The organism is Halobellus limi (assembly GCF_004799685.1).
In the GTDB taxonomy this organism is placed as follows: domain Archaea; phylum Halobacteriota; class Halobacteria; order Halobacteriales; family Haloferacaceae; genus Haloquadratum; species Haloquadratum limi.
On sequence record NZ_CP031311.1, the window covers coordinates 1,683,155 to 1,740,825 of the forward strand.

Sequence of the window (57,671 nt, forward strand, 5' to 3'; positions counted from 1 at the left end):
CTGGAGTCGTCCTCCCCGTACTGCTGACGCATCTCGTCAAGCAGGTCATTCACCCCCCACGTTCGCGACTCTCGCCGTTGCATTGCGCGCCATCCACCGTCCAACCGCTCCTGCATCCGATCGCTTGGATTATCGAGAATAGACATCACGTCCCCAACGTTCAACTCCGAGATGCGGATACGCAGGTTTTCTGGGTCGAAATACTCCACTTCCGGTTGGTACCCCTCGCCGGAGAACGTCTCGTCACCACGCATCTCAGAGAGCGTCCCGTACTCGCCGTGCGGGTCGAAGACGAGTAGCGATGCCCGCGAGTCGGGCATCATCATCTCTTCCATCAGAACGCCCGCTGTATACGACTTCCCGGAGCCTGTAGAGGCGAGGATAGCGAGGTGGGTAGCCGCGAACTCGTCGATTGGGACATGAATATCGACCGCATTCGCCTCTCGGTTGAGAAGCCAACCCATGTGTGCGAGGCCTTCACGATCTTCCACGTCGACGCGACTGAGGTCAATCGACCCACTTGTATCAGTTGCTGCCTCCTCGTCAACCCCGAGGTTCGGGAGTATCGCCTCCAACATTTCGTTGGGGGCAGTCCACAGACGAGTTCCCGGACTCGGGAGCTGGCGTGGATTCGAGAACGTCTGCATCCCTGTATCGTAAAATCCGATGACTGTCGCCTCAAGTCGATAGAGATCGATTTCATCTGTCGGGACGCCCAGTGTCGATGCGACAGTCTCCGGGGCGACGTTCGGGTCCGCCATGAACGTCTCAGGTAGCCCTCTGGCCTGTTCGCGATTGGTCACCCGTGCGATGACATCTCTGTCGGTTCCTTCGACGGGGACGGAGTACGTGATGAACTCACCAGTCTTGACAGCCTGCTCGTCTGGCGTGACGACGATGAATTCGTTCGGACCTTCACCGGGTCCCGCGACCGTCCCGATGAGTTCCTTTCCACCTCCCCCTGTGGAGGGCGTTGAATCGATGGAACTCATTGCATCACCCCCCGGTCAACGGAGGATTGCCAGCGTACGTCCTTCTCGACCACGTCCAATACTCGTTGATGTGCATCTTCGGAGAACAAATCCCGGAGCCGCTCTACGATGGCGAGCGTGACTTCTGCCCCGAGTGGCCCGGCCACGTCTAATAGCCGCTCGATGTAGGCTATCTGGAGGCCTCCATCCGTGCCGGTGTGGAAGATTCGCGTGACTTCATCCGGACACTGCTCGACTACATCGTCAACTGCGAGCGTCCATCGAGGCATCTCGTGGCTCGGGGATTCGACCGTCCCGCTCTCGGTTACCTCGGCTGTACCGAGGAGGGCAACTCCCGCGAGTGTTGTCCGCTCCTCAACGTAGCCCGGGGTGAATTGGGGTTGATCGCCCTGTGCAAGCCGTGGCCCCGACCGTCCCTGATCTGGGTCGACAAGCTGGGTGTCGTAAATGACCCCCATGATGATGTACTCGGTTCCATCGATGGTCTTGTGGATGAAGACTGGCTGGCCAAAGCCGCACTCGTGAGGCTCAGGTGGGCGGTCACGGTCGGTCTCGTTGAATATCTCGACCGTGTAGTCCATGTGGCTGTTCGAATTGACGATGCTCCCGATGGCAAGACAGTCGTCAATATGGCTACTCTCCTCGCTTCCGGTGTCGTCTGTAGGTTGGGAACTCATAGGTGGTGTACACTGGGTGTGGAGGTGACGGCTCCACTACCGAGATCGTGCGATATGGGGCGGTTCCCCGGCGATGCGGCACTAATGGAAACTCCATTAGTTCTCGATTTTGCGGGGCCCTTCTCAGCCGTAGTCTTTGGGCTCAGTTGGCCGGCTTGTGCAGGGGTCATCGTCGTCGAAGCTCCTTGCTGAGGGCCTTCGCATCCCATTCGATTGGCACGTCGTTCTCCTCTCCCCACTTCTGGAGGAGGCGGAGGAACTGCTGTCGGTCGCGGTGGTCGAGGACTGCGTCGGTATCGGCCTGCTGCAGGACTTCCGGATACCCCCGCCCAACCCCTGCTTCTGCACGAACCATCGCGAGCGTATACTCGTACAGATTCTCGTGGTGAGCTGGCCCATCTGCCTTTAGCATCCACCCCGGGAACTCCAGCCTATCCAGACCTGCCCCCGGTGGAACCTTGAGGTAGCTAAAGTAGATCTCATTCCCGAAGGTGTACTCTCGCCCCTTGTACGAAGTCTCTAGCCCGTCTACACTGCCGTCACGGCGGCACATAAACGGAATCGTCGAATCACCCCACGGACTCATCATGCCCGCGAGTATGCGTGCGTCTGGAACCGTCCGGTCGCTACCGAACTCCTCCTGTAGGAGAAGCCGCGTCATCTTCGAGAGCTCGACAGCATTCGTGCCAGCAACGTATCCAACGACGGGGATTTCGTGATGTTGACTCGCCGCGAGGATTCGACTGACTGCTTCGAGATATCGTGTTCGGACCGCCGGGCGCTTCGGGTTGGCAAACGAGACGACTAACGGCCCGTCGTAGAGGACAATCGGTGGCTGGTCTGAGCTACCGGCTTCATAGGTCGCTGCGAGTTCCTCGATTTGGTCTATGAGCACCTCCGCCTCGTGCTCGTATCGGTGTAACCCGACCAACGAGCTATCGACGAATCTGTACTCCTCACCACCTTTCTCGCCTCCAGTACGGGTCACGTCCATTGGACCCAGCAGCTTACCTTCGCGCGCTCGCTCCAGTTCCCCTTCCGGGCTATGGTGATTGAGACACCACGCTGCTTGAACGTACGCGAGAGGGACATTGAACTGCGTCGTCGGTGGGATTTCTGACCCGTCAGCCGCCAGCATCGGAACGTCCATCAGAAGGTCACGAGCCCAGTCGTTTACTGCCTCATGGCTTTCCCATTCATCCGATGGCGCGTGGTGATTGATGAGCGAGTCGCACTTGTCGAACGCTTCGACGGGAACCGCCCCCGGGTACGAGAATCGTGACAGCTCCGACCGGAGCTCTTCCGCGGTTCCCCTCGCCGGAAGATCCCGAAACGCCTCCTGATACCGTTCGATAAGATCGCCGTCATCCTCGACGTAGGTGCGAATCGTTTCGATATTCGCATCGAGAGCAGCTGCCACCCCTTCCTTATCGAGGGGCATCAGTCACTCACCACCTCCGAAGTCTGCTCTGGCTTCTCGACAATGATGCTGTGGTCGGTCATTGTTTCGAAGGTTGAGTCGTGGCTGATGACGGTGAGCTGTTCGAAGGCATCGAGTCCGTTTAGCTGCTCCACGAGGTTGGCCTTCTTCTGCTGGTCCAGATTCGCCGTCGGTTCGTCGAGGAACGCGATTCCCAGTCCCGACATCTGTTCGAGGATTGCCAGCCGCACTGCAAGCGCTGCTGCCATCTTCTCACCGCCCGACAGTGTCGAGAACGATTTCCGGACATCAGCATCGACGACGACGATGTCGTAGTCCGATGTCCATTCCAGTTGCTCTGTATTTCGTCCCCGAATCGACCGGAAGATCGAGTTCGCACGTGTGCCGATCCTGCTGGTGATTACTTCCCGCATCTTCGGACCAGCCTTTCGGACGTTCTTCCGAACCCACGTGGCGAAATTATGGTCGGCAGTGAGGTCTCGCAGTGTTTCGACCTTCTCAGATCGTTCCTCCAGTTTACCTTCCAGACGCTCGACTTCAGCGTTGACCTCCTCAAGCTGTTCTTTCCGTTCGCTCCTCTGGACGCCCAGTTTCGTTATCTCGTCGTCGAGCGCGTCAGCCCGCTTTTCAAGCCGCTGGTGTTCCTCAGCGTCGAACTCTTGCTGCCGCTCGGAGAGATTGTCTTCCAGCTCTCCCTTCTCGCCCTCCAGCCCCTCGATTTCGTCTTCCAGAGTTTTGACGGCTTGTTCTCGCTCTTCGAGCTGTTCTGCCGCTTGCTTGTTCCGCTCGTACTTCTTGTAGTCCGCCTCGTGCTTTCCGAGTGTGGTCCTGACTTGCTCTAGCTCGTCTTCGACACCGGCGTACTCGGTCAGTTCTTCCTCAGTCTGCTCGATCTCCTCAGCAGTCTCTTCGATCTTCCTCTTGGCTTCCTCTAACTCCTCAGGAGCGTCGGAGTATTCCTCTACACGGGCCTGTGCTTGGTAGTACGCATCTTTCGCATCCTCAAGCGAGGTGTGTTCCTCCCGAAGTGACGGCAGGGTCTCAACTTCCTCTTCGAGCTGGGTGATCTTCTCCTCCTTCTCCTTTCGCTCACTCCGGATGTCGGCCAGCTCGTTTTCTAGTTGAGTAACCGATTCACGGTGGATGTCTAACTTCGATACGCGATCCTCAACTTGCTCAGCTTCTGCGAGGTCCTCTTGGAGCTGGTCGATTTTCTCTTTCAGCCGGGCGCGGTCCGATTCAATCTCCCCCAGACGGGCCTCCTGCTCCTCAATTCTCTCCTCACGATCCTCCGGATCCAACGATTTCCCACACGTTGGACAGGGGGCATCGGAGTCGGCGTCTCGAAGAATCGAGAGATGTTCTTCGATGTCCTTCTTCTCTGTTGCAAGCGACTTGCGCTCCGCTCGCTTATCCCCTATCTCGTCCCGGAGTTCGCCGGCATCCGGGGCATCCTTTGCCTCTGCCTCGATCTCCGCGATGAGTTCTTCTTTCTCTTGAAGTTCCAATAGTGCCTCGTGTGCCTCATCGTCGAGGTCATCTATCTCGCCCTCCAGTCGGTCGATCGTCTTCTCATCGCTTTCGAGGTCAGATATCTTCTCTCCTAACTTCTCGTAACGTTCCTTCTCTTGTTCGTGCTGTTCGAGGCTCTCCTTGGCCTCTCGATGTTTCTCGGTCTGCTCCTGTAGCGTCTCCTTCTTATCCTTCAGACGCTGGAGTCTGGCTTCCTGCTCAGAGAGTTGATCTTCGAGCGCGTCGAGCTCTTTCTTCTGCTCGCTGAGCTCCTCTTCCCGCTCCTTTGCTTCCTCGTATTTCTCGTGCCCTTCCGCCGCCTCCTCGCATTTCTGGGCGGCTTCACGTGCCTTCGTGAGTTCCGACTTTGCGGTCTCCAGAGCGTCCTTCTTCGCGCTGATCTCCTGTTCCAGTTGGGCAATCTCCGTATCCAACTCCTCGATCCGGTTCTTGACGCTGTCCAGTTCGTCGAACTTTTCTTTGACCTCGCTGAGTTCGGCTTTCGTCTCCTCGATCTCCGTAGAGATAGACTGAATCTGATTTTCCAGCTCCGTTTTCTTCGAGCGTTTAGCCGGGAGATCCTGTACCTCTCCCGTCAGTTGCTGAATCTCGCCTCGTACATCTTCTTGCTCTGCCTCAATTGTATCTGGAACTTGCTTCAGAGCGCCTTTGAACGACTCCTCGTATGCATCGACGCCGAGTAGTTCGTCGAAGGTGGACTTCCGATTGCGTGGTGTCTGTGCGAAGTCGGCGAGGAATCGGGTCTGGGGGACTCCGACACACGACTTCCAGAGACTCTGTAAGTCGTCCTTGCTGTCCAGATCGAACCGAGCACAGAGCCAATCGATCAAGCCGCTCTTCGAGTCGATATCCTGACTCACCCACTCGTCGTTCGGCTCGTCATAGCGGGCGACGCCGTAGTTCGATCGACCGGCAGAACGAGTCACTCTGTACACCTCCACGTCGTCTCCCTGATCGAATTCGATGACGACCTCGACTGTCCCAGAGGACGCCCCCTCACGAACGAACTCGTTGTTGTTGAACGGTAGTGAGTCGAAGAGAGCGAAACCGATTGCTTCCTGTATCGTCGACTTCCCGGAACCGTTCTCACCGAGGATGGCCGTGACACCCCCCTGTAGGTCGATTCTTGTCTTCTCTTCGTAGGACTTGACGTTCTCCAGAGTGACTTCCTTGATCCTCATTGGCGGTCACCTCCGTCGGTACTGGGAACTTCCCCAGACTCGCTCGTGCTCTCCTCCGTGGAACTACGCTCGTCTAGTGTCTCTCCGGAGGCACTCTCGGCAGGCTCCCGTTGGTCGTCGCTAGCGAGAGGGTCCTCTGGAACATCTATGGACACACTCTCCGTGGCGTCCGGAAACAACTCGCGTCGACGCTCTGTTACGATGTCCGCGATGTCCTCGGCAGCCTCTCCACTCTTCGCCATTCGATGAGCATCACCGAGCAACGAGGCGACCTCCTCCGCGTAGTCGCTGTACTGGGACTCTGATGCAATGGTCTCGAAGACACGCTTTTCGAGGGCTTCCGTTCGTAGCCGCCCGTCAACGAACACCTCGTCATCGTCTATCTCAGAGAGGAGTTCTTCGATCTCGGCGGAGGTGATCCGGCTGGTGTTTGTCTGGACGTAGAGCGCGTCGTATGCTTCCTCCGTCCACTCGGCAAGTTCCTCGATCGTAAGGTCCCCCCGGTCGAACTGGAGCGTCCCCTCGAACTGAAGGTCGACCATCGGCTCGCGCAGGTCACCTCCCTTGGTGAACTCCTCCTCGTGAAGCTCGGCCTCAAGCGAGCCACGTTGCGCATCGATGTGGTCGTGGAAAGCCTCCCGCAGTTCGCCGAACGAATCGTACGGGGTGACATCGAACGCCGGGGGGCTGAAATACGGGCGTCGACGAGCGTGGTGGTGCTCGACGCTATGTTCGAGCGCTCCCGGTCCATCGTACCCGTCTCCCGCGGTATCGAGTTCGATCGAGTAGTAGCCGTGGTCCCAGTCGTCTCGTGCCTCGCGCGTCGAATGTGCTTCCGGAGAGCCGGGATTGTAGATCCAACCACCCGAATCGTACCGCTTGTGGATGTGACCCAGCGCGAGATAGTCGACGACTTCTCTCACATCGCGGAGTTCCGCGTGCGTGATGTTCCCTCCGAGCGACGGGACTTCGTCTTCGAGTCCGAAGTGACCGAGGAGTATCGTATAGTCCGGCTCGCCGTACTCCTCATTCGTTGACTCGATTCCGCCAGCCACCTTCTCAAGAGCGGCATCTGTTCGAGCACCACGCCACTGCAGACCGAATACCCGAGCAGTGCCTGACTCGGTCTCGATATCGTAGAACCCCGCACTGCCCGTTTCGGACTGGTCTCCGTACGGTGTGAACTCAGCAGCCTCCGGAGTAGCATCGAGATCCGCTTCGAGGAGGACGATATGTTCCCGCCGATGGAGGTAGTTAAGCCACGTCACCTCCCGTGGCGTGAGATTCTCGTCGTGATTACCCCGCGAAACGACGACTGGTACCTCGTCGGGAACCAGTTCAAGCCCTCGCTCCGCCTCTTCCAGAATTTTCGGGCGCAAGTCCCGCGAGTGGAACAGGTCTCCGGGAAGCAGGATGGCATCTGGGTCCTGCTTGAGGATGAGCTGGAGCGTTGCTCTGAACGAGTTGGACATGTCGTCCTCTCGCTGTTTAAGGCCGTATTGTCGGTGGCCGAGATGGATATCAGCCAGATGTGCGATGTTCATAGATTTGGATTCGATTGAGTGCCTTCCGATGGTACTCCCCCCAACGAGGCCGATATTGCAAACCTTTGCGTAGGCTTGCCCCACACACTGAATTCGGAGTGGCCCCGAAAGTTGGGCTGATTACGGATTTCAGAGTGATGCCACTTAACGCCACGCCGACCGAGGTGGAAGTAGTCGCTCGCTGAGGCTACTGGATTCCGTGAGATCATATTTGACCACCTATTTCCATATTCTACCCCACCACCCAGTCGACTTTGGCTCGATTCCAGTCCACTCGTAGAATCGCTCCGGCTGGTCGAACTGGATTCGAGTCTTCTGTACTTCGGTGCGGATCGTCGAGGGAACGACCTTGTCGTACTTGAAGACCGCATAGCCGTCGAGATTTTCAGAGAAATCCGCCAGCAGGATGTCGTTCTTTTCCTCGATAGTAAAGAGTCCCGTTTGGTAGGCCTGTCGCCACTTCCGACGCCCGTGGTCGTAGATACGCTCCGCGGGCCCGTCATTCGGGAAGTAAACCGGTGGCTCCCGGTTTGCGTACTCGTAGAGTTCCCGGAATACCTCACGAGCGACCGCGAGCTTGTCGTCCTGATCGGGGAGGGTGATTTGCTTCTGGAAGAGCAGATGAGCGAACCACGGAAAGAGCTGATTCCGCTCCTTGATGAGTCGGGCAGTCTCTTCTCGCTCGTGCCCCTCCACGTCGAACACGACATCGAACTCAAGCATCTTCATCCGGGTCCTGTACTCCGACTTCGGGTTCCCGTCATTCGACGTGAACACAAACGTCGGGAAGGCGACCGATCCATCCCACGCGCCCGTCCAGTAGGTTTTGATGATGTCTCGCTCGACCCTGTCTTTGTCAACGTCGTCGACGAGGAAGGGGAACACCGTGTTCGACGAGCGACAGCGCTCGATGGCGTCCTTAGTGAACTGTTGCCCCTCGACTGGTTCGGCGACGACACCGCTCGAGATGAGATTCGCTGCGAACCGGAGGAACATCCCCTTCCCCGAATCGTTCTGTCCGTGGATGTAGAGGAAAGGAAGGTCCTTGTCCAACTCAGCACCATCGCGGTTGGCGTACTCCTGCGCGAAGTAGTTCGCAAACGGAGCCCAGAAGACGTAGATGACGGCCTCGTAGAAGTGGGCCATCGTCTCCTCTGACCGTTTCGCGTCACCGAATCGGTCGACCGTTTCGATGTACTCCTCGATGTGTGCCAGCGCCTCTGAGACCTCTTCCGGTTCGTCTGGTAGCGGAGCAGTCATCTCGAGGGTCGTGTTGTCGAGCTGCATCCGGACCAGCTCTTTCTCTCGGTTCACCCACATCGTCGGGAAGTCGTCGTTGAACCGGCGAAGATATCGGTCGAAACCAGCTGCAGATCCCCGTAGCTCGGTGGGTTTGACCGAGACATTGTGCCGCGAGAGCGTCGACTCAGCCTGCTTCACTGGCTCCTCAAGCCCCTGTGGCGAAAGCCGCATCTGCCGGTCTGGCTGGACATCTGTCGCCTCGACATCTCCGCTCCCATCTGCTTGGAGAGCAACGACCTCTTCGGCCTCTTCGGCCTCCGAAACCACGTTGACCCGCCGAACTCGCTCGTCGTCCTCGTCGAACATCTCCACGATGCGACGGTGGAGGTCGCCGGTCGGATTGTCGGACGGGACGGTTCCGTCTACCCAGAGGTCGTAGACCCGGTCACGCTCCTCTGGATCGTCAGTTTCTGCGAGCTGCTCCGTGAGGTCCTTCATGAACAGTTCACACTCCTCTCGATGTGCCTCGTAGAGCCGGTCGGCGTACTCGTCGATAATGGAATTTCCATTAGTGCGGAAGACCACGACGAGGTTGGTCTGGTTCCCTGACCACGCTTGCTTCGAGAGGTTCGGAGAGCCGAACACCACCGTTCGAGACCCATCGCGGTTCTCCGCGAGGTAGAGTTTGCTGTGGAGCGTGACCCGCTTGTCCAGCGTGTAGAGATTCAGCTGGTCTTCCTCCAGCAGGTGGGTGAGGTGCTTCGCGAGGTCGAGATCTCCTTGTAGGTCTTTACGGTACTCCGCCTGTCGGTAGTCCCCGACCACGACCTCCAGCTGTTCAAGGTTAAGGTCACTACTCGCGAACAGCTGGTGGATGATCTGAGGCGACTGGGAGTAAGTAACTGCGCGGAGCAGGCGAGCGTCACCGAAGTAGTCAACGAACGTTGGCCACGATTTGACCATCGCGAGTTCGAGGTCGATTGCCACCTCATCTCCACCGTCTCGCGTCGGGACTGTGATTGGAATCGTGTATTCCATGGTTTCCTCCGGCCACTCAGGACGGCTACAGGCTGTTTGCGAGCCGGCCACCCCATCCTCCAAACAGGGCGGGAAGTCTCTGCTCCCCTGACGCGGCCATATTCAGAGGGTGGACGGTTGAAATATTAACAATTATGCTGACATTATCGACGCTGACGACTGTATCGTCACAATTGGTATTAATGACATGACCGTGAATGTAGCATATGAAGGACGGTCGAAACCACGAGATGGATGTCGTTGAGCGCGTCCATGTCGCACCGTTGGGGTACGAATATGAGCGGATTGTCCTCCCGACGCTGAATCAGAAGGCAGACCGAGCGGTGCTGATTGATTATCGTGACGACGAAGAACGTCCTCCGTACCACGACCAAGTGCGAGAAGATCTCCGGGAAGCAGGCGTGACCGTCGAGAGTTGTGAAGCCGACATCTTCTCACTCTACGATTCAATCGGAACGGTGGCCCGGCTCATCCGACAAAACGCGGAGCATCAGGTATACGTCAATCTCGCCTCTGGGTCGAAGGTGATGGCCATCGGTGGGATGATTGCCTGTATGGCTGAAGGGGCTACGCCATACTACGTGCGGGCGGAGGAGTACAAGTTCGACGGGCAGGAACCCCTGTCGAAAGGGATCAAGGAAACCTTCGCCCTTCCTGCGTACCCGGTAGAGCAACCGACAACCGAACACATCAGAATTCTTCGGGCCCTACGAGATGACGGATCCCTCTCGAAGAGCGAGTTGATTGACCTTGGTCAGCGAGAGTCACTCCCCTTCATCGAGAAATCAGAGACGGAGAGTCGGCGTGGGAAGTACCGAACGCTTGAGGCTCGGGTCACCAATCCACTCCAAGAGAAGGGGTACATCACGCTCGAAAGCGTTGGACGACGAACGCTGGTCGAAATCACGGATAGCGGCCGCAGTCACCTCCAAGCCTTCGAGTACATGGTTGAGGTCTCCAGCGAGACCGGCTGAGCACTCGTGCATCTTCGTCCGGAGAATTTCCAAACTTGCGGGGGCGGTTGAGTCACCCCTTGATCCCACTGACCGTGATACCTTTATACGCATGAAGCGAAGCTAAACGTACAGTAGAGACGCTGAAGCGGGGGCCGAGGCCCCTTCAGCAGCGGTGAATTACCACCAACCTGCCAACCTACCAATGTTGGCAGGACAGATTGGCGGGAATTTGGTAGCAACTCACCGGTTCAGCCCTCCGAAGTAAGAAATAAAGTCAAAACCTAGCTGACCTCTCTCTGTAACACCTTACTAGACTCCCTCGGTTAGCCCGGGGTCTACCACCCATAGGGGTTCCCCCCGGGGTGCTACAACCATCTCACCCTCGACCCCGCCTACCAACACTGGTAGGTTGGATTGCTACCAACACCTACCGCTACTGTTGGTACCGCCTCGGCTACAACCGGTGTTATGACCCCGCTTGAATTGCTTTGGAGACTGGGACAAGAGAGGGCCTCCCGCTCTGTAGAGTACCCAATCGCACTCGCCCGCTCCTTGAGGTCGGAGGCACTCTCCCGACTTCTGCTGAATACTGCTCATAGGGCCTTGAGATAAGTGCTTAGTCGGACGCACCTTCTTGACTGGTGTAATGCCAGAAGAAGACAAGCCTGAATCAGACGAGCTCGACAAGGCAATTCTTGATGCACTCCTGCGGGCGCGAGAGGAAATTGAAACGGCGCGAGAACTCAGTTACAGCGAATTCCCTGTTCGGTATCCCCGCGAGATGTACGCATTACTCTCCGTCGATGAGTATCTTGAGACCGTGATTCAATCGATTGAATTGGACTCACCTCCACTGCATCCATCGCTGACGCGTGAGACGTACGTTCGCCGGAAGCAGCTCGAGCATCTCATCCAGTTCGCGCGATGCCACCAGTGGAACGGCTCGGTGCACAGTCGCCGCGACCCCCCCGGGTGGGAGCGGAGGAAGCGCTCCGTGGGGGAGGTGTGATTGCTTAAAACGACAGAATCTTTCTACAGCAATACGGTCGGTGTGTGACACACCGCTATTCGTCGAAGACCATCGATACCGCTTTTTCGACTGGTCTAGCATCGACGTTTTCCGGAATCAAAACAATCAGCCCGGAATCCCGGCCAAAGCTTCTCGGTTGCATCTTTTGATTCCTGCGAAGACCAACTGACCGGGCGGGTCGTGTCACGGTGATTTGCATCCCATTATCGCCAGAGGAACGGACTTTCGTAGTCACGGACTCCCCCACACCTCTCCCATCCGATGCAGAGAGAATCGACATGAGTTCCAATAGCTGACCATCGTCAACCTGTTTCGAAGCCAGTACGAGAACTCCACCAACTCCGACCACTTTCACATCGGTACCGACGCTGTAGCCCGCATTACGATATAACCGTGTATTCTGAAAGGCGAGTCCTGTGTTGTTCTCCGAATTTTTACTCTCGATATGCAGTCGCTTGATTCGATTAGGAGGGCTGAATGCCATCACTAATAGAGATTCCATTACCGACTTTATACATAGCGCACGACCCACTCGATCGCTCTTACTCCGGTTGTTCCAATCTCCTCACTTAGTTACGTGGTCGACTTCAAAGTCCTTGACACGTTGCTTGAGTGCTGATATTCGCTCGCTGGGGTCAAATGAACCCAACGGCCGATCATCCGTTTCGACCGCGATTTCGAGACGAGCAATGGACCACCGTAACATACTGATATTCCGATACACGGTCTCGGTAATGTATCTCTGTAGCTGCTCGATCTGCTCTTCTTGGGCCCTGACACGCTCTTTGAGCGTGTCCACTTGTGCTGCTAACTCGTCAACGTCACGTGTGGCCTTTTCTGGTTGGTAGTGTCCACCCTGAAGCAGCCCTTTGTTTTCAATCTCCTCGCACGCAAAGTCTGTGAGAATAGCAATCTTCTGAGCGGACTCGTTGGGTCCTGCAACGTTCTCATCATCATATTCGATTGAGATTAACCCCTTCTGCTCAAGCGACTCATACCGGTATTTTATATCTGAACGACTCAACCCGGATCGTTGTCGTATCTCACTCGTTCGGGCTTTCCCACCTCCGTCGTATACTGCTTGGAGGAATCTCCTCGACTTCTCTCTGGATTCTTTAGAACGACCAATGACTACCATAGCCGTGATGACGTAGCTGAACTGCTTTGGTCTACCCATGAGACAACTGGGGTGAACACCGTGTTGCACCCTACATTATGAACGGTGTGTCTGATGGGCGGACATGGGGCAATTCGTTTTCCGACTACTCTCTATGAGAGTAAACGTCGAAAGAATGGGTTATGACGACTACTCGTAGCATCTTTTCGTACCCCTCCCCCCACTTGCTCGGTGCTCAACTCATCCCCCACTCGCTGTAGTGCTGTTATGTCATGTTCCTGCTTCCCATCTGCTATCCAACTAACAAATATTCCATTAGTTAATTGAGGGACTTCCCGCAGTCATAGCCAATTAGCGTATTCAGAACAGGCAGGGAATACCCGAGTGAGTAAAGCGAGCTCGACAGTCAGTACGAGCCCATAGACTGACACTAATTGGATTCAACACAGTCTCAAGAATCCCTGTCTCGATACGGAACTCATCCGAGGTGAGCGTTAGAGCTCTCAGTTATTCGATCCGCTCACAGATGTCTCGCACACGCTCAAGTGCATCCGTCAGTGTCGGCTCTGGGGTTTTGCATGCTTCCGCGATATCAGCGCCACCAACAACAACCATCCACGACGTGCTCACCTTCTCCACCTTACCCGTTGACTCGTTGGGCGTGATTGACGCAGAAGTTGGCTGAAGTTGACATGGTAACGCAATGAACTCGGATTCTGAAACGGGCAAAATGCAGACTTGAGTCGGGGTCGAAACTGTGAAGATGGAATCGGCTTCACCGACATTATCAAGCCCGATTAGAGGAACTGATAGCGGCGATGGTGCAACCGAAACCCTCCACCCATCAAGGCTCTTCGCTAGTTCAGTTAATCGACGGTGTATCTCACCGTAATCGACGTTCAAATCCGGTACATGTGCTGAATCGAAATTGTCCTGTGGTATGTGACTCATGATAGTATGGCCGATTTGTTTGGCGGAGGCCTGACCACCTTTCTCTGTTGTAGGGCCAGAATGGTATTCGGGCGCTATCCGACCACGTGGCTACGGAAACGCTCCATTCCCTCGTCGCGAGTAATGGGGGTCGCTTCTTCAACGAAGTTCCATCCGTTCTTGGAGTACAGGAATTTCGTTCCGTAAGCTGATGGTGCATACTCGTCGAATTCGATGATGCACTGCTTCTCTTCGCTCTCGAACACGACAGATTCAATTTCTCCGTATCTCGCCGTCAGCTCCTCAAAGTTCTCGAGTGAGGTCCCGAATGCGCTGATTGTGACGATGCCAGACGTGGACCAATCATCAGAGATGGTCACTGCCACCGCTCCATCTTCAATCAGGTTGCTCAACAGCGAGTCCAATTCTATGCTAGTCGTATCTTTCATGGGATACAGCCTTACAGAATTCGTGCCCGGCTATAAATTAGCGTATTGAAATTGATATTTATATATTGGTCGAAGGGGCTACTCTGTCTATCGTTTTTCTAATTCATACTGTATTGTGTGACTACTAAGAGACATACAGAATGGTCGCTCGATGTCCTACCGGCCGGTAACTCTCGGACCCTATGCAGCCAAGCCACGAGTTCCAAAAATACGTGTTCAGTTAACGGATCAGATGCAGTTCTCCTCATCCAATACGTCCTCCTATTGACGACAAACCATTGCAGTCGGGCAGCGTGGGAAGAATATGACTCGGTATTGTCCTGAACAGGTCGGCGAGAGGGCTGAACTTCGTCAGGAGCCTACTGGATTCTGGGTTTGCCTCGGGTGTGGCAGTATATTCGGTCGAAGCTATGGCCGAGCTATCGAACGATGGAGGAGCCACCTTGTGGATGGTTCGTAACTCCTCAGTCCACGGTGAAGTCCGAGTCTGGTGAGCAACTAACGGAAACTCTGTTAGTTCCAGAGCCGCGGTCCGCCTTCTGACAAGAGATCTGCCCAACCGGACTCAACACCAGATATAGATCGGGAGATACTGTACCTGAACCACCATCTGCTGGATGTTTCATATTGAAACCGGAATACAGCATCGCTGTGAGGTTCTGTGATTCCAGATTTCGATGTCCGAGTTGGGTTGACTCTCCTACCCGCAGGAATTTTCTGTCCACTGGCTACACCCGATGTATGGAATCGGGGAAGAAGTCTCTCGAGGAACTCGTGACTGCAGGGGTGTTCCACGTCCCTGAGTACCAGCGTTATTACTCATGGACTGAGCTGGAGTGGGATGATCTCTGGACCGATCTTTACACGCTCCCGAAAGGCAAACAGCACTACTTTGGGACGTTCATCATTCAGGAGACGAAGGACAGGAAGACTGGCGGTACTGATGGAAGCTACGGTGGGTCCTCTGAGAAGCGAATCAATCTACTGATTGACGGTCAGCAGCGGCTCACCTCTCTCGCACTTCTGGTAAAGTCTATGACCGAGCAACTGGAAGTCCTCGCTCCACAGACGGACCACGAAGAGGAAATCCTCGATGACGTAGAAGAGATGCGAGAGACCCTCCACGTTGAGGATAATATCTACCAGCTCGAACTTCTCGACGAGGAGGACAACGACTACCTTGAGCGGGTCATCGATGGACGCAACGTCCCCGACCCGGAGCGGCCGTCGCAGCGGAAGATGATCGATGCGAAGGAGTTCTTCGACGAACGCATCTCGGAGCTAACAGAGTCTCCAGAAGCTGTCCCTATCGAGGTTGCAAACGAACTCAAACAGCTCTGGGAGACCATCTTGAAACTCGAATTGATGGTGTATGTCGTCGATGCTGGCAGCCCAGAGAAAGCGACACTCATCTTCGACAGCGTCAACGACCGGGGGAGATCTCTCTCCACGTTCGATAAGACGAAGTCGTTCTTGATGCGTATGGCCTATCTCGCGGCAGAGGAAGAGAGCGAAGCATACAGTGCTATCCGACGGATTCGGCAGGAGTTCGGGGAGATGTATAATTACCACCAGACGATGCTGGAGTCCCCGTATGTCGGCGATATCAGCGATGACGCAGTCCAGCGATACCACTTCATCTCCTTCTTCGACTGGTCAACTTCGGAAGAGCATAGCGACCCGACCTTCCTCGACGAATTGAAATCGAACGTGCGGACGCTCCGGATGGAAGACCCGGAGGAATGCTTAGAGTACATCACCAACTACACCAGCAGCCTTGAGCGCGGGTTCAAAGCGCTGGCAGACATCCTCGACCGGACTGGCGATGGCGGACCCGATGACTTGATTGACCGCATTCACAAGCTCCGACACGCAACAAAGTTCTATCCCATCTTACTCAAAGCGTGGCCCAACTTTGACGACGAAGAGCGGTACGAGCTGTTGAAAGCAATTGAGACCTACATCTTCAGGGTATATTCGATTGGGAATCACCGGAGCCATACGGGTGAGTCGAGCCTCTACATCCGGGCAAGGGATCTTGACGAGGAGAGTCCTCTCGACGTTTGGGTCAGTGAGATTGCGAATATCATGAAGAGATACGAGGATGATTCTCAGTTCAGACGTTCGCTGAGGTCATCGAACCTGTACTCGAAAGTAACCTCACAAGACCTCCGCTACCTCTTCTACTTCTACAACCAACACCGGGCAGCCAAGGAGAAAGAGAAGGGGAGTATCTCGCTAGCAGAAGCGATGGGGAGTGACTATACTGTCGAACACATCTGGCCTCAGACTCCCGATGAACTACCACTCGAAGACGCAGGGGAATATCCGAGCCCAGAAGCCCGATACGAGGCGTACGTCGATCGGCTGGGGAACCTGACGTTGGCGAGCGGGTCGTGGAACTCGAGCTGGGGTAACGCTCCGTTCGAAACGAAGCGTGATGAAGGATATCCGAACTCGAAACTCTGGGTACAGTCGGATGTCGGCGAGAACTATGAGGAGTGGTCAGTCGAGAATATCGAGGACCGCGAGGAGACCCTTATGGACTTCGTGTTCGAACACTGGCCTACCCCCGAGACGCGACTCGGCGGAATCGAAAATCCGACTGATGCAATTGAGGTTCTCACCCACGAGGAGCGGTACGTCCTCCGGGCACTATGCGAGAACGAGAGCGGCGCAGTGAGGCGCGTCATCCACCGACAAGTGAGTTCATTACCTGATTCTCCATTCGAGAACCCTGAATCGGCCGGGAAAGAACGGGGCAATGTCGGCTCGATCCTTGGCCGCCTTCGCAGCGTTGGGTTGGCTGAACGGAATAAACATACATGGTACCCCAGCGAGGAAGCGATTTCAGCGAATGTGTCCCTCCCGGCGGCCTAATCCATTCCTAAAAGGCTGTTTCAGATGGTGAACTTACAGAACTTCCATTAGTTCGAGATTCGGCCCGCTGCAGGCAAACCCACTCCCCCGGGGTGCTAGGTATCAAAGTTTCAAGCGACGACTGACACCGCACGCAAGTACCATCATCGGCAACGATTGCTTGGAAGTTGGGGCGTGGCATCGTCGGAAGACTCCGCCATTCCGGCTCAGATACTCCCTATCAAATAAGTGCCACCGCTGGGTGGAGTCCTATAATGACTCTTCGTGCTGACGGGGAGGGAGATACTCTTCCATCACTTGACGCGAGGTTTTCTCGAAAAGAGGTATCGATGGCACTTACGATGTGTGGCCTGCTGGTAGATAAGGCTGAGCAGATTTCTCAGCTCTATACGCGTCACCGCGACTGGACGGTCGTCGAAGAGAGATGGGAGACTGAACGATATGACGACCGGAGTACCCGAGACAGTTCGAAGAAGATCTATCGGGTTCTCAGCTCGCGATTTAAAACCGCTCGCTCGAACCTGCCCGCTATCACCAAACTCCCCTCCGTCTTTGACCAGTGTACGAACCACCGGGACAAAGCGCAGGTACTCTACTTTTATCTGCTTGAGGACGACCCGCTCGTCAAGTACACCATCCACCGATACGCGAATCGAATGAGACAGATGGGTGTGGGTGGACTCGATTTCGAGCAACAAACGGTCGAGCGCTTATTGAACGAATTCCACTACGACGACGGTAGTGAGTTCGATTACGCGGACTCGACCACACGTCGCTGGGGCGAAGGGTTCCGGTCAGTGATGCGGGAGATCGATGTTCTGGAATCCCAACAGGAGTTGCACGGACAGGTTCCAAACGTGGGAACTGTCCCGCTACTGGTAGCATCGGGCTATTCGTGGGAGACTGGCGAGAAGGATTGGTTGACGCTACCTGTCGGTTGGCTCTATCTCTTCCAGCCCGAGCAGTATTGGGGTTCGCTGGCTGAGCGCCTTGGGAACCATCCGAGCTGGGAGGCGAGTGGAATTCACGGTGAGTTACGACTACAACCGGTTGACCAGACATATGGGTGGGCAGAGTCTGGGGAGGCAGTAGAATGACTGGTGAGGACTGGTTCTCGGCCGATGTCGGCAGCGATTTCGAGGAATCGGTCCGAATCGATCGCGAGGATGATGAACGCGACCACCGGTTGGAATCGATTGATACGTACCACGTAACAGGGGAAGCTGAGGACTTCCTGACCGACTTCTTCGCTCGACTCCTCGGCCGGTCGGAGGATATGCGGTCCGGTGCCAACTACTGGCTCTACGGCTACTACGGCAGCGGCAAGAGCCATCTTCTCAGTGTACTCCGTGGGCTGATGGATACGGAGTGGCTCCAGCAGCAGGATGCCGTCTGGAGCGAGTTGGCCGATGGTCGTGATCTGGGAGGCCTCGAAGCCACGTGGACCGCGATTCACGACGAGTACGAGGTCATTCCGGTTTCGGTGAACCTGCTGAAGTACCAAGGCCAGAAGGAACGTAGCTTCAGCGAGATCGTCCTCCGGGCGGCGCACACCTCCGAACGACTCACCGGCGTCGAGGGAGGCCTCTCACCACAACAGGACGTTGCCTACTTCGAGGATTGGTACCGGACGACCGATGCGTGGCCGGAACGGACCGAGCACGCCCGGACGGCCTTAGAAGGCACCATAGATAGCCCCGAGAGGTACGAGTGGCTGGATATTCAGCAGTACCGAGCCCTTGCAGATGCCGTTCTTCCGACGCTCATCGAGAAAGAGACCGGGACTGCAGACGGGTTGGACGACCTGACACCCTCGGACCTCGACCCTGAAGCGATGGTTGGTCGGCTAGAAGAGCTCCGGAGCGAGCGTGAAGCAGAATCAGATCGGCCTGTGAAGCTCGTCCTGCTGCTGGACGAGGTGAGTCTCTTCATCGGGACAGACTTCGACCGGCTGACAGAGCTTCAGACCCTCGCGGAGAACATCGACGAGATCGGCGACGGCGATATTCAGATGGTTGCGACTGCGCAGGCCAAAATCGAGGATGTACAGCCGATGTTCGCGGCCCGGGGCGCAGATTTCAGTATCGTAAAGGACCGGTTCCCACATCGGTTCGGTCTACCCAGTCGACACGTTGGGGAAATCGCAACCCAGCGCTTGCTGAAAAAGACCGAAGCCGGCCGAGGTGAAACCGAACGCATCCTTCGGGAGACGAGCAACGAGCCGGAGGCACTCCTCGTATTCACCGGGATTGAACAGAATACCGAACCTCCATTGGACGATATCGACCGTGAGTTACTCATCGACTTCTATCCGTTCCTCCCGTACCAGCCAGCGCTGTTCCTCGAGATTCTCTCCAACCTCCGTCAGGAGGCGAACGACCCTGCGAAATCTATCTTCTCTGGAACCGCCCGCGCGATTCTAGCCCTCGTCCACGGACTCCTGCAGGAGTGGATGGAAGAGGATGTACACGAAGAGACTCACGTCGTCTCGCTGGTCGACTTCTACGATCTAATCGAACCGGAGCTCGATGACATCACACCTCGAGACGTAGAGGTGGTCGAGGAGATTGAGGAGCAGTTCAACGAGGGTAAGCTGGAGGCAACGGATGTGGACGTTGCCAAGGCGGTTCTACTGCTTCAACACGTCCCTGATACGATTCCAATGACTGAGCGGAATCTCGGTGTCGCCGTGCTGAGCGATCTCGACGGTCCGACGCAGTTCCAGATGGAGAATCGTGTCGAGGAGTCACTCCAGCGCCTCCGGAAGTTCATCCGACCGTCCCACGACGAAGTGGGTCCCAGATACACCTTCGCGAATCAGGAGGAACGGGAAATCTACGAGGAGACGGAGACGAACCTCGAGACGCCAGAGTGGGACGCGATTCTCGAAGCTGTCGACCAGTACCTCTGGGAGGATATCGCCCGCGACCTTTCCCTCCCGACATCTGCCGAATACGGTGATACGGGAGAGCAGTATCCGGTCCGGTATGAGTTCAGTATCGACGGTGTCGAGCTTGAGTCGACCATCGATGCCGATGACGCACTTGATGTCACCATCGCGGTCGAGGGACTGTCTCCGGACGGAGCCCCTTCGAGCCCCGCTGACGATCCGCTGGAGTGGACAATCGGAGGAGAGGGCCTCAACGATCTCCGAGACAGCCTCATCGAGTGGTGGTCGCTCCGAGCGGCGGTCGGCGACCATACGCTCCCCCAATCCGTAGAACGCGACCTCTCAGAACGTGCTTCTCGAGCCCGGAGCAAAATCGTCGAGGCACTTAAGAGCGGAACATTCGCGGTGAAGGACCGGACAGATATTCACGGTGTCACTACTGCCGTCGGGAAGTACGTCGGGGTCCGCTATCCGGATGACTTCCATCCGGTGATGCTCCAAATAGGGAAGGAACACCTACAGGAACTCCGCGGGCTGTCGGCACAAGACCCGCTTCCTAATTGGGCTCGGCAAATTGAGGTTGCAACGGAGGTTCCGGAGACGCATGGTGGATCGATTCAGAACAACGTCCGTGCCTTCACCGGCCAACAACTGAAGCAGAGCGGGGGGACCCTCGCGATGGCCACGATTCTCGACGGAATCGTCGATCGGAAAGCCATCTACGAAGGAGCGCGGCCAGCCCTCTGCGCAATCATCTGGGGGCTCTGTAGAAAGGGCGATTTCCTCCCCGTCGACGAGACCGGCGACTCCGTCGAACTTGATGCCGTAATCGACCTTGACGAACTGACCACTACCCGGCTCAAAATCGCTTCAGGAGATGGAGTTCGTTCGGCCCTCGAGAAGGGAGGCTACATCGATACCACCGAAACCGTCCCCGATGGTATCGTCAGGCTTCAGGGGGCAAATGAAGCGCTGGAGAGTCGTCTCAGCAGCCTCAAAGAGGACGTGGAGCTGGTTGCCGACAGTGACGTACAGACCCAGCCCGTTCGTGGACTGCTGGAATCCTTTGCCGAGACACTCGAACGGGAGCGCCGAGAGGCGAGCGAGCGGCGAGAGGCGGTGAAGTCCGGCGACACGGACTGGGCGGAGACGGTCGAGAACACCAGTGCAGCACAGGAGTGGTACGAGGACGCCAAGGAGGTGTGGGACCTCCGATTGCCCGCACTGGCGAAGTTAGACACACTGCTCGTTCTCGCCGAGCAGCCCTTCGGATGGCTCACTGACGACTGCGAGACGGCCAGTCAGGCCCTTCGGGACGGTATCGAAGCGTTCGATGGTGAGTGGTGGACCCACGACGGTTGGGACAGATTCAACGACGCCAGAACCGTCTCACCCTCGCTTGAGGATACTATCGAGGATTCGTGGGAAACGTTCGAGAACTCGGGTATCGCTACACTCGTAGATGAGCTCCGAGCACATCCTTGGCTGCGCCCGGCCACAGAGTTTGAATCGAATGTTCGGCCTGCGTTCGAGAACGAGTACCTCACGCCACTCCGTCGTGTCACGAGGTGGTACGATGGCCTCTCGGAAGCAGTAGCACTGGTGACGGGAGGAACGACCGACTCCGAGGCGGATGACTTCGTCCGGGCGACGAACACACTCGTCGACAGGGAACCGCTCGATGCCATAGCGACCGACGACGTGACAGCGTTGCAAGCAACGTTCGAGGACCTCTGTAGTATCGTCGGAGATCGAGAACCCTCCGGTGTCACGGCTATCGGTCTGCTTCCAGCCGATCGAGACTCTGTCGAATCCGAACTCGAACGACTAGCCGAGCGACACGAGTTGAGTATCGAACGGACGGAGGCGGGGGTGATCATTCGATGACGAGCAAGCGTCCCCTCCACGACTTCACCGAACGTCTCGCACAGTTCGCAGATGGTCGACGAGGGATTCGAAACCCGTTCGTGATCGTCCCGGTCAAGCCGAAATTCGAGCGGCGTGTTGCGGACCGACTCGCAATCTGGGCAGAGAATCCACACGAGACCGACAGCTTCCCCGAGAACGGGACGGTGCAAATCCTTCGACTCGACGAACTACTCGTTGAAACCGACGTGTTCGAACTCGCTGTTGACCTCGGTGAGCAAGCGGACCCCGAGAGCATCGAGGATACACTCCAAGATACGCTCGCCTCGGAACTCGTTGAGGAGATGGTCGCGCGAATCGACGCTCCCGGTGAGCAACGACACGTCGTGCTCCTGACTCACCTCGGGAGTCTGTATCCGTTTACGCGGGCGTCTGAACTTCTTGATGAGCTTGACCGGCGGAACGTCCACTCGACGATCGGCATCCCGTTCCCCGGTGATATCGTCGGCGGGAAATTGAGCTTCTTCGGCGAGGAATCGCGGAACTACTACCCGGCCCACCAGATCGATGGTCGGATTGAGGGGGTGCATCTCCAATGAGCGATACACGAATCCACGACATCTTCCAGCAGTCTCCGACACGGGAACTCGAAGAGGTACAGAAGGTCAACGCACGTGAGCGAGCACAGAACGACGTTCGCGAGTTCTACGAAACCGAGAGTGCTCGGCATGTGCTCACGACGCTCGGGGCATTGGTGGACAAATATCCCCACGAGGACCCTCGATTCCTCTATATCTCGGCCACTTTCGGGTCCGGGAAGACCCACCTCCTGAAACTCATCGGATTCGCTGCCGATTCGGAGTCCGAGTTCGCTGACTTCGGTGAAGAACTGGCGAATCGGTGGCCGGGATTCCAGTCGCTTCGACAGAGCATCGCGGACTCGCATGTCGACCGCCTGAAGCCGGTCTTCCTCAACCTCCTCAACCGGGATGCATCTCAGGAGCCACCGCTTCCCTATCTCATCTACGAGTCGATCGGCCGTGAACTCGGCTACCCTACAGATCCGAACTGGCTACTCGAGTGGGCGTGGCAACTCGACATGAATCACGGGGACTGTTGGGAGCAGTTGCAGGAGCTCGAATACGCCGAAGAAACGTTCGACGAAGTCTACGACGAGCGGGCGATGCTTCGGAGTTGGCTCTACGAAGCCGTGCCGACCCTCGACGACTCTCCCTACACGTCACCCGACGAAGTGAAAGCGTCAATCGACGAGGCCGAAGTAGAAGTCGATCCGGACGAGTTCGACCCATCGGAACTCGTCGAGCGAATCGAGGAGGCACAGGACGCCCTGAGCACCCCGGACACGGAGACCGAACTGCTACTGGGTCTCGACGAGGTCGCCCTATTCATCGGTGATGGGCGACACCGCTACCGTGAATTCCAAGAGACGATGGAAGCGCTGACGAAGCTCGGCGTCGGTCCGAATCCTCCCATCATCGGCACGGGACAGTATCCGATCGAACGTATCCACGGTGAGTTCGAGGACAGCGACGTTACCCAACAGCCGTGGTACGGGGCGCAGGAGCCACTCGAAGGTGCCGACACGGAAATCATCGTCAGGAAGCGGTGGCTCCAGAAGGACTCGGCGGGATCGACGGCCGTCGAGTCGGCGCTCGCCAAACTTCCCGACCTCTCACTGGAGTCGTACTCGGACATCGTCGGAGCCGATCCGAACTCGGTCGAATCCTACCCCTTCCGCGAGTACGACCTCGCGCTCCTTCGGAGGGTCATCCAGCAACTGATGCCCAGAGGACGCGTGACCGAGGAAGAATACGTACAGGGCCGGGCTCTACTCATTCTCGTCCGGTCGCTGTTCACACGGTTCGAGTGGGGTGAGAAATCCGTCGGTGCTGTGGTCACGTGGGACGAACTCTTCGATCTGCTCGTCGATGAAACGACCTACGTCCCGCTGTGGGTGCAGGAGATGGTCGACAACAAGCTCGTCCCCTCGGCGGACGGTGACGAGGACGCCTTCTCGGTCCGTGTCGCGAAGGCCCTCTATCTCCTGAATCAGGTCCGGTCCGACGTTCCATCGACTCCAGCGAACCTCGCCCGCCTGATGGTTGATGCGACCGATGCCTCGTTGGAGACGGTCCACGAGGAGGTCGAGACGGCACTCACGGAACTCGTCGAGGATCGAAAGGTGTTGACCGAGACGAACGACCGCGGCGACGAGGAGTACCTGCTCGTCTCCGAGGAGCAGGAGGACATCCTGACTCGAGCGAAGCGACGTGCTGGGGAGTTGCCGTCCCACCGGATCGGGGCGAAGTTGGCGACGTACCTGCAGGACGGGAGTGAGCTTCTCCTCGCAGACAGCAGCCGACACGACGTGAACTTCGAAGGGGAGCGACAGGTCCCGCTACGATTCGCGTATTCGATTCTCGACCCGATCGAACGCGCACCGACCCCGGAGTTCGACGCGATTCGTGTTCGATTGGTCGCAGACCGGCCCGACACGGTGGCGGAACAGGTCGAGGAATGGCAGTCGACGAACGAAGGGCGGGATGGAGGTGAACACGTCCTCGTGGCGGTCGACGTTCCGGAGTCGACGGTCGAACGGTTGCGGGACGTGATGGGGATGCAGGAGGTACTCACGAAGGAGAACGAGACACATCCCGACTTGGAGGCCGACCACCGCGACGAGCAACGAGCGCTCGAATCCACGGTGCGAGAACACCTCAGCGACGCCGACGTGTACACGCCCACGGGCAGCACGAAGGGACGCTACGAGGACGTGTTCGAACAGATCGTGGTGGAGCAGGTGCAGGCCGTATTCGGCCAGTCCCGGTACGTCCTGACGAACGGAATCCGGCAGGTCGAGGCCGCGAAGCAGATGGCACAGTTCTTCCGCGGCGTCGACGAGTGGCCGCTCTCCGGTGAGGACGCTATCACACTCGGTGTCGATACCGAGCGCAGAGAACTCGTCGATGGATGGTGTCGCGACTTCCTCGACGAGTACGAGAACCAGAAGTCACTGCGAGGCGAGGACCTCCTCGCTCAAACCACCCAACGGGGTGGGACGTATCGAGGTACACCGCACGAGTCGATCTCGGCGCTCCTCATCACACTCGCGACTGCAGACGAAATCGCCCTCCGTCGAGACGACGATTACGTCACCGACCCCGAGGCGATTGGTCGAGCGGTCCGCAACAAGACCGACATCACTGACGTGCAGATCCGTTTCGAGTCTCTCGGGGGAACCGACCCCGACCAGATCCGACGGGTCGTCGAGACAGTAACGGGAGAGTCGCCCTCCGGGACCGACCCCGACGAGTGGCTCGCAGAGCTGTCGGACTGGGTGACCGGGAACAGCGTCCTCGTGAAGCTGGTCTTCCGAGGAGTCGGACGAGAGTTCGGGAACGGCGCTTCGCTGACCGAACTCGAGAACGCGATCGAGCCTGCACTCGGGGGAGACGAACTCGATACAGAGGACTTCTCGACGGAGGAGATCGAGACGCAAGCCGACCGGTTTGCGCGAGCGAAAGCCCTGTTCCAACAGGACGACGAGGGCCAGACGCTCTGGGAACGATTCTCCGGACGAACCACTGAGATGCAACGCCTCTACCCCGGGGCGGATGTCACGGCCCGGATGCAATCAACGGTCGGTGGCAGCGAGGTTCCCGATGAGTCCGAAATCCGGGGGTTGCTGGACGACGCCCAGAGCCACCGACAACGAGTTGTCGAAGCACAGTACGAGCGCATCACGGGCGAGACGCCGTCGAAGGACACCCCCGAGGAGATCGTCTCGAGTCTCGTGACGTGGCTCTACGCTCACGATGGGAGCAACAAGGAGACTGCTGACCGTGTCTCCGTCGAGTTTAGCGCCGTGACCATCGACGACCTCTACGAACTCTTCGAGACTGCATGGGACGGTGGAGATTTCTCGGAGGGTGATCTCGTAGACCCGGCCGTAATTCAGGAGACGAAGCGCTATGCCGATGCGCGTCGACTCCTCGAGAGCACCGACCACGGGAAGAGTCTGTGGTCGCAACTGCGTGGGGCATCGCGACGGCTTGAGGAGGGGTATTCCAACCATCCGACGACTCAGCAGATTGAGGAGACGCTCGCTGAGTCAAAGCCACCGAGCGTTAACAAGGTAGAGAGACTCCTTGACGAAGCCCAGAACCCATTCGAGATTGAGGAGCGATTAGCAGATCTCGCTGAGGAACTTCAAGCGGAATACCCCGAGCACGAGACTACTGCTGCGGTCAAGGCTGTAGTCGAAGGTGGTGAACTTCCCGATGAAGAACAGGCGGGCGATCTGATTGAAGAGGCAGAAGAATTGCTTAGAGGCGGTGATGACCAGCTTCACCGCGTCCGTGAAATGATTGATGAACTTGAGGAAGGAGATATAGTCTTAGTAGAATCTGCGGGCGATAATACGAATTAATCGCGGTTCGACCTACAAACTACGTCCGTTTACACCTCCTCGAATATGTCCTCTATTGTAATCTTGAGGTCAGAAAATTCGTCATCCAGACCTTCTTCATACATGCATTCAGCTATCTCTCGCGCATTCTGTACCTTCCCGTCGCCATAATTACATTCCTGTTTTAACATCGCCTCCGCGTCATCATAGTGTCCAATATCGATGGTGTCATCGACCGACAAGACCTCCTGAATCGCATCTGGGTGGAAATAATTCTCAATCTCTCGTCTGTCGAGTAGCCAGCAATCTAAATCGATTCGCTCGGATTCGTCTTTCAGTATTCGAGATTGTTCTCCCAGCTCACCCCCTTCGGTCTCTCTATCACTGTCAATGAGGATGCCTGAGTTCCGATTGATCTGTTTCATGTTTTCCAATTGGTGTTGGAGGTTTCCACCGCCGGCAGGCTGGATTGTCACGTTGAGGCTACGCCAATCCTCGAATTCGTTGTGGCAAATCACTTCAACTACGGTGGCATCAGAGGCTCCCTCCGTATACAGCACGTAATCGCTCTGGAGAATGTCGCTGTTCTTTGCCCCGATGGCCTCTATGGCCTCAAATCCGTCGTCGTTGACGACTTTGAACTCCGCTTCCCCACCATCATTCGAGGCGACGATGAGGCTTCCATTTTGGTGGCTGTTTATGAGTGACTGTGAGTGAGTCGTGATGATGACTTGGTTCCCTTGCTCTGAAATGTCGCGGAGTGTCTTCCCCATCTCCCTGACTGCACTAGGGTGGAGCGAATTTTCTGGCTCTTCGTACAGAACAGAATATCCATCACCGTATTGAGAGTCAGCGTACGATTTCATCATCGAGAGGATGAACTGATTGCCGACCCCTGACCCGCGCTCAGATAACGACATCCACTCCCCGAGATTATCGTCCTTGACTTTGATGTCGGGCGAAATTGATTTCGAGAGATCGACTTCACCGATATCTATTTTCACGTTGTTGATATGGGGATGTTGGCTAGAAATCACCGTGTTGAGAGCGATCTTGATGTCCTCAGACTGTTCTTCTAACTCCTCACGGATTTCTCGCTTCTTCTCATCGAGCGTGTCGCTACTAAACACAGGAGACATGAGTCTCGTTAGCCATGAATCGCGGGTCAGCGAAGTCTCACTGTTATAATCGCGCTCCGCAAGAACGGTAACCGTCTCGGGAAGTTGGTCTTGAATGTACTCTCGCGAGTCTGATTTACTCAACTCCTCACCGTCAACCTCCACAGCACCGGCATCAAGCTCCTCACTATTGATGTACACCGCGCTAGGAGTCCTTCCCCCCGCGGACTCGTGCCGAACCGTTATCGCGAATTCATCATCCTCGAGGTACTCTTCTGTCAAATCCTCTTTCAGAGTCTCAGAAATTCCATCGAATTCGCAGTGAAGAGTTATCGTGTTACTCACATCGTGTTTATGAAACCCTGATTCGGATGGTGTATCGAAATTCAGTAGTAGGTCGATAGCCTCCAGCAAAGACGACTTACCTACGTCATTCTTTCCGATAACGACGTTGTAGGCCCCGAAATCGATCTGGGCTTGCTTAATCGCCTTGTAGTTCCTGATTGTGAACGAGGCGATGTTCATATCAGTCATATCTCTGAATCTAACCCGACTCTTATGTAAATGTCCGGAGAGACGGCCAAGCAATCTCACCACTAGGATATGGACAATCTTCAAGACACATCCACGGTTCTGAAGAAATATCGCTGACACTCATATGGACGGGAATTCTGCTGCACCTCGGAAGGCACAACTCGACAAGGAAGAGCGTGAGCATCTCGAGGACATCGTCACCGAGATGCGTGACCGGGTGGAGGCAAACGTCCGCTATCAACTCGAAGAGTGCGATCTCGAAGTTCGCCCGGACGACGACGCGTCTCTAAGCGACGAAGAGGAAGATCTCGTTGAGGCGATCGAACTCGAAGCGGTCGACGGCAACGAGTGGGCGGACGGCTACGAGCAGTACATCACGGGCGTCGGGTACACCATCGTCAACCGGCTGGCCGCACTCCGGTGCATGGAGGTGCGGGACTTCGTCGACGAGGAGGTCACCGTGTTCCGCGAGGACGGACTCACGCCAGCCGCCGACCGGCTGGTCAACGAGGAGTTTATGCTCGAGGAAGAGGCTGTCCTCGAAGCCTACCGGAACGCGTGCGAGGACCTCGCCGAGGAAATCGAGATTCTCTTCGACCGCTCGACGGCCTACAGTCTGATCGATCCCGACGACGACACCTACGAGGACCTCTGTGAGATGCTCGACGAGGTGCCCGACGAGGTCTGGCGAGCCGACGACGTGCTGGGCTGGGTCTACGAATACTACAACGTCAAGCTCCTCGACGATCTCCGGCGGAAGGGCGACCGCGAGGGGCTGGAGCCTGAGGACGTGCCAGCGGCGAACCAGTTCTACACGCCTCACTGGGTCGTCCGGATGCTCACCGACAACTCGCTCGGGAAGCTCTATCTCGAAGACACGGGCGAGTTGAGTGAGACCGTCGAGGCACAGGAGTCGCTCACGCCCGACGAGCGCAAGAACCGGCCGCTCTCCCCTGACGAGTCACCCGACATCGCGGACTTCTGTACCTACCTCGTACCCTCGGAGGAGGAGGGCGAGCCGCCGGCGTTCGACGGCCCCCGGGACATCCGCGTCATCGACCCGGCCTGTGGGAGCGGCCACTTCCTGCTGTACGCGTTCGACGTGCTGGAGCGCATCTACCGGGCCGAGACCGACCTCGACCACGCCGAGATTCCCCGGAAGATCCTGCGGAACAACCTCTACGGCGTCGACCTCGACATGCGAGCCTGCCAGCTCGCCGCGTTCAACCTCTATCTGAAGGGCCGAACGCGTGCCGAGGCAGAGGGGGCCAGCGGCTTCGACATGCCGGAGGTCGGCATCGTCTGTGCCGACGCGAAGGTGGCTGACATCGAGGGCGTCGAGGAGGTGTTCGACGAGGTGGCCGACGGGAAGTCCGACGTGGAGGATGCCCTCCGGCGTATCCTCGACGCGTTCGAAGAAGTTCACGGGCTCGGGAGTCTGCTCGACGTGCGCGGGACGCTCGGTGATCTGTTCGAGGACGACAGCGAGCAGTCCGGGGTTCAGATCACGCTCGGTGACGACCCGCGCGAGGATCACACGCTCGGGCAGATTCTACACAGTCTGCGTGATGCAGTCGACCAGCACCGGGAGGAGGACTCGTTCTTGGCGCAGGACTTGCGGAGCTTCGTCCGCCTGTTGGACGTGCTGGCGCAGGACTACGATGTGGCGCTGATGAACCCGCCATATGGATCGAAGAACCGAATGCCAGACATCGTTCAAAAATATGTGAAAAATCACTATGAATATTACCAAGAATATTATATAAATTTCTTCGAAGTCTGCGATCGAGTCACTAAGAATGAAGGTAGAATCGGAATGTTAGTTCCTCGCTCTTTTATGTTCAAGGGTAGCTATCAAGATTTCCGGTCGGATTTTGTCGGTAATCGTGGAAGTTTTGACTTCTTGGCAGAGTTCGGGATTGGTGTACTTGATAATGCCACCGTCCGGACGGTGGGTACAGTCGTGCGGTCAGGTGTTGATCAGGATGCTTCTGGAACATTTCTGCGGCTACATGACCTCTCCAGTGCGGAAAAAGAAGCTGCTTTTATCAATATAATATCTTCTGAAAAATCTGAAATAAATCGACTCTTTGAGATAGAGTTAGAAGAGTTTGCGAAGATACCCCGGACACCGATTTGTTACTATACGCCATCTCCCGTACGGAGTCTATATAATACTGACAATTATCTCGATGCAGAACACGCTGGTGCCGATGGCAGTTCCGAATTTAACGCGGTTCCGGGCCTTCAAACATCAGACGATGACCGGTTCACAAGGAAGCACTGGGAAACTTCAGATTCAGATGCATTCTCTCCGATCGCAAAGGGTGGCGAAAATGCGTGGATAATGCCACAAATCACAGACACTGTAGAGTGGGAGAATAATGGAAGGCAATTAAGAAGATCTAGTAAATCAATTCGGACTCGGAATGAGGAATTCTACGGGAAAGAGGGGCTGACATGGACATTTATTAAGGAGACAGGTAGGAGATTCGGGTATTTCCCCGGTGGCCTATTTAGTCACACCGGCTTCATGCTGTTTCCATGGGGAGATAATTCCCTATGGCAAACGATGTCCATCCTGAATTCCGATCTATATCACAACTTGTTCCTCTCTCAGACAACCGAACGTCACTGGAATTCTGGAGAGATTGGAGCCGTTCCTTGGATAGATGAACTTGAAGAGCTGGATATATTAGAGGAACTTGCCAAAAGACAATATGAGGTTAAGTTAGAAGAGCGGATTCATAAGCCAGTCAGCCCTTACTATATAGCGCCTTCTCTCTATCCAGATGGCTCAATCGGACAATTTCGATATAATCATCCTCATCCGGAAATCATCCAAGAGGAACTCGATATTGAACCAGAGCTACCAGATCAAACCAACTCGATCAGACGCGCTGCGAGAGAAAGCGAAAAACGGCGGTTAGAAAGGAAGAAACAACTTGAGAAAATACATCTCGATATAAATAGAGAAATTTACACTGATATTGATTTATCCGAGGCCACACAGGAAGCACTGGAACAGGAAATTTTCCTCCGAACATCAGAAAATCCCGAAGACCGCGAAGTCCCCGACCCCGAGTCCGTTCCCGAAGTCCCCGACAACCTCGACGAGCAGGTCAAAGACCTCGTCCACCACTTCGCGATGGAGGCCGTCCGCGAGGAGTCGGACGGCATCATCCCGCTCGAAGGCACGGAAGAACAGGCCGATATGCTCGACCGCATCGTCGAGCGGTTCGAGGACGCGTACGGCGAGCACGCCGAAGACCGCCTCGTCGAGGTCGACGATATTCTCGGGGCCGAGTCCGCCGCCGACGAGGCGTACCCCAACCTCCGGTCGTTCATCGAGGACGAACTCTTCGCCTACCACGTCGACACGATGGAGAATACGCCCATCGTCTGGAAGATCAGCACAGCGCGGCTCCTCGCCGATGCGAAGGGCGAGGGCTTCGCGTGCTTCGTCGACTACCACTCGCTCGACGCCAGCCTCTTCGACCGCCTGAGTAACCAGTACCTCGAACCGCGGAAGGCCGAACTCCGCGAGCGCCGGTCGGCGGCGAACCAGCGCCGGAACGACGAGTCACTGTCCTCCACGGAGCGAGCCGACGCCACGGACGAGTTCGAGTTCTGCGGTAGTGCGCTCGAACAGATCGCCGAATTCGAGGAAGTGATGCAGGAACTCGGGAGCACGACCGAGCGGGACTTCGACGATGACGACCGCGAACGCGTCGACGCACTCGCTCCGAAGGTGGCCGCCTTCCGTGAGGAGACTGCGAAGCGCATCGAGACGATGGCGGCACTCCGGGAGCAGAAGGGCGAGGAGTGGTTCGAAGACACGTTCTCCCCCAGCTTCTGGGAGAAGGTCGAGGAGTGGCGCGACGAGTGGCTGGACGCGCTCGACGAGCTGGAACACGCCTGCGGGGAGTACGCCAAGCCGACGGACGAGCCCGTGGAGGCGCACCTCGCTGACCTCTTCGACTACTTCAACTGGCGGCTCAAGGGCTCGGATCACTACTCCAGCACGGGCATCCTCTTCATGACCTACTACTTCGACAGTGCGGGTGCCGAACTTCTCGACGAGGACGGCGAGCCGTTCGACACGCTGACCGAGGACGAGCGGATGCTCGCCTCGCTGGCGACCGGGCTGGAGGACGCGTCCATCGTCGACGAGGAGTACCTCGAAGAGATTGCGGACGATGAGGATGTCGACGGCGTTGGCGACCTCCCACCGCTAGCGGAGTTCAAGGCACTGGCCGAAGAGATCGACGACGGCTGCCAGACCGTCTACAAGCGCATCCCCTCGGACTGGAGCGACCGGGCACTCTCGGAGGTGACGACCGCTGGCTACCAGCCGAATCACAAGCACGGAGTCGCAATCAACATCACGCCGCTGGCGGAGCAGAGTGTCGTCCCCGAAATCGTCGAGGACAAAGTCCTATAGATTCGTATTCCGCTAATCACTCTGGAGACGGGGGTAGTTTGGGGTGTTCGTTCACCTTCTCTGGCTGGTTATCCACCGGTCAACCGACAACGTTCAGCATCTCGTCGATCATTCTCTTTCCAGACTCGTTGAGATTGACCGTCTCGAAGACGGTTTCCACCGGGAGATACGTGATATCCTCTGGGACATCATCGGGCTTGGAGTCTTCCGGTGCAAACATCAGTACCTCAGAACTCTCGCCGGTGTATTCGGCGAGACTATCCAGCTTCCCTGTAACGTCGTCCTCGCTCCCCATCGTCACTTCACCCCAGATTCTGCGGTTCTCGACCAAACCGGATATGTCGACATCGGCAGTTTGGCCCCCCACCGTCCGAATCGTCCGATAGTCCCCATTCACGACGCGAAGGTACTCCTCACACAAGACCTCGACCTCGTCGGATCGTAGCGAGTAGACCGACCGCTTCTTTTTCTCTCCGTTGACGATTCTTCGCAGGTGTTCTTCGACGTTCCACCAGTTGATAATGGAGGCCGAAGGGGGTCTCACCGAGTTGTCAAAGAGAATGGGGTAGTCCTCTCTCGGAACAATCTTGACATCGTCAAGCTGGAGGGCTTTGAAGATTTTAAAGTCCTCCTCGGCCGGCTCATCGATGCTCTGACCGGGGCTTACCTCCTTCTCTTCAACGAATTCACCTTCATCGAAATACAGCAGTTTGATATTGGAATCAGCGGGGACAACGCCTACCAGCATCTCGGACGTGATGATTCTCCGGTATGAGGATCCTACGATTCGCCCCTCACTCGCGAATTCGTTTAGATACTGAATCTCGTTCGAACCGGAATCGTAGTCATCCGGGTCTGCACTCGCGTTATCCCCCCAGTGGAGCGCGATAAGATGGTTGTCCCAGAGATATTCTGCGACCGGCTCGTTGATTCCACCCTTGTGGCGCGCGAACCCTGTCCCGTATTCCTCGTACATGCATTCACAGATCATCATATCACATGATAAATGCAAGTGCGAAATTGAGAGAAAATCTATCCGATAGCTCCGATCGAAATCGATCGACGGTTCCTTGGGTACAAACACGGGAACCGTTCGAGAAACCTGCCCGACCGGCTCAGTGGAGCCCAATATTTAGTGTGCCAGACACAGAACCTTGGCTCAGATTCCCCTGATTTCTCCATCACACGTATGACGGTTGAATCAGTAACTTAGCAAAACTCTCAGCATGCAAGCGACACAATCTCTCCCTGACGCCGCGAAGGACACCATTCGTCGTCAGTTCGACCGTGCCGAGTCGGATGCCCCGATCGTACTTTGGTGGGACGACGGGAACTATCTCGAGGATATCATCGAGCAAGCCTGTAGCGACCTCGGCGTCCACCTCAAGGTCGCAGAGGAGACGCCGCTGGAACTCCGGGCAAATCCCGTCGACGACGAACAGGTCTGGTACGTCCCACACGTCAAGGACCCCGAGGACAAGGAGGGCGATTACGACTGGTTCCGCGACGTGGAGCACACGGGCAGCGAGGTCGAACTAAGCATTGAGGACCTCACCGTCCGTGTTTTCGGGAGTGAGCAACTTCAAGCGTGGGAGCTGAAGAACGCGACTCAGACCGAAGATCCCGTGAAGCGGCGAGAGGTCGCACGGATTCTGCACGACAAACTCACCGGAGTACAGCTACCGACGCTCGAACAACTCCGAACCCAAATCGTCACCGGAGGCTACACCGACCCCGTGGCGTTCGTACTTGAGAACGGGTGGGGGGATATCGATGATGAGCCCGGAACCGTCGACCAGATGAAGGATCTGCTGACGGGTGAGGGAGTCGATGCGGTCGCAAACGAGGCAGATCCAGCGGGAATCGTTATTGCGACGCGTCGATGGGCTGTCGCCGAGTGGCTGATTCACGCTGGAGCCGATGCAGATGCGTTCCCGCCTGAGTTCCGTGCGGAGACCGCTGGCGCTCACGACCTTCCGGAGCTCAAGTCCGTGCTGAACAACACGGCCTCTCCCGGTATCATCGCTGACCGCTATCTCGGCGAGACGGTATGGACCGAGGTCGTCGGTGACGTGGAAGATCCATGGGAACTCTCGGATTGTATCGTCGACGCCGCACTCGAACATCGACTCTGGGACGAGTGGCACGCGTCCTTCGAGGCGGGTGACTACGAGACGTGCCTCGCCCGTGCGACCGACCGCTACGAGGCCCTCCGAGGGAGTGAGGGCTTCCACGGCGAATACCGAGGCGCGTACGGGCCGGACAGCCCGTGGACGAAGACGTGGGAACAAGCAGCGGAGGTGGCTCGATTGGCACACCGGCTGGATACGTGGGACGACCAGACTACCGACGATGTCGTCGCCCTCTACGCCGACGAGGACGAGGGGACATGGCAGATTGACAACGCGGTACTCAAGCTCGTGGTCTCGGGTGAACCCGAGACGAAACTCTCTGGCGACCACCCAGCGACCGAGACGCTCGCCGACCTGCGGATGCAGCTACAGTCGGAGTACGTCGACTATCTCGAAGATCTCGGCGACCTCGTCACTGAGAACGTAGAAGCGGGGGCACCGTTCGTCGACGAGAATCACGCCTACCAGTTCTTCACGAAGGAGTCCACTGGGCTCGAGAGTGGTCAGAGTGTTGCCCTGTTCGTCATCGACGCTCTCCGCCTCGACCTCGCCCGCCAGCTCGCGGACGAGTTGCGCGAGTACGTTGCCACTCTCCCTGCCGATGCCCCCGAGTTCGCTGTCGACGAGAGCGTCTGGCTCGGAACGCTTCCCTCGGAGACCGAGTTCGGCAAGGCCGCGCTCACTCCGGGAGAGGTCAGTATGTTCGATATCTCGCTTGTCGACGGCGACCTACAGCCACTCCGGAATAACCGGCACGTCACGACCAACCGCCGCAATTCGCTACTGAAGAGCGACGGCTGGACGGTGACCCGCGAAGAGGATGATGGGTGGCAGTCGACGCGCGTCGCCTACTTCAAGAACGACCTCGACAACATCGGCGAGAAGGAACTCAGCGACCTCGAAGAGATGCTCTCTCGCCGTGTCGAAACTCTCGCTGAGTTCATCGGCGAGAAACTTCAGCAGGGTGAGTGGGATCAGGCATACATCTTGACCGACCACGGATTCGTTCTCCTCCCACACCACGTGACACCAGAGAAGATCTCGCGACCCGACGCGTCTACAGACTCTGGGCGACGCTGGGTCGCTGGGGAGGATGTGGACGAGGATACGCCCGGCGTGCTGCTCGATTCCAGCGCGCGACTGGGCTATCTGGACGCAAACGTGAGCGTTCTCACGAGCCCTCTCAAGCGGTTCAGTAAGCAAGGAATGGGTGACGCTCGATTCTACCACGGCGGGCTGCTACCGCAGGAATTCGTCCTCGACTTCATCAGTATCACGCAGGGCTGAACACTAAAATAAAGATTACATAGAATGTCATCGCAGGAGATAGAGGCGGCAACAGCGGAGATTCGAGACCATATTGAGGGCTTCCTCGACACGTTGGAGGTCCGGATGGAGGAACCTCGGTTCGATGAGGTCATCGAGGAGAGCGAATCACTTGACAGCAAGAACCTGAGTCAACGACGGGAGCGATGTGTCGAAGATGCCCTCATCTGGCCGATATTGGAGACACTCGGCTTCGACCATACTCCGCGGCCATACTATCCCTCGGGGGACGAGAACGAATGCCCTGACTTTCGGGTGGAGAATCTCGCCGACCGGGTCATCGGGGAGAACAAGTCGATAAACCAGTTCGGCGAGGCGAAAAACGATCTCCGGACATATCTCGATTCTCAGCGGTACGAGTATGGCATCGCGACCGATGGGTTCCGGTGGGCTGTCTACGAGGTTGAGGCCGATGAGAGAGGCCGCGCCACTACTGTAGATGTGGTCGCAGAGCAGAACATCAAGCCCGTAGTGCGACGACTTGCGCGGGAACGCGGGTTGGTCAGCTACACCGAGGAACTACAGTCTGAGAGCACGGTCGAAGGCGTGTTGGGACGCTTCTATCAGGCGTTCAATCACTACGGTGTCCGACGTGCAATCGGTGGACTCGACGAATTCTATGATCTGTATGTAGAGGTCCTCGCCGGAGATGGGGAGTACCAGACCATCGAGTCCGACATCATGTCGATGTTGGAAGCACCAGATGATGCCACACAGAGTGAGGAGTTAGCGTTCGGAGCACTCTTCCTCGATCGGATGGCGTTCCTCAAACTGCTCGATGACCGTGGCGTCATCGAAGGTGTCTCATTGCGGAAGGAGTGGGAAGAGCACAATCGAGGCCTCAACCGATTCCGAGGGAGCTTCTACTCGACGTTCCTGCAACCACTGTTCTACGATGCATTGTCTGCCCATCCTAAGCAACGCGATGGCGAACTCCAGCGATCGCTGCAAGTGGTGCCATTCCTCTCCGGCGGATTGTTCGAACGACTTCTCCCGAACGAACTGGCGTACGACCTCCCAGACGAGACAGTGAAGACGGTGCTCTCCCGGTTCGTCGAGGGCGAGGGACGGACGCTAATCAACGAGGCAGCGAATGGGTCATTGCTTGAAACCTACACCGAAGAGTACGAGAACAGAGAGCTAGCTGGAGAGTTCCCACAGCACTATACAGCTATCGTAGGCGCTTACCACGGCGAGATCGAATTCGTCGAGTCACAGATCGAGAGAACCCTCCGATCCTTCGAGGGATGAATCAGAACCTTCCGATAACATTCAAGATGCCGTGCTCCATTGACACCTTCATCAGCGGATGACGGACTCTACGTTCTCTCCCGGACAGCAAGTGATTCTGAACGGTGCATCTGCCGAGGTGATACAGACCCGGACAGTCGGCGACCTGCAGTATCTCCGCGCCTATATCGACGGTGAAGGCGTCAAGACGGTCTGTCTGGACGACGTTGAAATTCAACCTCGACAAGACCCGATTGACACGGTCAGCGACCAGCAACTCGAATCCCTCCACCCGGATCACGATGCGGTATCGGCTCAGTGGTTCGACCTCCACACGCAGGCGACGAAGCTCAAACTCGCCCATGAACAGGGCCAGTTGCTGAGTATCTCGAACTCGCTCGTCCGGTTGGAGCCCTACCAACTGGCGTGTGTGAACTGGGTGATGCAGAAGCTTCGCCAGCGAGCGCTCATCGGCGATGACGTGGGGCTCGGGAAGACGATCGAAGCCGGGCTCATCCTCAAGGAATTGTCCGCTCGGAACCGTGCTGACCGTGTCCTGTTCGTCGTGCCAGCTCACCTGCAGAAAAAGTGGGTCAGGGACATGGATCGCTTCTTCGACGTGAATCTGACCGTCGCCGACCGGGCATGGGTAGAGGGCGAGCGGCGACGGCTCGGCGAGGAGGCGAACATCTGGAATCAGGACCAGCAGCAGTTGGTCACGAGTATGGCCTTCGTCCGGCAAGATGAATTCCGCCCGGCACTCGAAGACGTGTTCTGGGATGTCGTAGTGGTCGACGAGGCGCACAAAGCAGCCAAGCGAGGAGATTCTCCCAGTAAGACCTCCAATGCTGTCGATACGATAACGGGGAATTCGGACTCACTGCTCCTCCTGAGTGCGACTCCCCACGACGGTAAGGGCGAGGCGTTCCGCTCACTCGTTGAGTACGTCGACCCGTTCCTCGTCGCTGAAGATAGGGAACTCACGCAGGAAGCCGTCGACCGCGTGATGATTCGTCGGGGGAAGGAGGGTCTCTACGACGACAACGGTGAGCGGATCTTTCCGGACCGAGAGGTCAGTTCGGTTTCCGTCCAGATGACGCACGACGAGCGGCAGTTCTACCGGGGCGTCACCGACTACGTGAAGCACGTCTACAATCGCTCGGAGAAACTCAACGAGCCCGCAGTTGGCTTCGCGATGGCGTTGATGCAGAAACGGCTGGTGAGCAGTGTCGGTGCCATTCACTCGACGCTCCGCCGCCGACTCAATAACCTCCTCGACGAGGAAACCGCGACGGACGATCTCTCCGAGGAGACCGAAGCCTATCTCGACGGGGAGGATCTCGACGAGGACGGGAAGCAGCAGGCTGAAGACGAGATTGCCGGGGTTACAGTGGCGACTAACGACGAGCAACTCCAAGAGGAGATTGACACGCTTCGCGACCTCGTCGCACTTGCGGAGGGTCTTCCGGTCGACTCGAAGGCACAGAAGGTCCGACGGTTCATCAGCCAGCTACTCGAAGAGCAACCGAACGAGAAGCTCCTCCTGTTCACGGAGTATCGGGACACCCTCGACTATCTTCTGGAGTTCGTGCAGGACGAACCGTGGGCTGACGAGATTCTGGTCATCCATGGAGACGTGGACAAGGAAGATCGAGCTCGTATCGAGGAGGAATTCAACCACGGTCAATCACGACTGTTGTTCGCGACGGACGCGGCGAGCGAGGGCATCGATTTGCAACACAGCTGCCATATTATGGCCAACTACGAGCTGCCATGGAATCCAAATCGCTTGGAGCAACGTATCGGTCGCATCCACCGCTATGGTCAGGAGAAGGAGGTCAAGGTCTGGAACTTCCTCTTCGAAGATACCCGCGAGAGCGAGATCTTCGAGATGCTCCAGCACAAGGTCGACGAGATCCGGTCGAAGCTCGGCAATACTGCCGACGTGCTCGGGATGCTCGACGACATCGACGTGGATTCGCTCATCATGAAGTCCATCCAGAACGACGAGCCAGCGAGTGCAACCAAGGAAGAACTCGAGGAGATGATCGAGGAGCGTCAGCGTACGCTCGAGGAGTGGTACGAGCGGAGCCTTGTCGAGACAAGTACCTTCGACGCGGAGAGCCGACGGCAGATTCAGGAGGTGGTGGACGACTCCGAGGATGTCTACGGGAGCGAGGGTGATATCCGGGAATTCTTCGAGCAAGCTGTGACGGCCTTCGGTGGCGAGTTCGAGAAGCAGGGTACCAATCTATATCGGGCTGAGCTACCCGAGGGTCTTCGACCGTCGAACGGCGACGAGTCGTACGGCCCCTTCACGTTCGACCGGGACTTCGCGATGGAACATGAGGGAATCACGTATCTTGCGCCCGATACGGATGTGTTGCAGCGGTTGATGGCACGGGTGCTCGACGACGAACGTGGTGAAGTCGGACTCAAGTTACTCCCTTTCGTCGACAGTCCGGGTATCACCTACAACTATCGCGTAGCGTTCGAGGATGGTACGGGGGAGGTGATTCGAGAGGAGACGATTCCTGTCTTCGTCGATGCCGAGCAACAAGATGCGCAACGGGCGCTCGGAGAACGAGTTGTCGAGGGGGAGACGGTCTCTGCGAAACCGGAAGTGGCCCATCTTCAGCAAACCTTGGCCGTAAGAGACGAGCTTCGCACAGCTGCTGATCGGTACGTGAGTATCCGGGTCAACGAAATCAAGGCTGAGTTGGGTGCCAGCCGGCACGAAGAAACGGCCCGTGAATTAGAGAATCTAAATGAGTATGCACAGGCCGAGCGAGAGCGGATCGAGGCCTTCATCGAGGAGTACCAGCGCAAAGCAGAGGGAGGATCAGACATGAACATCGCTATCCGCGGCCAGCAGGAGCGTCTCGAGAAACTCGAATCTCGCATTGAGCGGAGGCGAAAGGAACTACGCCAGCGCGAGCGAGTGATCTCGTTGGCTCCAGAAGTCGAGAATTACTGTCTCACACTTCCTCTTTGAGGTGGGGGAACGCCACTGAATATATTCTTCCACTGATTGTTCAGGTTCGGTTCTCTCAAGCAATCGAACCGGAGTCTCAGAAGAACACTTTCGGGTCAGCTACCCACTGTTCGATTGCGTCAAGCATCGTTCCCTCGTCGTCGAACGAGAGGCTGGCTCGATTGAGTGTCTCGTAATCGACGATAGAACCTTTCTCTACCATCGGCTCGGACTCTGTCACGGTTAGATTCCAACTTCCCCGGAAGTATCCGAGACTGGCTTCAATAGAGCCGTTTCGCATAGACACCTCGCAAACTGTTCGCCATCGTGTCGGCCCCCGTTCCTTCCGGAACTGTCCCTGAGTTAGTCGATCAACCTCGTCAAGCAAGCTCGACCGGAAAGGGCCAAGTAGTGACTCAGGGTCAGATAGTGCCGCCTTGAGTTCAGAAACGGCGAAAGCCTTCGAGTAGAACTCGGCACTCACTCGGTCATCTCCCCGTGTAATGGAGACGATTGTGAACCAGTCGTCAGGAGACTCGACCTCCCATCCACTGATAGAAGCCGTTACCGAGATATCGTCCCGGCTCCACTTGATTTTGGCTTCCCTGTATTCCTTGGCATCACCAGACAGGAAACCACCATCGTAGAGCGACTGGGTTGTTTTGATCTGAGTGTCCACCTCCCACAGCCAAGTGTCATCATCTCCAGCGATTTCCTCTGCGTACCGTTCAAATTCTTGTATAGGGCTCATCGTTTGTTCTCCGGAAGCAGTATCCTCGGACGTGCCGCGGGAATTCGTCCCGTCTATTACAACGGTGTGTCGGAATATGTACTATTCGGTCTGAGTGTAGGGAGAAGATAGCCACAGAAACCATTCTAGTGGTCACACAATACAGTAGAGGATATCCGTGGAAGTAACAGATAATAGGTAATTTCTGATTAGCCAGTTCCGATTAGAGGTCGGAAGGAGTTGGGAAACCTGCTGATTTCACCACTTGACGCTCACGGTGTTGTGGCGAGTGTCAGGGTTTGGTGAGCGTACCCGAGCGTCGTCTCGACACTGCATTGGCGAAATTGCCCGCGCGAGGTGGACATGGGAACGTGAGACGTACCAACTTTTTTGACTCACAGCTTTTCGCGCCCGAGATGACACTGGCAATCGGAGGACTCCTCAAACACGCCAACAAGAAGTGGCGCGTGGTTGTTCCCGTGCGCAGGTCGCGGGGCTGAAAGTAACGCGTAGAGTTAAACCGCCCTCCATTTGATATCTTAGCGAATGGCAGACAGCAGAGACCCCCAACTCAAAACGGGATGGAATCCAGACCATGAGTCGGGGGTGGGTTTAAATAGAACCCGCCGCTGTCGGGTGAATCTGAAGTGTAGTGAGGAAGGATGGGCGCTGCAGGATTTGAACCCGCGACAACTTGGTCCGAAGCCAAGCACTCTGTCCAAACTGAGCTAAGCGCCCTCACTACCTGGTACCGCCGTGGGCCAATTTAAACCCACGGATTCGCTCTCGATCTCGACGACGTCTGAGCCACCTCTCACCAAAGCGGTTGAATTCTGCGTGAACTTCGTTGGCGCACCGGAGAACGATCGCGCGGCTATCCGAAGAGGCTCGTCGGCGCCGTACGTTCGAGAAGCTCGATTTCGACTACCGATTCTCCCGCTGCTCGACCTTGTTCAGCTCGATGAGCAGTCGAAACACGGCCTTCACGAGGTTCGAGTCCACGTCGAACTGTTCGGCGTTTCGCCCCGCACGCTCCATCACGCGCTCTTCTTGGCCCTCGTCGGTCGTCGGCAGGTCCTTTTCGGCTTTCACCTGTGCGACCGAGTCGGCGACGTAGGTTCGCCGGGCGATCAGTTCGACGATCTCCCGGTCGATGTCTTCGATCTCCTCGCGTAGTTCGTCCAGCGACGGGTCCTCGTCGTCGGATGCGGTGTATTCGTTTCGGGTCATTGGATGCGTGCTCCGTCGTTTCGGGTGGTCGTTCGCCACGTTCGTCCGCTTCGTTCGTCCCACAGTTCCTGGACGCGATCGAGCCCCGAATCGTCGCCCACGGCGACGACGCTCGGGCCGGTCCCAGAGAGCGACACGCCGGCGACGTGCGGCATCGCCTCGACGGCCGGTCGAGGCGAGAAGCCGAGCGCGGCCGAGAACGCCAGCCCGTTCACGGTCATCGCCTCGGCGTACCGGTCGTCGAGTGCGAGATCGGCGACTAACTCGGCCATCGGGGCGACGTTCGCACACTGCTCGACGTCGGCGTCGGCGCTGTAGGCGCGTTCGTCGGGCGTCCAGACGAGGACGTCCCAGGTCACCTCGTCGCGGGCGAGCACCTCGTCGGTGTCGTTGTCGGTGACCGTGACCCCACCGAGCATCGACGCCGAGGCGTCGTCGAACGCGCCGGTCACGGTGACGCCGACGTCGCGGGCCGCCCGGACCCCGAGCCGACACGCGTCGAGTCGGTCCGGATCGGCTCCGAGCGCGTCGGCGGCGGCGAGGACCGTCGCGTTGGCCGCGGCGCTCGAACTTTTCAACCCCGCGGCCATCGGGACGTCGCTCTCGGTCCGGACGGATCCGCCGAACGGCGCGCCGTCGTCGCCGTACCTCTCGACCGCGAGTTCGACGCAGCGCTCGATGAGACGGGTGTCGGCGTCGACGTCTTCGGCGACCTCACCGGTGACCGTCCCGGAGTCGTCGAGTTCGACGGTGGCGGCCGTCTCGGCGTCGATGGCGAAGGCCGATCCGGTCCCCGTCGAGAGGGCGTTCAGCACCGTTCCCGCCCCCAACGCGACTGCGTGGCCGTGCATACCTGTATGCTGTCGACCGACCTAAAAGGAGTAGCGGTTGACACTCGCTGCCGGAGGAAGAGTTCACGCCTCCGACGTTCCCGGACCGCTCCGTCGGATCATCCCCAGCACGCGCCAGGTGACGGCGGGATCGCCATCGGGCGTCCGGCCGGTCACGTCCACGTCGACGTAGCCCCGGCGGGGGTCGGACTCCGAAGGGCGCTTTTCGACGACCTCGACGCCGACCGTCAGCGCGTCTCCCGGCTCTACCGGTCGGTGCCACCGGAGGTCGTCGACGCCGCGACCGCCGAGGAACGCGACGTGGCCGAAGAACGCCTCCGTCGCGAGCCGGTTGCAGGCGCAGTAGCTGTGAAGGCCGCTGGCGACGAGGCCGTCGAACGGCGACGCGCCGTCGACGTCGTCGCCGAGGTGGAACGGCTGGGGGTCGTAGTCGGCGGCGAAGTCGACGATGTCCTCGCGGGAGAACGCGACCGTCCGGTCGGCCTCGAACCGGTCGCCGACCGAGAGGTCCTCGTAGGTCAGCACGTCGGAACCGGGGGGTTCAGAGCCGTGATCGTTCATAGCCGAGCGCTCGCTCGCCGCCGTTAAAACGGCTGTGTCTGCGTCGCCGTCACGTTCGCGATCCGGCGGAGGCCGCGTCATCGCGTTCCTTTTGGGCGGGCCGCCCGAACCCGGTGGTATGAGCGCCCGCAACGACGTCCCGCCGAGCACCGTCGGCGTCGAACTCCTCGATCACGGCGTCGAGGTGGAGTACACCGACGGCCGGAAGACGCTGTACCGGGGCGTCCCGGAACCCGTCACCGACACGCTCACCACGCCGCCGAAGAAGGAGACGCACGTCCTCGTCACCGACCCCACCGAGACCGAGGGCGTGATGCTGTACGTCAACGACCTCAAGACCCACGACGACATCCTCGAAGCGACCGGCGTCGGTCGCGTCGTCCTCGAAGACGGCGAGGAAGAGGAGATCTTCCCCGGCGTCACCGTCCGCCGACCCGGCGGGATGCGCACGGAGGTCGAGGCCGACCCCGAGATCGCCCGGGGACGCGTGTTCGTCTTCGTCGAGGACGACTGGAGCGAGCAGTCCTACGAGTTCGTGGCCGAAGACCGTGCTCCCGGTGATGAGGAGGTCGACACCGACGACACCCGAAGCGGCGACGACGCTGAACCCACCGAGGACGGTCGAGAGTCCTAATGGCACTCAGAAAGCGCTGGAAGTCACTGACCCGCAGGACCGTCGGATCAGCGCCCGACGCGTACGCGCTGATCGAGTTCGGCGACGGCGACGGTAACGTCCTCCGCGCGACGGCGGGGCTGTTGCCGGAGGAACTCCGCGAGGAGATCGCATACGGCGACGCCGAACAGGTCCGCTGGAAACGGGCACAGTCCGCCGAACACGCCGAACGACTGCTCGACGAGCGATAGGCGTCGAGGCGCGCTCTGCGTCGACGGTCGAAAGCGATCTACGGTCGAAAACGGTCGACGATCGAAAACAGTCTACGGCCGAAAGCGGTCGACGTCCGACGACTCAATGGCCGTCGCCGTCGTGTCAGTGGCCGTCGTCGTGTCCGCCGCCGTCTTCGGCGTGCTCGTCGGGATGCGTCGGCGTCCCCGAGAGGTTCCCGTCCTCGTCGAAGCGCTTCGCGCGGAGGAACCGCGCCCGGTAGCGGTTCGCGCCCTCGTAGACGTCGGCCTCGCGGATGTCCTCGGTGCGACCGTCGGCGACGGCGTCGACGATGGCCTCGACCTGCTCCTTCTCCGACGGCGTGAGGTCGAACTCGTAGGTGTGCGTCTCCTCTTCCTCCAGCTTCGTCCACTTGCGCGCGGCGGCGACGACGAGCGAGCAGGGCTCCCGACAGGGGAACGTCCCCGCGCCGCCGTCGGCGTCGAGTTCGCGCTCTTCGTCGTACTCCCACTCGCGGCGCTTCAGACACTGCGAGTCGACGCAGCAGGCCTCGGCGACCCACTCGACGGCGTCGGGGTCGAGGTCCTCGATGATGTCGTAGATCCCCGTCTGGCGCTCGGCGGTCTCCCGCCAGTGGGTCACGTCGAGGTCGCCCTCGCGTTCGAGGTTCCAGTTGGCGATCGAAGCCGGGTAGAGGACGTCGAGCGTCTCGACGGCGTCGCGGCCGTCGAGGTCCGGAAAGACCCACCCCGACACGAGCGACGGCGCGGTCTTCAGCGGCCGGTACCGCCCGCGGTCGTCGTACGTCGCGATCTCGCGGGCGTCGAGCGGGTCGTCGTAGGCGTCCAGTTCGTCGGCGTCGGCCCCGGTATCGTCGGCGTGGCGGATCTCGTAGCGACGGTGACCGCCCGAGGCGAGCGTCGCGGTCACGACGACTTCTCCCCACTCGGTCTCCATCCCCGATTCGAGCGCGTCGTAGCGCTCGGGGACCGCGTGATCGTGGGCGCCCTCTGCGTGATTGTGGGAGGTCTCCACGTGATCGTGAGCGCCCTCTGCGTGATTGTGGGAGGTCTCCACGTGATCGTGAGCGCCCTCGGCGTGTCTGAGGAACGCCCACCGGTGTCGGCCGCGGTGGCCGACGACCTCCTCCCAGTAGTACCAGTTGGTCACGTACGGCGCGACGTCGTCGTCGGTCGCGACCGCGCGGAGTTCCGACTCGGAGAGGTCCCCGTGACGAACTGCCGGCGTCTCGACCGCGAACGCCTCGCCGTCGTCGTCCGCGGCCGCGTGGAGGCCGTCGAACTCGACCGGATCGGGGTCCGTTTTCAGGCGGTCACACAGCGCGTCGAGTTGCTCGTCGCGTACGTCGAACCGTTCGGACCCCACGTCAGTCACCCGCCGCCGGCGTCTCACCGTCCGCGTCGGTCTCGCGGGTCTCCTCTCTGACCGTCGCGATGGCGGACTCGATGTCCGCGCCGGCCTCGGCGGCGCGTTCCAGCACCACGTCGGCCATCAGCCCCTCGGTGCCGACGGCTCCGGCGTACCAGATGCGGTGGCCGTCGACCTCGGCGGGGACGTCGTAACCCGTCCGGTAGTCGTCGGTCAGGCCCATGTCCTCCGGGATGTCCTCCTGGGTGTGGAAGCCGTCGGCGATGAAGAGCGGCACGACGACGACGTCCTCGCTCTCGAAGTAGTCGGTGACGTCGTCGACCTCGGGTTCCTCGTCCATGTAAAGCGCCTGGACCTCCTCGAAGCGGCCCGTCTCCCGGATCCGGTCGGCGTGGTACTCGATGGCCTTCGCGGAGTTCTCGTTGCGCTCGGTGCCGTGGCCGACGACCGCGAGGCCGAACCCCTCGCCGACGTCGGGGTCGCCCGTCACCGTCTCGGCGCGGCGGACGAGCACGTCGGTCATCGCCTCGTGAGTCCCCACCGGCCCGCAGTAGTGGACCGTCTGGCCGGTGTCCTCGGCGGTGAACGTCGCCGTGTCCGCGCTCAGCCCGTCGGAGTCCCAGGCGGAGACGTCCCAGCCCGACAGCCGGAGCTCCCGCGGGATCACCTGCTCGGTGAAGTACCCCTCGCTGATGAACAGCGGGACGACGTAGACCTCCTCCGACTCGACGGTGCGGAGGACCTCTCTCAGGGAGGGTTCCTCCTTCCAGAAGCCCGTCTTCACCTCGTCGAACGCGCCCGTCGCGCGGATCGTGTCCGCGTGGGCGTGCGTCGGTGCCGACGAGTCGGGGTTGAGGTGCGACCCGTGCGCCACGATGACCAGCGCTTGCATACGTGATTCAGAGGACGGAACGCCCTTAGGGACTTCGGGTTCCGCGAACGAATTTTCGCGATTCGACAGCCGAATTTTCACGGCCGGTCGCCGGCGGCGTCGGACCCGCCGCGTCCGATCCCCGCGACCCGCGGGTTTTTTGCCCTCTCGTTCGTCTGCGGGGGTATGTCACTCGCCGCCGAGACGCGGGCTGCAGTCCGGGCCCGTCCGTGGCTCCTGCGGGCGCTCCGTGCGGGCGTCGTGAACTACACCGCCGCCGCGGAGTCGCTGGACGTGGAGGGCGACACCGACTCGATCGCGACCGCACTCCGTCGGTTCGCCGACGACCTCTCGGCCGCTGAGTCCGCCGACCGCGACGTCACCGTGCGGATGAGAAGCGGCGTGGGCCTCGCGGGCGTCGACGTCGAAGACGGCGGACCGGAGTCGGCGGCGAACGACACCGAAACGCTACTCTGCGTCGGCGATTCGGCCATCGTCACCACGGACGGCAGCCTGACCGCCGTCGTCGTCGGGGGCGAGGTGGACTCGGCGGCGCTCGCGGCCGTCGTCGAACGCCTCGCCGCGGAGAACGTCGTCGTCGACGCCGCCGGCGTCGCGGGCGACGAACTCGTCGTGGTCGTGCCCCGCCGCGACGGCGCGAACGCGCTCCGTCTCGTCGAGTCGGCGCTGGAGTCGGTGCCGGGCTGAGCGGACCGCTGGGCCGGTCGACGGACCCGTCTCTCGATCCGTCAGTCTGCGGCGAGTTCGTCGAAGTCGAGCCTGTCGATCGATTCTCGAATCACCGCAGCGGACTCCTCAAGCTCCCTCTGTTCCGCCTCCGAGAGATCGAACTCCAGCACGTCTCGGACGCCGCCGCGGTTGACGGTACAGGGGAGACTCAGGTAGACGCCCTCGATCCCGTGCTGTCCGTCGGCGAGCGTCGAGACGGTGAGGATCGAGTCGTCGTCGCCGAGGACCCGCTCGACGGTCGCCGTCACCGAGCGGGCGACGCCGTAGTTCGTCCGCCCCTTGCGCTCGATGATCTCGTAGGCGGCGTTGCGGACGTCGTCGCCGATGCGCTCTCTGAGGGCGTCGACGTCGTCGACGCCGCGGTGTGCACAGTACCGGTCGAACGGGACGCCGCCGAGGTTCGCCGACCCCCAGACGAGCACCTCGCTGTCGCCGTGCTCGCCGATCACGTAGGCGTGGACGTTCGCCGGATCGAGGTCGAACTCGCGGCTCAGCGCGTGACGGAACCGCGAGGTGTCGAGCACGGTCCCCGATCCGATCACCCGCTCGGCCGGGAGGTCCGACACCGCCCAGGTGACGTGCGCGAGGACGTCGACCGGGTTGGTGACGACGAGCACCACGGCGTCGTCGTTCAGCCCCGTCGTGATCTCCGGGACCATCTCGGCGAAGATCTCGGCGTTCCGTTCCATCAGTTCCAGTCTGGTCTCGCCGGGGTTCTGGCTGGCGCCGGCGGTGATGACCACGACATCGGCGTCCCAGCAGTCCTCGTAGTCGCCCGTCCTGACCCGGACCGAGGAGGTGAAGTACGCGCCGTGATCGAGGTCCATCGCCTCGCCCTCGGCGCGCTCGTCGTCGATATCGACGAGGACGATCTCGCCCACCAGACCGCTGTCCATCAGGGCGAAGGCGGTGCTCGAACCGACAGCCCCCGCCCCGCCGACGATCGCGACCGTTCCCTTCCCGCGTGCAGCGCTCATATCGGAACGTTATTTCGACGTAGAGTAAACGTTGGGGCGTTTCCCGACCGCCTGGAACGTGCCCCTCGGCGCGCCGCTCCGCGCGGAACCGGAACCTGCGGTTTCGACCGAGGACGTGCGAGCGGATCCCCACCGACCGTTCCGACGGGTTGAAAAACGCGTCCGGAGAAGGAGACGGTGATGACGCTGTCCGTGACCAACACCCTGACGGGCGAACGCGAGGCGTTCGAGCCGCGGAACGACGACGAAGTCCTGCTGTACGTCTGCGGGCTCACGGTCTCGGACGACGCCCACCTCGGACACGCCCGCCTGTGGGCGCAGGCGGACGTGATGCACCGCTGGCTGGAACACGAGGGCTACGACGTGCGCCACGTCGAGAACTTCACCGACGTCAACGAGAAGATCGTCGCCCGGATCGGCGAGGACGACCTCGGCGAGAGCGAACCGGAGGTCGCCGAGTACTTCACCTCCCACGTGATCCGGGATATGCGCGGGCTCAACCTGAAGCGCGCGGAGGTGTACCCCCGCGTCTCCGAGCACGTCCCCGAAATCGTAGACCTCGTCGAGACGCTCCTCGACCGGGGCTACGCCTACGAATCGAACGGGTCGGTGTACTTCGACGTCACCGCCTTCGACGACTACGGGAAGCTCTCGAACCAGCGGCTCGACGAGATCGAGTCCCAGGGCGCCGACGAGGAGCGCTCGGAGAAGCGCAACCCCGCGGACTTCGCGCTCTGGAAGGCCGGCGCGGTCGACCCCGAGGACATCGCCGAACACCGCCACTCGGACCCCCCCGAGGTCGACGAGTCCTGCGGGCAGACCTGGGAGTCGCCGTGGGGGGAGGGCCGACCCGGCTGGCACGTCGAGTGCTCGGCGATGTCGATGACGCACCTGGACGACACCATCGACATCCACGTCGGCGGCCGCGACCTCGTGTTCCCGCATCACGAGAACGAGATCGCCCAGAGCGAGGCCGCCACGGGACAGCAGTTCGCCCGTTACTGGCTCCACGTCGGTCTCCTGCAGACCGCCGGCGACAAGATGTCCTCCAGCCTGGGGAACTTCCTCACCGTCGACGACGCCCTCGCGGAGTACGGCGTCGACGTCGTCCGCACGTTCTACTGCTCGACCGGCTACCGCAGCGAACAGACGTTCGGCGAGGACGAGATGCGCGAGGCCGAAGAGCGCTGGGAACGGCTCGAACGGGCCTACGAGGCCGCCGTCGACGCCTGCGACAGCACCGACGCGTACGCGAAGGTCGATGACGGAGCGTTCCGCGAGACGCTCTCGGAGACGCGCGAGTCCTTCCGCGAGGCGATGAACGACGACTTCAACGTCCGCGAGGCGATGGCCGCGCTGCTCGAACTCGCGACGGCGGTGAACCGCCACGTCGACAGGGAGGAGAAGTACGACTTCTGGGCGCTCCGAGAGGCCGTCGAGGCCTTCGAGGAACTCGGCGGCGACGTCTTCGGGCTCTCCTTCGGCGAGAGCGAGGGCGAGGGGACGGTCACGCTCGCCGAGGAGCTCGTCGAACTCGTCTTAGAGGTCAGAGAAGCCGAGCGAGAGGCCGGCAACTACGAGCGCGCGGACGACCTCCGCGACGACCTCGCCGCGCTCGGCGTCGAGGTGCAGGACAGCGACGACGGGCCGTCGTTCCGCTTCGAGTAGTCGTCCCGTCACGTCCCCACGCATCGGACACCGCCTACACGCACCAGACACCGCCTACACGCGCCGGACACCGCTCTCCACACGCGCCGAACGCCGCGTCCCGCTCACCCACCGGCGGCTCCCAAGGGCCGCTACTCCGTCGTGAACAGGTGCGTCTCGTCGGGAATCTCGAACAGTCCCATCCGTACGCCGGCGTCGAGCCATCCGTAGCCGTAGGAGAACGCCGCCAGCGCGTTGACGGGGTCGTCGTTCTCGCGGAAGTGCCGGCCGTCCTCCAGGTACGACAGCGCCATCTCTCTGATGTCCGCGGCGGCCTCGCCGAGCGGCGTCGACGTCGGGACGGCGATTTCGGCCTCCGCGAGCGCGTCGGCGAACATCCCCTCGTAGCGGTCGGTCTTTTCGATCAGATCCGCTGGCATGTCCTCGACTCGTCGCCCCGGCGGTAAGAAGACCACCGACCGAGAGCGGGGCGTCGACTGCGAAACAGTATTGATCGTTATGCACAATACAGTCTGACGGGCGGCGCGCACGACAGCGGAATCTAAAAGGGCGGGTCCGACATAGGAGAAGATATGACAGCAGACGCCGACGACGTCGTCGAACACCGACCGCTCATCGTCGCGGGCTCCGGCATCGCCGGGCTCTCCGCGGCGATCTACGCCGGACGTTCGAACAACGAGCCGCTCGTCTTCGAGGGCGACGAACCGGGCGGGCAGCTCACGCTGACGACCGAAGTCGACAACTACCCGGGCTTCCCCGAGGGCATCTCCGGGCCCGAACTGGTCCAGAATATGAAGGAGCAGGCCCAGCGCTTCGGGGCCGAAATCGAGAACGGCATCATCGAATCCGTCGATTCCGACGAGCGCCCGTTCACCGTGCGTCTCAAGAACGGCGACGTCTACACGGCCGACGCGATCATCGCGGCCTCGGGGGCCTCCGCCCGCACGCTCGGAATCCCGGGCGAGGACGACCTGATGGGCTACGGTCTCTCGACGTGTGCCACCTGCGACGGCGCGTTCTTCCGCGACGAGAAGATCATAGTCGTCGGCGGCGGCGACGCCGCGATGGAGGAGGCGAACTTCCTCACCAAGTTCGCGTCGACGGTCTACATCGTCCACCGCCGCGAGGAGTTCCGCGCGGAGGACTACTGGATCGACCGCGTGATGGAGAAGGTCGAGGAGGGCGAGATCGAGATTATGCGCAACACCGAGGTCACGGAGCTCCACGGGAGCCGCGAGGAGGGCGTCGACCACGTCACCCTCGTCGAGCACCCGGAGGGCCACCCGACCGAGAAACTCGACGACCCCGACACCGAGGAGTTCGACTTCGACGTCGGCGCGGTGTTCTACGCCATCGGCCACACGCCGAACACCGGCTACCTCGAAGGGACGGGCGTCGAACTCGACGACGACGGCTACCTGAAGGCGAAGGGCGGCGAGGGCGGCGGGCAGACCGCGACGGACGTGCCCGGCATCTTCGGCGCGGGCGACGTCGTCGACTACCACTACCAGCAGGCCGCCACCGCCGGCGGGATGGGCGTGAAGGCCGCCCTCGACGCCGACGACTACCTCGAAGAACTCGAACGCGGCGAGGCGGCCGCCGAGGCCGGAGAGGTCGCGGCCGTCGAGAGCGACGACGACTGAACATCTACCTTTTTGTCGCGGTGGGTTTCCTCGCTCACTGCGTTCGCTGCGGGAACCTACCGTGCAAAAACCTAGAGGGAAAAACCCGCTCGCTTCGCTCGCGGTGAACGCCGCGCTCCGCGCGGCGATGCTTGCGACAACGACGGCTTGCACCGAGGCCGACAGCCCGTCCGCGAACGGAACGCCTTAGCCGCGTCGGCGACTTCGCCTTACCGTGTCTCGGCTCCGACGAACCGGGTCGAAAATCGCCCGAGCGCTGGCCAGCGTGGGTATCATCGACGAGCGCCGACTGGAGGCGACCGTCGACCTGGCCTGGCCGCGGGTCGTCACCGGGTTCGCCATCATGTCGAAGCGGACCGTGGACCTGGCGCTCGTCGGACTCGTTATCGGCCCGACCGCCGTGGCCGGGCTGACGCTCGCGAACGCCTTTTGGATGGTCGCGAAGTTCCTCGCGATCGGCCTCGCGGGCGGGACCGTCTCGCTCGTCTCACAGAACTACGGCGGCGGCGACGACGAGCGCGCGGCGTCGGTCGTCCGACTGAGCGTCGTCCTCTCGATCCTGCTCGGGCTCCCGATCGTCGCGTTCTTCGGAATCGCGGCCGAGCCGCTGGTCGGCCTCGTCGGCGACGACCCGACGAGCATCGGCTACGGCGCGACGTACCTCGCGGTCGTCGCCCCCGGCCTCGTCTTCGAGTTCCTGAACCTGATCGCCAGCCGGACGTACGCCGGCGTCGGCGACACGGTCACGCCGATGGCAGCCCGCGCGGGCGGCGCCGTCGCCAACATCGCGCTCTCGGCGACGTTCGTCCTCGGACTCGATATGGGAGTCGCGGGCGCGGCGCTCGGGACCGCGCTCGCGACGGCGCTCGTGACTGTCGCGTTCTCGTGGGGGATGACCGGCCGGAACTACCTCCGGGGGCGCGGGGCGAGTCCGGTCCCGCTCACGCTCACGCGGCCGATATTCGACGCGGAACTGCTCCGACAGATCGCCCGCGTTTCGACCCCGCTCGTGGCCCGACGGGCCGCGCAGGGGCTGGTCGTCTTCCCCCTGCTCGCCATCGCGGCGACGTTCGGGCCGGTGGCCGTCGCGGCCATCGGGATCGGTCGCCAGGTCCGCGCGCTGCTCGCGAGTTTCTCCTGGGGGTTCTCCATCGCGGCGTCGACGCTCGTGGGACAGGAGCTCGGCGCGGGCGAGGAAGGCGAGGCCGAAGCCTACGGCTGGGGCATCGTCCGGCTCTCGGCGGTGGTGTACGTGCTCGCCGCCGCCCTCGTGGTCGTCTTCGCCGACCCCATCGCCGGCGTCTTCGTGACCGAGGCCGAGAACCGGGCGCTCTCGGCGCGGTTCGTCCGCGTCGCCGCGATAAGCGTCGTCGCGATGGGGATCGACGGCTCGATCACGGGCGCGTTGCGGGGTGCGGGCGACACGCGGATTCCGTTCCTCTCGGCGCTCGCGGGGCTGTATCTCGTGGCCGTCCCCGTCGCGTGGCTCGGAACCGTCGTTCCGGTGCTCGGGATCACCGGCCTCCTGCTCGCGCTCCTCGCGGAGACGGCCGTCCCGATGGTGGTGAACCTCTGGCGGTTCCGATCGAACCGCTGGAAGGCGATCAGCCGGGAGTACCGCCCGACGGTCGGCGACTGATCGCGACCGTGGGAGCGACTCGCGCGAACCGGTGCACTTCAACGGGTTATCTATGTAGTCTCAGGTTTGACAACGTATCACTTGGAGACGGAACTGTATGCACTCGGTGCGTGCGAGTCTGAGACAGTTCGTGGACGAACTCGACTCCGTGGTGTTCGGCGTCGGGTTCTCGGTATCGCTGATCGCAATACTGGTCTTCTTCCTGAACCCGGAGGCGTCGGCGGCCAGGATGGGACAGATAAACGAGTACCTCTGGACCGAATTCATGTGGGTCTACGTCGGGACGATGTTCCTGATGGTGACGTTCAGCCTCTGGCTGATGTTCGGTCGCTGGGGCGACATCAAACTCGGGAAGCCCGACGACGATCCGGAGTTCAGCCTGCTGTCGTTCTTCTCGATGATGTTCTCGGCGGGTATCGCTGCCGGCATCGTCTTCTGGGGGCCGGCGGAGGCGCTGGCGCACTACGAGAGCGTCCCGCCGCTGATCGGCGCGGAGGCCGGGACGCCCGCGGCGGCCGTCGGCGCGATCCAGTACACGCTCTTTCACTGGGGCATCTCCTACTGGGTCCCGTACCTGATCGTCGCGCTGCCGATCGCCTACTACGCGTTCCGGAAGGACGCGCCGATGCGCGTCTCGACGCTCATCGCGCCGTTCGTCGGCGTCGACAACCTCGACGGGTTCTGGGCGAAGACCATCGACGTGCTCGCGGTGTTCGCGACCATCGGCGGCATCGCGACGACGCTGGGCTTCGTCGGCAGGCAGTTCCTCACCGGCCTGGAGTACACCGCCGGCGTCTCGCTCGGCGACGCCGGAACGGTGCTCGTGATCACCGGCCTGACGGTCGCCTTCACCGTCTCGGTGACGCTCGGCGTGAAGCGGGGAATCGCGCGCGTGTCGCTGTTCAACATGGCCGTCTTCGCCGCGCTGGCGGTCGCGACGTTCCTCCTGGGGCCGACGAACTACATCATGAACACCGGCCTCCAGGCCGTCGGCGGCTACTTCGGGGAGTTCCTCACGATGAGCCTCTACACCAACGCGGCCGGCACCGGCGAGTGGGTCGGCAACTGGACGGTGTTCTACTGGGCGTGGGTGTTCTCGTGGGCGCCCTTCGGCGGGCTGTTCGTCGCCCGCATCTCGAAGGGCCGGACGATCCGGCAGGTCGTCGCGACGGCGCTCATCGGCGCCACGGCGTCGACGATCCCGTGGTTCCTCACGATGGGCGGCAGCGCCATCTTCTTCGAGCGCAACGACATCGCGCCGATGCTCCAGATGGTCGACCAGTACGGCGTCTCCGTCTCGGGGTTCCCCCTGTTCGGGGCGCTCCCCTTCGGCGACGCGCTGGCGGCGGTGTTCATGCTCCTGGTCGTGACGTTCTTCGTCACGTCGGCGGACTCCTCGACGCTGGCGCTCGGGATGCTCACCACCGGCGGCAAGCAGCACCCCTCGACGATCAACCGGATCATCTGGGGCGGACTGATGGGCGGCCTCGCGTCGCTTCTCATCGTCGGCGGCGGCATCGACGCGCTCCGTTCCTCGGCCATCATCACCGGGTTCCCCTTCGCGCTCATCTCGGTCGTCGCCATCGCGGGGATGATCTGGGAGTACCAGTCGGTCTCGCCGCTGCTCTCCGCTGACCCGGACGAGACCGTCGCGGCGTCGAACGACTCGGCGAGGGTGTCCTCGCCGACCACCGACGACGACTGATACCGATCACGAGGCGGACTGCGGTCCCCCCTCGGCGGTGACCCGGGTTTCGGGAGTCGCGCCCCACGTCTCCGCCCGGTTCCCACAGACCCTTAAGTCGAGACGCCGCAGAGACGGTATGGTCGAAACCGAGACCTACACGATCGAAGCGCCGAACGGAGACGTCGAGGAGATCGAACTGCCGGAGGGCCTCGCGGACGTCTTCACCGAACAGGGCGAGTCGCCGACGTCTGTCGTCGGCGATCTCCTCGTCCAGTCGTTCGCCCAGCAGGCCCACGGCGTCGTCCACCACGGGCAGGGCGAGACGCCGGCGGACCTGGAAGCGCTCAACGAGAAGATGGAGGAGCTCTTCGAGGAGCGCTTCGGCGTCTCGCTCTCGGAAGCGATGGGCCACAGCCACTGAGCGGTTCCCCTCTGTCTTCCTGATTTCCCGTCTCGATCGGTCAGAGGAACGCGAGCGGGACCATCGCGAACACGCCGGCGGCGATGCCGCCGAGTAGCTCCCGACGACCGTTGCCGGGGAGCCCCCGACCGATCTCTCGGGCCTCCGGGATGAACTCCGTGAGCACCAGGTAGATCATCGCGCCGGCGGCGAAGCCGAACCCCGCCGGGAGGAACTCCCGGGCGACGCGGACGAAGTAGAACGCGATCACGGCGCCGATGGGTTGCGGGAGGCTCGAGAACACCGACCACCAGACGAGTTTCCAGTTCGCGACGCCCATCGACCGCAGCGGGATCGAGATGGCGACGCCCTCGGGGACGTTGTGGATCGAGATGGCGACCGTCATGAAGATCGCCAGGACGGGCACGACGAACCCGAAGAGCTGGGTGCCGCCCTCGATGCCCAGGTCGGCGAACGAGACGCCGACGGCGACGCCCTCGGGGAACGAGTGGACCGTCAGGACGCCCAGGATCAACACCAGTTTCTTGAAGTCCGCCTCGGCGTACTGGTGGGGGTCGACGTCCGCGCCCTCAATGAGGTCGTGAGCGACGAACACGAGGACCACGCCCGCGAGGAGGCCGATCCCCAGCAGGAGCAGATCCAGCCGAGGGATCGGCTCGACCGCGACCCCGCTCAGCGACACCTGCACGTACTCGCCGAGCGCTTCCAGCACCAGGCCGAACACCGACGCCGAGAGCATGATGCCCGAGGCGATCCCCCACAGCGCGACGTTCCAGCGGTCGCTCACGTCCGAGACGAAAAAGAAGGGGACTGCACCCAGGCCGGTCGCCAGCGCGGTGATGAAGCCCGCGACGAAGACGAACCCGAGAGACCAGAGCTCGACCATACCGCGTCTAGGCCGCGTGCGACCATAAATATTTCATATATCTTAAAATTTGGCTGGCCTAAAAACACGGCTACCTGCGCGCCGGTAGACCGTGAAAAGGAGAGGAATCATATCTTTTCAGATATTTCTTCGGCGGCACACTCGCGAGCGACGAGGACGGCGACGCACCGCCCGCGACCGACCCATCTCGGCCGTTCTCACCGTCGCGGGCGTCGTCGACGTCGAACTCGTCGACAGGGCCGCGCCCGTCCACGACGGCGCCGGCGAAGCGTTCTTCGGGGTCGCGCTCGCAGCCGTTCCTATGCACCGGAGAGCCGCGGAGTTCACGAGTCGGGTGCGGGAGCGCTACGACCTCGACCTCGCCGTCGAGGAGTTCCCGGAGGGGACGAAGACGGCGGCCGACGCCGCGGAGGCGGTCGGTTGCGAGGTCGGACAGATCGCCAGCAGCCTCGTCTTCGACGCCGACGGCGACCTCGTGGTCGTCGTGACCAGCGGTGCGAACCGGGTGGACGAATCGCTGCTGGCCGAGCGCCTCGGCGCCGAAGACGTGGCGATGGCTGATCCCGAGCGGATCAGCGAGGTCGTCGGGTGGAGTATCGGCGGCGTCCCTCCCCTGTGCCACGAGACCGACGTCCCCGTGTACATCGACGAGTCGCTCCTCGACCACGAGCGGGTGTGGGCCGCCGCCGGAACGCCGACCGCCGTGTTCCCGATCGATCCGGTCGAACTGCGGCGGATCGCGGGCGCGACGCCAATCGGCGTGTGAGCGAGAAACCACGATCAAGCGGATGCGAGCGGGTGGCTGCGGTCCATCGGACGTGAGCGAGCGCGGTTCACCGGTCGTTCGCGACGGCGTCGGCGTCGACGTCGGCCCGGCCGAAAGCGGTCGGACGACGTACTCGGAATCGAGTACCGAATACTCGAATTTAAGAATCCGCGCGGAGTAGGTCCGAACGATGGGAGAGCTATCTCCGTTGTTCGCGCCCGAACGCATCGCCGTCGTGGGCGCTACGGACCGCGAGGGGTCGGTCGGCAGAGCGATTATGGAGAACCTCCTCGACGCGTTCGTGGGCGAGGTCGTCCCCGTGAACCCGGGACGAGAGGAGGTCTTCGGACTGCCGGCGCTCGACAGCGTCGCCGACTCGGAGGCCGACCTCGCGGTGGTGGTCGTCCCCCCGACGGTCGCCGTCGACGTCGTCCGCGAGGCCGGCGAGGCCGGGATCACGAACGTGGTGGTCATCACCGCCGGGTTCGGCGAGACGGGCACCGAGGGTGCCACTCGGGAGCAGGAGCTGACGGAGGTCGCAGAGGCGTACGACATCGACCTCGTCGGCCCGAACAGCCTGGGCATCATGTCGACTCCCGTCGGGATGAACGCCTCGTTCGGCCCCGAGAACGCCACCTCGGGGCGGATGTCGTTCATGAGTCAGTCGGGCGCGTTCATCACGGCCGTACTGGACTGGGCGAACGACCAGGGCATCGGCTTCAAAGACATCGTCTCGCTCGGGAACAAGGCCGTCCTCGACGAGTCCGACTTCGTCCGCGAGTGGGGTGACGACGAGGAGACGGAC

Annotated in this window: 40 protein-coding genes, 1 tRNA gene and 1 pseudogene (2 of these 42 running past the window's edge); 21 read left to right on the forward strand and 21 right to left on the reverse strand. The window is 59.9% G+C overall.

Features of this window, described 5'->3' with window-relative positions; translation table 11 throughout:
- From DV707_RS08365 to DV707_RS08390, 6 genes are all read right to left on the reverse strand, one after another.
- Nucleotides 1–992 carry the 5' portion of an ATP-binding protein gene (locus DV707_RS08365; protein WP_103992114.1) on the reverse strand. 736 nt of this gene lie to the left of the window's left edge, so the window shows 992 of its 1,728 coding nt (coding positions 1–992); its start codon is at nt 990–992; the stop codon falls past the left edge of the window.
- Complete coding sequence (locus tag DV707_RS08370; protein ID WP_235010792.1) at nt 989–1,669, reverse strand: hypothetical protein; 681 nt, start codon at nt 1,667–1,669, stop codon at nt 989–991. Before DV707_RS08370 ends, DV707_RS08365 begins: the two co-directional genes overlap by 4 nt.
- 166 nt (nt 1,670–1,835) lie before the next feature.
- The gene (locus tag DV707_RS08375; protein ID WP_103992115.1) at nt 1,836–3,110 is read right to left on the reverse strand and encodes a DNA double-strand break repair nuclease NurA; all 1,275 of its coding nucleotides are present in this window, start codon (nt 3,108–3,110) and stop codon (nt 1,836–1,838) included.
- Entirely contained in the window at nt 3,110–5,824 is a 2,715-nt protein-coding gene (locus tag DV707_RS08380) for an AAA family ATPase (protein WP_103992116.1), read from the reverse strand. Before DV707_RS08380 ends, DV707_RS08375 begins: the two co-directional genes overlap by 1 nt.
- Nucleotides 5,821–7,368 carry a metallophosphoesterase family protein gene (locus DV707_RS08385; protein WP_103992117.1) on the reverse strand — a complete coding sequence of 516 codons (1,548 nt, stop codon included), beginning with the start codon at nt 7,366–7,368 and terminating at the stop codon, nt 5,821–5,823. Before DV707_RS08385 ends, DV707_RS08380 begins: the two co-directional genes overlap by 4 nt.
- Nucleotides 7,369–7,587: 219 nt before the next feature.
- Nucleotides 7,588–9,597 (reverse strand): phospholipase D family protein, encoded by a 2,010-nt coding sequence (locus DV707_RS08390; RefSeq protein ID WP_235010793.1) that lies wholly within the window; start codon nt 9,595–9,597, stop codon nt 7,588–7,590.
- Nucleotides 9,598–9,854: 257 nt separating this feature from the next.
- Between DV707_RS08390 and DV707_RS08395 the strand changes: the two genes are divergently transcribed.
- Together DV707_RS08395 and DV707_RS08400 are read left to right on the forward strand one after the other, a co-directional pair.
- Entirely contained in the window at nt 9,855–10,622 is a 768-nt protein-coding gene (locus tag DV707_RS08395; protein ID WP_200820904.1) for an HFX_2341 family transcriptional regulator domain-containing protein, read from the forward strand.
- Nucleotides 10,623–11,250: 628 nt separating this feature from the next.
- Nucleotides 11,251–11,613, forward strand: a complete 363-nt coding sequence (locus DV707_RS08400) for a hypothetical protein (RefSeq protein WP_103992119.1) — start codon at nt 11,251–11,253, stop codon at nt 11,611–11,613.
- Between the two features lie 55 nt (nt 11,614–11,668).
- Here DV707_RS08400 and DV707_RS08405 read toward each other — a convergent pair whose 3' ends face one another.
- From DV707_RS08405 to DV707_RS08415, 3 genes are all read right to left on the reverse strand, one after another.
- Nucleotides 11,669–12,118: a hypothetical protein gene (locus DV707_RS08405; protein ID WP_136361834.1), complete on the reverse strand. Its 450-nt coding sequence runs from the start codon at nt 12,116–12,118 to the stop codon at nt 11,669–11,671.
- Nucleotides 12,119–12,199: 81 nt separating this feature from the next.
- A complete protein-coding gene (locus DV707_RS08410) occupies nt 12,200–12,811 on the reverse strand; it encodes a hypothetical protein (protein ID WP_136361835.1) in 612 nt (203 codons plus the stop codon).
- A gap of 965 nt (nt 12,812–13,776) precedes the next feature.
- On the reverse strand, nt 13,777–14,130 hold the full coding sequence (locus DV707_RS08415; RefSeq protein ID WP_103992121.1) for a hypothetical protein: 354 nt from the start codon (nt 14,128–14,130) through the stop codon (nt 13,777–13,779).
- A gap of 741 nt (nt 14,131–14,871) precedes the next feature.
- On the opposite strand from DV707_RS08415, the gene DV707_RS08420 reads away from it, so the two are divergent.
- The 5 genes from DV707_RS08420 to DV707_RS08440 all read left to right on the forward strand — a co-directional run bounded on the left by DV707_RS08420 (nt 14,872) and on the right by DV707_RS08440 (nt 26,216).
- On the forward strand, nt 14,872–17,010 hold the full coding sequence (locus tag DV707_RS08420) for a DUF262 domain-containing protein (RefSeq protein ID WP_170216822.1): 2,139 nt from the start codon (nt 14,872–14,874) through the stop codon (nt 17,008–17,010).
- Between the two features lie 254 nt (nt 17,011–17,264).
- On the forward strand, nt 17,265–18,107 hold the full coding sequence (locus tag DV707_RS08425) for a DUF1819 family protein (protein ID WP_103992122.1): 843 nt from the start codon (nt 17,265–17,267) through the stop codon (nt 18,105–18,107).
- Nucleotides 18,104–21,787 (forward strand): hypothetical protein, encoded by a 3,684-nt coding sequence (locus tag DV707_RS08430; RefSeq protein ID WP_103992123.1) that lies wholly within the window; start codon nt 18,104–18,106, stop codon nt 21,785–21,787. Before DV707_RS08425 ends, DV707_RS08430 begins: the two co-directional genes overlap by 4 nt.
- Complete coding sequence (locus DV707_RS08435; RefSeq protein WP_103992124.1) at nt 21,784–22,365, forward strand: BREX protein BrxB domain-containing protein; 582 nt, start codon at nt 21,784–21,786, stop codon at nt 22,363–22,365. The genes DV707_RS08430 and DV707_RS08435 overlap by 4 nt, the downstream gene beginning before the upstream one ends.
- A complete protein-coding gene (locus DV707_RS08440; RefSeq protein WP_103992125.1) occupies nt 22,362–26,216 on the forward strand; it encodes a hypothetical protein in 3,855 nt (1,284 codons plus the stop codon). The genes DV707_RS08435 and DV707_RS08440 overlap by 4 nt, the downstream gene beginning before the upstream one ends.
- A gap of 29 nt (nt 26,217–26,245) precedes the next feature.
- On the opposite strand, the gene DV707_RS08445 is transcribed toward DV707_RS08440, so the two are convergent.
- A complete protein-coding gene (locus tag DV707_RS08445) occupies nt 26,246–27,847 on the reverse strand; it encodes an ATP-dependent nuclease (protein ID WP_103992126.1) in 1,602 nt (533 codons plus the stop codon).
- Between the two features lie 124 nt (nt 27,848–27,971).
- Here DV707_RS08445 and pglX point away from each other — a divergent pair, with 124 nt between their 5' ends.
- On the forward strand, nt 27,972–32,291 hold the full coding sequence (pglX, locus tag DV707_RS08450) for a BREX-5 system adenine-specific DNA-methyltransferase PglX (RefSeq protein WP_103992127.1): 4,320 nt from the start codon (nt 27,972–27,974) through the stop codon (nt 32,289–32,291).
- Nucleotides 32,292–32,370: 79 nt separating this feature from the next.
- On the opposite strand, the gene DV707_RS08455 is transcribed toward pglX, so the two are convergent.
- Complete coding sequence (locus DV707_RS08455; protein ID WP_136361836.1) at nt 32,371–33,267, reverse strand: hypothetical protein; 897 nt, start codon at nt 33,265–33,267, stop codon at nt 32,371–32,373.
- 250 nt (nt 33,268–33,517) lie between these two features.
- Between DV707_RS08455 and pglZ the strand changes: the two genes are divergently transcribed.
- From pglZ to DV707_RS08470, 3 genes are read left to right on the forward strand one after another with little or no spacing between them, the layout of a single operon-like run.
- A complete protein-coding gene (gene pglZ, locus DV707_RS08460) occupies nt 33,518–35,710 on the forward strand; it encodes a BREX-5 system phosphatase PglZ (protein WP_103992129.1) in 2,193 nt (730 codons plus the stop codon).
- Between the two features lie 24 nt (nt 35,711–35,734).
- Entirely contained in the window at nt 35,735–37,000 is a 1,266-nt protein-coding gene (locus DV707_RS08465) for a hypothetical protein (RefSeq protein ID WP_103992130.1), read from the forward strand.
- Between the two features lie 58 nt (nt 37,001–37,058).
- Entirely contained in the window at nt 37,059–39,974 is a 2,916-nt protein-coding gene (locus DV707_RS08470; RefSeq protein WP_103992131.1) for a helicase-related protein, read from the forward strand.
- Nucleotides 39,975–40,050: 76 nt separating this feature from the next.
- On the opposite strand, the gene DV707_RS08475 is transcribed toward DV707_RS08470, so the two are convergent.
- The 5 genes from DV707_RS08475 to DV707_RS08495 all read right to left on the reverse strand — a co-directional run bounded on the left by DV707_RS08475 (nt 40,051) and on the right by DV707_RS08495 (nt 43,325).
- Nucleotides 40,051–40,704, reverse strand: coding sequence for a hypothetical protein (locus DV707_RS08475; protein WP_103992132.1), 654 nt, complete (start codon nt 40,702–40,704; stop codon nt 40,051–40,053).
- Between the two features lie 642 nt (nt 40,705–41,346).
- Nucleotides 41,347–41,421 (reverse strand) — tRNA-Arg (locus tag DV707_RS08480).
- 186 nt (nt 41,422–41,607) lie between these two features.
- A complete protein-coding gene (locus tag DV707_RS08485; protein WP_103992133.1) occupies nt 41,608–41,913 on the reverse strand; it encodes a chorismate mutase in 306 nt (101 codons plus the stop codon).
- Nucleotides 41,910–42,764, reverse strand: a complete 855-nt coding sequence (locus DV707_RS08490) for a shikimate kinase (protein WP_103992134.1) — start codon at nt 42,762–42,764, stop codon at nt 41,910–41,912. The genes DV707_RS08485 and DV707_RS08490 overlap by 4 nt, the downstream gene beginning before the upstream one ends.
- Before the next feature lie 63 nt (nt 42,765–42,827).
- A complete protein-coding gene (locus DV707_RS08495) occupies nt 42,828–43,325 on the reverse strand; it encodes a MaoC/PaaZ C-terminal domain-containing protein (RefSeq protein WP_103992135.1) in 498 nt (165 codons plus the stop codon).
- Nucleotides 43,326–43,443: 118 nt separating this feature from the next.
- Here DV707_RS08495 and DV707_RS08500 point away from each other — a divergent pair.
- Nucleotides 43,444–43,869: pseudogene (locus DV707_RS08500) on the forward strand (DUF5796 family protein); the annotation flags it as partial.
- A gap of 89 nt (nt 43,870–43,958) precedes the next feature.
- Nucleotides 43,959–44,189, forward strand: a complete 231-nt coding sequence (locus DV707_RS08505; RefSeq protein ID WP_103992137.1) for a DUF7508 domain-containing protein — start codon at nt 43,959–43,961, stop codon at nt 44,187–44,189.
- A 124-nt stretch (nt 44,190–44,313) separates the two neighbouring features.
- Here the strand turns inward: DV707_RS08505 and DV707_RS08510 are convergent, their stop codons facing one another.
- Nucleotides 44,314–45,564, reverse strand: a complete 1,251-nt coding sequence (locus tag DV707_RS08510; RefSeq protein ID WP_394337408.1) for a DR2241 family protein — start codon at nt 45,562–45,564, stop codon at nt 44,314–44,316.
- Complete coding sequence (locus DV707_RS08515) at nt 45,557–46,450, reverse strand: CbiX/SirB N-terminal domain-containing protein (RefSeq protein ID WP_103992138.1); 894 nt, start codon at nt 46,448–46,450, stop codon at nt 45,557–45,559. Before DV707_RS08515 ends, DV707_RS08510 begins: the two co-directional genes overlap by 8 nt.
- A 165-nt stretch (nt 46,451–46,615) precedes the next feature.
- On the opposite strand from DV707_RS08515, the gene DV707_RS08520 reads away from it, so the two are divergent.
- Nucleotides 46,616–47,137 (forward strand): DUF7523 family protein, encoded by a 522-nt coding sequence (locus DV707_RS08520; protein WP_103992139.1) that lies wholly within the window; start codon nt 46,616–46,618, stop codon nt 47,135–47,137.
- Between the two features lie 41 nt (nt 47,138–47,178).
- Here DV707_RS08520 and DV707_RS08525 read toward each other — a convergent pair whose 3' ends face one another.
- On the reverse strand, nt 47,179–48,156 hold the full coding sequence (locus tag DV707_RS08525; protein ID WP_103992140.1) for an L-lactate dehydrogenase: 978 nt from the start codon (nt 48,154–48,156) through the stop codon (nt 47,179–47,181).
- Nucleotides 48,157–48,336: 180 nt separating this feature from the next.
- Here DV707_RS08525 and cysS point away from each other — a divergent pair, with 180 nt between their 5' ends.
- Nucleotides 48,337–49,824: a cysteine--tRNA ligase gene (cysS, locus tag DV707_RS08530; protein WP_103992141.1), complete on the forward strand. Its 1,488-nt coding sequence runs from the start codon at nt 48,337–48,339 to the stop codon at nt 49,822–49,824.
- A gap of 131 nt (nt 49,825–49,955) precedes the next feature.
- Here cysS and DV707_RS08535 read toward each other — a convergent pair whose 3' ends face one another.
- Nucleotides 49,956–50,243 (reverse strand): DUF357 domain-containing protein, encoded by a 288-nt coding sequence (locus DV707_RS08535; RefSeq protein WP_103992301.1) that lies wholly within the window; start codon nt 50,241–50,243, stop codon nt 49,956–49,958.
- 153 nt (nt 50,244–50,396) lie between these two features.
- Between DV707_RS08535 and DV707_RS08540 the strand changes: the two genes are divergently transcribed.
- The 4 genes from DV707_RS08540 (at nt 50,397) to DV707_RS08555 (ending at nt 55,214) form a co-directional block, all read left to right on the forward strand.
- Complete coding sequence (locus DV707_RS08540; RefSeq protein ID WP_103992142.1) at nt 50,397–51,467, forward strand: NAD(P)/FAD-dependent oxidoreductase; 1,071 nt, start codon at nt 50,397–50,399, stop codon at nt 51,465–51,467.
- A gap of 214 nt (nt 51,468–51,681) precedes the next feature.
- On the forward strand, nt 51,682–53,106 hold the full coding sequence (locus DV707_RS08545) for an MATE family efflux transporter (protein WP_103992143.1): 1,425 nt from the start codon (nt 51,682–51,684) through the stop codon (nt 53,104–53,106).
- A gap of 97 nt (nt 53,107–53,203) precedes the next feature.
- On the forward strand, nt 53,204–54,811 hold the full coding sequence (locus DV707_RS08550; RefSeq protein ID WP_103992144.1) for a BCCT family transporter: 1,608 nt from the start codon (nt 53,204–53,206) through the stop codon (nt 54,809–54,811).
- A 118-nt stretch (nt 54,812–54,929) separates the two neighbouring features.
- Nucleotides 54,930–55,214: a DUF7545 family protein gene (locus DV707_RS08555; protein ID WP_103992145.1), complete on the forward strand. Its 285-nt coding sequence runs from the start codon at nt 54,930–54,932 to the stop codon at nt 55,212–55,214.
- Between the two features lie 40 nt (nt 55,215–55,254).
- On the opposite strand, the gene DV707_RS08560 is transcribed toward DV707_RS08555, so the two are convergent.
- The gene (locus tag DV707_RS08560; protein ID WP_103992146.1) at nt 55,255–56,100 is read right to left on the reverse strand and encodes a ZIP family metal transporter; all 846 of its coding nucleotides are present in this window, start codon (nt 56,098–56,100) and stop codon (nt 55,255–55,257) included.
- 301 nt (nt 56,101–56,401) lie between these two features.
- Here DV707_RS08560 and DV707_RS08565 point away from each other — a divergent pair, with 301 nt between their 5' ends.
- Nucleotides 56,402–56,866 (forward strand): YbaK/EbsC family protein, encoded by a 465-nt coding sequence (locus tag DV707_RS08565; protein WP_103992302.1) that lies wholly within the window; start codon nt 56,402–56,404, stop codon nt 56,864–56,866.
- 190 nt (nt 56,867–57,056) lie between these two features.
- Nucleotides 57,057–57,671: the beginning of an acetate--CoA ligase family protein gene (locus tag DV707_RS08570; RefSeq protein WP_103992147.1), read on the forward strand. It continues 1,479 nt past the right edge of the window; the window shows 615 of its 2,094 coding nt (coding positions 1–615); it begins with the start codon at nt 57,057–57,059; its stop codon lies beyond the right edge, outside the window.

Coding starts and splice junctions, on each gene's coding strand:
- DV707_RS08525 (WP_103992140.1), bottom strand. CDS start 48,156: ATGAGCGCTGCACGCGGGAAGGGAACGGTCGCGATCGTCGGCGGGGCG.
- DV707_RS08370 (WP_235010792.1), bottom strand. CDS start 1,669: ATGAGTTCCCAACCTACAGACGACACCGGAAGCGAGGAGAGTAGCCAT.
- DV707_RS08445 (WP_103992126.1), bottom strand. CDS start 27,847: ATGACTGATATGAACATCGCCTCGTTCACAATCAGGAACTACAAGGCG.
- DV707_RS08435 (WP_103992124.1), top strand. CDS start 21,784: ATGACGAGCAAGCGTCCCCTCCACGACTTCACCGAACGTCTCGCACAG.
- DV707_RS08550 (WP_103992144.1), top strand. CDS start 53,204: ATGCACTCGGTGCGTGCGAGTCTGAGACAGTTCGTGGACGAACTCGAC.
- DV707_RS08375 (WP_103992115.1), bottom strand. CDS start 3,110: ATGCCCCTCGATAAGGAAGGGGTGGCAGCTGCTCTCGATGCGAATATC.
- DV707_RS08395 (WP_200820904.1), top strand. CDS start 9,855: ATGAAGGACGGTCGAAACCACGAGATGGATGTCGTTGAGCGCGTCCAT.
- DV707_RS08400 (WP_103992119.1), top strand. CDS start 11,251: ATGCCAGAAGAAGACAAGCCTGAATCAGACGAGCTCGACAAGGCAATT.
- DV707_RS08555 (WP_103992145.1), top strand. CDS start 54,930: ATGGTCGAAACCGAGACCTACACGATCGAAGCGCCGAACGGAGACGTC.
- DV707_RS08415 (WP_103992121.1), bottom strand. CDS start 14,130: ATGAAAGATACGACTAGCATAGAATTGGACTCGCTGTTGAGCAACCTG.
- DV707_RS08410 (WP_136361835.1), bottom strand. CDS start 12,811: ATGGGTAGACCAAAGCAGTTCAGCTACGTCATCACGGCTATGGTAGTC.
- DV707_RS08560 (WP_103992146.1), bottom strand. CDS start 56,100: ATGGTCGAGCTCTGGTCTCTCGGGTTCGTCTTCGTCGCGGGCTTCATC.
- DV707_RS08505 (WP_103992137.1), top strand. CDS start 43,959: ATGGCACTCAGAAAGCGCTGGAAGTCACTGACCCGCAGGACCGTCGGA.
- DV707_RS08495 (WP_103992135.1), bottom strand. CDS start 43,325: ATGAACGATCACGGCTCTGAACCCCCCGGTTCCGACGTGCTGACCTAC.
- DV707_RS08565 (WP_103992302.1), top strand. CDS start 56,402: ATGCACCGGAGAGCCGCGGAGTTCACGAGTCGGGTGCGGGAGCGCTAC.
- DV707_RS08405 (WP_136361834.1), bottom strand. CDS start 12,118: ATGGCATTCAGCCCTCCTAATCGAATCAAGCGACTGCATATCGAGAGT.
- DV707_RS08485 (WP_103992133.1), bottom strand. CDS start 41,913: ATGACCCGAAACGAATACACCGCATCCGACGACGAGGACCCGTCGCTG.
- DV707_RS08515 (WP_103992138.1), bottom strand. CDS start 46,450: ATGCAAGCGCTGGTCATCGTGGCGCACGGGTCGCACCTCAACCCCGAC.
- pglZ (WP_103992129.1), top strand. CDS start 33,518: ATGCAAGCGACACAATCTCTCCCTGACGCCGCGAAGGACACCATTCGT.
- DV707_RS08440 (WP_103992125.1), top strand. CDS start 22,362: ATGAGCGATACACGAATCCACGACATCTTCCAGCAGTCTCCGACACGG.
- DV707_RS08430 (WP_103992123.1), top strand. CDS start 18,104: ATGACTGGTGAGGACTGGTTCTCGGCCGATGTCGGCAGCGATTTCGAG.
- DV707_RS08490 (WP_103992134.1), bottom strand. CDS start 42,764: ATGCACGGCCACGCAGTCGCGTTGGGGGCGGGAACGGTGCTGAACGCC.
- DV707_RS08380 (WP_103992116.1), bottom strand. CDS start 5,824: ATGAGGATCAAGGAAGTCACTCTGGAGAACGTCAAGTCCTACGAAGAG.
- DV707_RS08470 (WP_103992131.1), top strand. CDS start 37,059: ATGACGGACTCTACGTTCTCTCCCGGACAGCAAGTGATTCTGAACGGT.
- DV707_RS08420 (WP_170216822.1), top strand. CDS start 14,872: ATGGAATCGGGGAAGAAGTCTCTCGAGGAACTCGTGACTGCAGGGGTG.
- DV707_RS08520 (WP_103992139.1), top strand. CDS start 46,616: ATGTCACTCGCCGCCGAGACGCGGGCTGCAGTCCGGGCCCGTCCGTGG.
- pglX (WP_103992127.1), top strand. CDS start 27,972: ATGGACGGGAATTCTGCTGCACCTCGGAAGGCACAACTCGACAAGGAA.
- DV707_RS08475 (WP_103992132.1), bottom strand. CDS start 40,704: ATGAGCCCTATACAAGAATTTGAACGGTACGCAGAGGAAATCGCTGGA.
- DV707_RS08465 (WP_103992130.1), top strand. CDS start 35,735: ATGTCATCGCAGGAGATAGAGGCGGCAACAGCGGAGATTCGAGACCAT.
- DV707_RS08455 (WP_136361836.1), bottom strand. CDS start 33,267: ATGTACGAGGAATACGGGACAGGGTTCGCGCGCCACAAGGGTGGAATC.
- cysS (WP_103992141.1), top strand. CDS start 48,337: ATGACGCTGTCCGTGACCAACACCCTGACGGGCGAACGCGAGGCGTTC.
- DV707_RS08385 (WP_103992117.1), bottom strand. CDS start 7,368: ATGAACATCGCACATCTGGCTGATATCCATCTCGGCCACCGACAATAC.
- DV707_RS08540 (WP_103992142.1), top strand. CDS start 50,397: ATGACAGCAGACGCCGACGACGTCGTCGAACACCGACCGCTCATCGTC.
- DV707_RS08535 (WP_103992301.1), bottom strand. CDS start 50,243: ATGCCAGCGGATCTGATCGAAAAGACCGACCGCTACGAGGGGATGTTC.
- DV707_RS08425 (WP_103992122.1), top strand. CDS start 17,265: ATGACTCTTCGTGCTGACGGGGAGGGAGATACTCTTCCATCACTTGAC.